This window comes from Kitasatospora sp. NPDC094019, from assembly GCF_044764505.1.
In the GTDB taxonomy this organism is placed as follows: domain Bacteria; phylum Actinomycetota; class Actinomycetes; order Streptomycetales; family Streptomycetaceae; genus Kitasatospora.
In genome coordinates this window covers 57672-114097 of the sequence record NZ_JBIWIF010000008.1, presented here as the reverse complement: position 1 = coordinate 114097, position 56426 = coordinate 57672, and the positions used below count along the sequence as shown (strand labels likewise).

The 56426-nt window shown below is 75.2% G+C and carries 45 protein-coding genes (2 of these 45 cut by a window edge); 25 read left to right on the top strand and 20 right to left on the bottom strand.

Going from position 1 to position 56426, the window contains the following annotated elements; all coding sequences use genetic code 11:
- Positions 1-1071: the final stretch of an HAD-IC family P-type ATPase gene (locus ACIQ9P_RS19695; protein WP_402357251.1), read on the top strand. It extends 1572 nt beyond the left edge of the window; only the last 1071 of its 2643 coding nucleotides appear in the window; its start codon lies beyond the left edge, outside the window; it ends in the stop codon at positions 1069-1071.
- Positions 1072-1110: 39 nt separating this feature from the next.
- On the top strand, positions 1111-1347 hold the full coding sequence (locus ACIQ9P_RS19690; protein WP_402357248.1) for a hypothetical protein: 237 nt from the start codon (positions 1111-1113) through the stop codon (positions 1345-1347).
- A 139-nt stretch (positions 1348-1486) separates the two neighbouring features.
- Here ACIQ9P_RS19690 and ACIQ9P_RS19685 read toward each other — a convergent pair whose 3' ends face one another.
- Together ACIQ9P_RS19685 and ACIQ9P_RS19680 are read right to left on the bottom strand one after the other, a co-directional pair.
- Positions 1487-4831 carry a sacsin N-terminal ATP-binding-like domain-containing protein gene (locus tag ACIQ9P_RS19685; protein WP_402357245.1) on the bottom strand — a complete coding sequence of 1115 codons (3345 nt, stop codon included), beginning with the start codon at positions 4829-4831 and terminating at the stop codon, positions 1487-1489.
- Positions 4832-5003: 172 nt separating this feature from the next.
- Positions 5004-5888, bottom strand: a complete 885-nt coding sequence (locus ACIQ9P_RS19680) for a DUF3027 domain-containing protein (RefSeq protein ID WP_402357997.1) — start codon at positions 5886-5888, stop codon at positions 5004-5006.
- Between the two features lie 614 nt (positions 5889-6502).
- Here ACIQ9P_RS19680 and ACIQ9P_RS19675 point away from each other — a divergent pair.
- From ACIQ9P_RS19675 to ACIQ9P_RS19660, 4 genes are all read left to right on the top strand, one after another.
- Entirely contained in the window at positions 6503-7897 is a 1395-nt protein-coding gene (locus tag ACIQ9P_RS19675) for an MFS transporter (RefSeq protein ID WP_402357995.1), read from the top strand.
- Between the two features lie 118 nt (positions 7898-8015).
- A complete protein-coding gene (locus tag ACIQ9P_RS19670) occupies positions 8016-8546 on the top strand; it encodes a hypothetical protein (protein ID WP_402357242.1) in 531 nt (176 codons plus the stop codon).
- A 10-nt stretch (positions 8547-8556) separates the two neighbouring features.
- Positions 8557-9420: a futalosine hydrolase gene (locus ACIQ9P_RS19665; protein WP_402357239.1), complete on the top strand. Its 864-nt coding sequence runs from the start codon at positions 8557-8559 to the stop codon at positions 9418-9420.
- A complete protein-coding gene (locus ACIQ9P_RS19660) occupies positions 9413-10258 on the top strand; it encodes a 1,4-dihydroxy-6-naphthoate synthase (protein WP_199925875.1) in 846 nt (281 codons plus the stop codon). The genes ACIQ9P_RS19665 and ACIQ9P_RS19660 overlap by 8 nt, the downstream gene beginning before the upstream one ends.
- A gap of 39 nt (positions 10259-10297) precedes the next feature.
- Here ACIQ9P_RS19660 and ACIQ9P_RS19655 read toward each other — a convergent pair whose 3' ends face one another.
- Positions 10298-10681, bottom strand: a complete 384-nt coding sequence (locus ACIQ9P_RS19655; protein WP_030393600.1) for a cold-shock protein — start codon at positions 10679-10681, stop codon at positions 10298-10300.
- A gap of 501 nt (positions 10682-11182) precedes the next feature.
- Here ACIQ9P_RS19655 and ACIQ9P_RS19650 point away from each other — a divergent pair.
- Positions 11183-11455, top strand: coding sequence for a hypothetical protein (locus ACIQ9P_RS19650; RefSeq protein ID WP_402357235.1), 273 nt, complete (start codon positions 11183-11185; stop codon positions 11453-11455).
- A gap of 52 nt (positions 11456-11507) precedes the next feature.
- Here ACIQ9P_RS19650 and ACIQ9P_RS19645 read toward each other — a convergent pair whose 3' ends face one another.
- Positions 11508-12137: an HAD family hydrolase gene (locus ACIQ9P_RS19645; protein ID WP_402357233.1), complete on the bottom strand. Its 630-nt coding sequence runs from the start codon at positions 12135-12137 to the stop codon at positions 11508-11510.
- A 168-nt stretch (positions 12138-12305) separates the two neighbouring features.
- Here ACIQ9P_RS19645 and ACIQ9P_RS19640 point away from each other — a divergent pair, with 168 nt between their 5' ends.
- The 4 genes from ACIQ9P_RS19640 to ACIQ9P_RS19625 all read left to right on the top strand — a co-directional run bounded on the left by ACIQ9P_RS19640 (position 12306) and on the right by ACIQ9P_RS19625 (position 16311).
- Positions 12306-13334 carry a FecCD family ABC transporter permease gene (locus tag ACIQ9P_RS19640; RefSeq protein WP_402357230.1) on the top strand — a complete coding sequence of 343 codons (1029 nt, stop codon included), beginning with the start codon at positions 12306-12308 and terminating at the stop codon, positions 13332-13334.
- Complete coding sequence (locus ACIQ9P_RS19635) at positions 13331-14377, top strand: FecCD family ABC transporter permease (RefSeq protein WP_402357227.1); 1047 nt, start codon at positions 13331-13333, stop codon at positions 14375-14377. Before ACIQ9P_RS19640 ends, ACIQ9P_RS19635 begins: the two co-directional genes overlap by 4 nt.
- 15 nt (positions 14378-14392) lie before the next feature.
- Positions 14393-15235: an ABC transporter ATP-binding protein gene (locus ACIQ9P_RS19630; protein WP_402357224.1), complete on the top strand. Its 843-nt coding sequence runs from the start codon at positions 14393-14395 to the stop codon at positions 15233-15235.
- 86 nt (positions 15236-15321) lie between these two features.
- Positions 15322-16311, top strand: a complete 990-nt coding sequence (locus ACIQ9P_RS19625) for an ABC transporter substrate-binding protein (RefSeq protein ID WP_402357221.1) — start codon at positions 15322-15324, stop codon at positions 16309-16311.
- 86 nt (positions 16312-16397) lie between these two features.
- On the opposite strand, the gene ACIQ9P_RS19620 is transcribed toward ACIQ9P_RS19625, so the two are convergent.
- From ACIQ9P_RS19620 to ACIQ9P_RS19610, 3 genes are all read right to left on the bottom strand, one after another.
- Positions 16398-17927 carry a protein kinase gene (locus ACIQ9P_RS19620; RefSeq protein ID WP_402357218.1) on the bottom strand — a complete coding sequence of 510 codons (1530 nt, stop codon included), beginning with the start codon at positions 17925-17927 and terminating at the stop codon, positions 16398-16400.
- 479 nt (positions 17928-18406) lie between these two features.
- A complete protein-coding gene (locus ACIQ9P_RS19615; protein ID WP_402357215.1) occupies positions 18407-19678 on the bottom strand; it encodes a hypothetical protein in 1272 nt (423 codons plus the stop codon).
- Positions 19675-20526 carry an RNA polymerase sigma factor gene (locus tag ACIQ9P_RS19610; RefSeq protein WP_402357993.1) on the bottom strand — a complete coding sequence of 284 codons (852 nt, stop codon included), beginning with the start codon at positions 20524-20526 and terminating at the stop codon, positions 19675-19677. Before ACIQ9P_RS19610 ends, ACIQ9P_RS19615 begins: the two co-directional genes overlap by 4 nt.
- Positions 20527-20822: 296 nt before the next feature.
- Here ACIQ9P_RS19610 and ACIQ9P_RS19605 point away from each other — a divergent pair, with 296 nt between their 5' ends.
- The 4 genes from ACIQ9P_RS19605 (at position 20823) to ACIQ9P_RS19590 (ending at position 24204) form a co-directional block, all read left to right on the top strand.
- Complete coding sequence (locus ACIQ9P_RS19605; protein ID WP_402357212.1) at positions 20823-21515, top strand: hypothetical protein; 693 nt, start codon at positions 20823-20825, stop codon at positions 21513-21515.
- A 217-nt stretch (positions 21516-21732) separates the two neighbouring features.
- A complete protein-coding gene (locus tag ACIQ9P_RS19600) occupies positions 21733-22437 on the top strand; it encodes a VC0807 family protein (protein ID WP_402357209.1) in 705 nt (234 codons plus the stop codon).
- A 162-nt stretch (positions 22438-22599) separates the two neighbouring features.
- On the top strand, positions 22600-23340 hold the full coding sequence (locus tag ACIQ9P_RS19595) for a tyrosine-protein phosphatase (RefSeq protein WP_402357206.1): 741 nt from the start codon (positions 22600-22602) through the stop codon (positions 23338-23340).
- Between the two features lie 102 nt (positions 23341-23442).
- Positions 23443-24204, top strand: a complete 762-nt coding sequence (locus ACIQ9P_RS19590; RefSeq protein ID WP_402357203.1) for a Clp protease N-terminal domain-containing protein — start codon at positions 23443-23445, stop codon at positions 24202-24204.
- 80 nt (positions 24205-24284) lie between these two features.
- Here ACIQ9P_RS19590 and ACIQ9P_RS19585 read toward each other — a convergent pair whose 3' ends face one another.
- Both ACIQ9P_RS19585 and ACIQ9P_RS19580 read right to left on the bottom strand, forming a co-directional pair.
- Complete coding sequence (locus ACIQ9P_RS19585) at positions 24285-24776, bottom strand: NUDIX domain-containing protein (protein WP_402357200.1); 492 nt, start codon at positions 24774-24776, stop codon at positions 24285-24287.
- Positions 24777-24840: 64 nt separating this feature from the next.
- Positions 24841-25278 (bottom strand): SRPBCC domain-containing protein, encoded by a 438-nt coding sequence (locus ACIQ9P_RS19580; protein ID WP_402357197.1) that lies wholly within the window; start codon positions 25276-25278, stop codon positions 24841-24843.
- Positions 25279-25416: 138 nt separating this feature from the next.
- Here ACIQ9P_RS19580 and ACIQ9P_RS19575 point away from each other — a divergent pair, with 138 nt between their 5' ends.
- The gene (locus ACIQ9P_RS19575; protein WP_402357194.1) at positions 25417-25821 is read left to right on the top strand and encodes an STAS domain-containing protein; all 405 of its coding nucleotides are present in this window, start codon (positions 25417-25419) and stop codon (positions 25819-25821) included.
- Here the strand turns inward: ACIQ9P_RS19575 and ACIQ9P_RS19570 are convergent.
- The 3 genes from ACIQ9P_RS19570 to ACIQ9P_RS19560 form a co-directional block, all read right to left on the bottom strand.
- The gene (locus ACIQ9P_RS19570) at positions 25723-26706 is read right to left on the bottom strand and encodes a sigma-70 family RNA polymerase sigma factor (protein WP_402357192.1); all 984 of its coding nucleotides are present in this window, start codon (positions 26704-26706) and stop codon (positions 25723-25725) included. The two genes, ACIQ9P_RS19575 and ACIQ9P_RS19570, sit on opposite strands and share 99 nt — an antisense overlap.
- Before the next feature lie 163 nt (positions 26707-26869).
- Positions 26870-27133, bottom strand: coding sequence for a hypothetical protein (locus tag ACIQ9P_RS19565; RefSeq protein ID WP_402357189.1), 264 nt, complete (start codon positions 27131-27133; stop codon positions 26870-26872).
- A gap of 146 nt (positions 27134-27279) precedes the next feature.
- On the bottom strand, positions 27280-27546 hold the full coding sequence (locus tag ACIQ9P_RS19560; protein ID WP_030393619.1) for a UBP-type zinc finger domain-containing protein: 267 nt from the start codon (positions 27544-27546) through the stop codon (positions 27280-27282).
- Between the two features lie 77 nt (positions 27547-27623).
- On the opposite strand from ACIQ9P_RS19560, the gene ACIQ9P_RS19555 reads away from it, so the two are divergent.
- Entirely contained in the window at positions 27624-30215 is a 2592-nt protein-coding gene (locus tag ACIQ9P_RS19555) for a lysylphosphatidylglycerol synthase domain-containing protein (RefSeq protein ID WP_402357186.1), read from the top strand.
- Positions 30216-30245: 30 nt separating this feature from the next.
- Here the strand turns inward: ACIQ9P_RS19555 and ACIQ9P_RS19550 are convergent, their stop codons facing one another.
- Positions 30246-30437: a hypothetical protein gene (locus ACIQ9P_RS19550; RefSeq protein WP_402357183.1), complete on the bottom strand. Its 192-nt coding sequence runs from the start codon at positions 30435-30437 to the stop codon at positions 30246-30248.
- A 232-nt stretch (positions 30438-30669) separates the two neighbouring features.
- On the opposite strand from ACIQ9P_RS19550, the gene ACIQ9P_RS19545 reads away from it, so the two are divergent.
- The 3 genes from ACIQ9P_RS19545 to ACIQ9P_RS19535 all read left to right on the top strand — a co-directional run bounded on the left by ACIQ9P_RS19545 (position 30670) and on the right by ACIQ9P_RS19535 (position 32495).
- A complete protein-coding gene (locus tag ACIQ9P_RS19545; RefSeq protein ID WP_402357180.1) occupies positions 30670-31137 on the top strand; it encodes a carboxymuconolactone decarboxylase family protein in 468 nt (155 codons plus the stop codon).
- 129 nt (positions 31138-31266) lie between these two features.
- Positions 31267-31911, top strand: a complete 645-nt coding sequence (locus tag ACIQ9P_RS19540; RefSeq protein WP_402357177.1) for a class I SAM-dependent methyltransferase — start codon at positions 31267-31269, stop codon at positions 31909-31911.
- Positions 31908-32495 carry a TrmH family RNA methyltransferase gene (locus ACIQ9P_RS19535; RefSeq protein ID WP_402357174.1) on the top strand — a complete coding sequence of 196 codons (588 nt, stop codon included), beginning with the start codon at positions 31908-31910 and terminating at the stop codon, positions 32493-32495. The genes ACIQ9P_RS19540 and ACIQ9P_RS19535 overlap by 4 nt, the downstream gene beginning before the upstream one ends.
- 96 nt (positions 32496-32591) lie before the next feature.
- Here the strand turns inward: ACIQ9P_RS19535 and ACIQ9P_RS19530 are convergent, their stop codons facing one another.
- The 6 genes from ACIQ9P_RS19530 to ACIQ9P_RS19505 all read right to left on the bottom strand — a co-directional run bounded on the left by ACIQ9P_RS19530 (position 32592) and on the right by ACIQ9P_RS19505 (position 48721).
- On the bottom strand, positions 32592-33650 hold the full coding sequence (locus tag ACIQ9P_RS19530; protein ID WP_402357171.1) for an MDR family NADP-dependent oxidoreductase: 1059 nt from the start codon (positions 33648-33650) through the stop codon (positions 32592-32594).
- Complete coding sequence (locus ACIQ9P_RS19525) at positions 33647-35470, bottom strand: phytoene desaturase family protein (protein WP_402357168.1); 1824 nt, start codon at positions 35468-35470, stop codon at positions 33647-33649. Before ACIQ9P_RS19525 ends, ACIQ9P_RS19530 begins: the two co-directional genes overlap by 4 nt.
- A gap of 65 nt (positions 35471-35535) precedes the next feature.
- Positions 35536-36726 carry a cytochrome P450 gene (locus tag ACIQ9P_RS19520; protein ID WP_402357165.1) on the bottom strand — a complete coding sequence of 397 codons (1191 nt, stop codon included), beginning with the start codon at positions 36724-36726 and terminating at the stop codon, positions 35536-35538.
- Positions 36727-36868: 142 nt separating this feature from the next.
- A complete protein-coding gene (locus ACIQ9P_RS19515) occupies positions 36869-46411 on the bottom strand; it encodes an amino acid adenylation domain-containing protein (protein WP_402357162.1) in 9543 nt (3180 codons plus the stop codon).
- Between the two features lie 219 nt (positions 46412-46630).
- Entirely contained in the window at positions 46631-47509 is an 879-nt protein-coding gene (locus tag ACIQ9P_RS19510; protein ID WP_402357159.1) for a sterol desaturase family protein, read from the bottom strand.
- 180 nt (positions 47510-47689) lie between these two features.
- On the bottom strand, positions 47690-48721 hold the full coding sequence (locus tag ACIQ9P_RS19505; protein ID WP_402357156.1) for an Lrp/AsnC family transcriptional regulator: 1032 nt from the start codon (positions 48719-48721) through the stop codon (positions 47690-47692).
- Between the two features lie 166 nt (positions 48722-48887).
- Here ACIQ9P_RS19505 and ACIQ9P_RS19500 point away from each other — a divergent pair, with 166 nt between their 5' ends.
- Complete coding sequence (locus tag ACIQ9P_RS19500; protein WP_402357153.1) at positions 48888-50417, top strand: MFS transporter; 1530 nt, start codon at positions 48888-48890, stop codon at positions 50415-50417.
- On the opposite strand, the gene ACIQ9P_RS19495 is transcribed toward ACIQ9P_RS19500, so the two are convergent.
- Positions 50346-51725, bottom strand: a complete 1380-nt coding sequence (locus tag ACIQ9P_RS19495; protein ID WP_402357150.1) for a hypothetical protein — start codon at positions 51723-51725, stop codon at positions 50346-50348. The two genes, ACIQ9P_RS19500 and ACIQ9P_RS19495, sit on opposite strands and share 72 nt — an antisense overlap.
- Before the next feature lie 182 nt (positions 51726-51907).
- Between ACIQ9P_RS19495 and ACIQ9P_RS19490 the strand changes: the two genes are divergently transcribed.
- From ACIQ9P_RS19490 to ACIQ9P_RS19475, 4 genes are all read left to right on the top strand, one after another.
- A complete protein-coding gene (locus tag ACIQ9P_RS19490) occupies positions 51908-52699 on the top strand; it encodes a thioesterase II family protein (protein WP_402357147.1) in 792 nt (263 codons plus the stop codon).
- Between the two features lie 66 nt (positions 52700-52765).
- Complete coding sequence (locus ACIQ9P_RS19485; protein ID WP_402357144.1) at positions 52766-54529, top strand: fatty acyl-AMP ligase; 1764 nt, start codon at positions 52766-52768, stop codon at positions 54527-54529.
- A complete protein-coding gene (locus ACIQ9P_RS19480) occupies positions 54526-56322 on the top strand; it encodes an acyl-CoA dehydrogenase family protein (RefSeq protein WP_402357141.1) in 1797 nt (598 codons plus the stop codon). Before ACIQ9P_RS19485 ends, ACIQ9P_RS19480 begins: the two co-directional genes overlap by 4 nt.
- Positions 56319-56426, top strand: the start of a protein-coding gene (locus ACIQ9P_RS19475; protein WP_402357138.1) for an acyl-CoA dehydrogenase. Its footprint extends 1656 nt past the window's final position; only the first 108 of its 1764 coding nucleotides appear in the window; it begins with the start codon at positions 56319-56321; its stop codon lies beyond the right edge, outside the window. Before ACIQ9P_RS19480 ends, ACIQ9P_RS19475 begins: the two co-directional genes overlap by 4 nt.

Sequence of the window (56426 nt, the reverse complement as noted above, 5' to 3'; positions counted from 1 at the left end):
GCCCCGGACCCGGCCGCCGGACTGCGTCCGCTCGCCCTGGTGGTGCTCCAGCAGCGGCTGCGCGAGGACGCCGCCGACACCCTGCGCTACTTCGAGAGCCAGCAGGTCGCGGCGAAGGTGATCTCCGGCGACGCGGCCGTCTCGGTCGGCGCGGTCGCCGCCCACCTCGGGCTGCCCGGCGCCGACCACCCGGTGGACGCCCGCACCCTGCCCTCCGACCCGGGGGAGCTGGCCGACCTCGCCGAGCGCACCGCCGTCTTCGGCCGGGTCACCCCGCAGCAGAAGCGCGAACTGGTCGGTGCGCTGCAGTCGCGCGGGCACACCGTGGCGATGACCGGCGACGGCGTCAACGACGTGCTGGCGCTCAAGGACGCGGACATCGGCGTGGCGATGGGCAGCGGCAGCGACGCGACCAAGGCGGTCGCCCAGATCGTGCTGCTGAACAACTCCTTCGCGGTGATGCCCTCGGTGGTCGCCGAGGGCCGCCGGGTGATCGGCAACATCGAGCGGGTGGCCGGGCTGTTCCTGGTCAAGACGGTCTACTCGGTGCTGCTGGCCCTGCTGGTGATCTTCACCCACTCGCCGTACCCGTTCCTGCCCCGGCACTCCACCGTGCTGTCGACCCTGACGATCGGGGTGCCGGCCTTCTTCCTGGCGCTCGCCCCGAACAACGAGCGCGCCCGCACCGGCTTCGTGCGCCGGGTGCTGCGGCTGGCGATCCCGGGCGGCGTCATCGCCGGCACGGCGACCTTCACCGCGTACGCGCTGGCCCGGGCCAACCACGCCACCGACCTCAAGTCGGACACCAGCGTGGCCACCCTGACGCTGTTCCTGGTCGCCATCTGGGTGCTGGCGATCGTGGCCCGCCCGTACAACTGGTGGCGGGTGCTGCTGATCGCCACCATGTGCGGCGGCTTCGCGCTGGTGATGACCGTGCCGTGGCTCTCCGACTTCTTCCAGCTCTCGCTGTCCGGCACCCGGGACCCGTGGCTCGGGGTGGGCATCGCGGTGACCGCCGGTCTGGTGCTGGAAGTGGTCTGGCGGATCATGCGCCACCGGATCGATGATTGAGCCACGAACCGCCGGGGTTCGGTCGACGGGGGTGCCACGATGGGGCGCAGGGGCGGGGAACTGGAGGCTTTCGCGGCCTTCCTGGGCGGACTGCTGGTCACCGGGCTGCTGGCCGGGGCGATGGCGGGGGCCGGGGCGCTCGCTGACATCGAACCGGGCCCGCTGCTGACCAAGGCGGTGGCGGCGGTGCTCACCGCCACCTGGGTGCTGAGCACACTCGCGCTCTACCTGCGGCTGATCGCGCGCGGCCGGACCCGCTCCGGCACCCGGTCCTGACCCGCCGGAACCGGACGCCCCGACACCTGACGGCCCGGAGCCCGACGACCCGGAACGCGACCCGCACGGGAACCGGACACCCCGGAGCCCGACACGCCCCGGGGCCGGACGCGGGCGCGTCCGGCCCCGGCGCCGTCCGTCAGCCCTCGAAGTCCCGGGCCGCCGACAGCTCGTAGGCCCGGTCCGGCTCGCTCAGCGCGGCCAGCACCTCGAACCGGCGGTGCCACTGCCCGACCGACCAGGCCAGGCCCGCCGCCAGCCCCTCCGGGGTGGCCGCGTGCAGCAGCCCGGGCGCCGGCGGCAGCTCGAACTCGTCGTCCTCGTCGGCCTCCTCGGCCGACTCCGGGTCGTACGGCGCCTCCGGGGTGTCCGCCGCGCCGTCCCAGCGCCAGCCGACGGCGGCCTCCTCCCCGTCCGGGCCGACCACCAGCAGCTCCTCGTGCTCCTCGTACGCCACCGGGCAACCGGGCAGCAGCTCCCGCACCACGGCCGGCACCCGGTGCAGCGTGCCCTCGGAGAGCACCCGCCCGCCGGCCACCTCGCTGGCCAGCGACACGTGCAGCCGCTCGGCGAGGTCGGCCGCCAGCGCCGGGGCGACCGGCAGCAGCGGGTGGTCGTGCAGCAGCTCGACCAGGTCGGGGGCGTCCGCGACGACCGCCTCGGTGGCGTCCACCACCACGGTCCGGTCCGGCCTCCGCCCGGTGGCGCGGTCCAGCGGCGGGACCGCCCGGACCACGTCCAGCGCCTCCAGCCGGTCCGTCCCCACCCGGGCCAGCGCGCTGTGGATGCCGTGCAGCTGGCGGTGCCCGATCTCGGCGTCCGGGTCGGTCAGCCGGTCCAGCACCTCGTCCGGCCCGTGCGGCTCGGCGAGCAGCGCGGCCAGCGTGGTGCGCACGCCCAGCGCGTGCAGGAACTGCTCGTCCAGGGTGGTGCGGGCCTCGTCGTAGAGGCCGCGCAGCAGCGGGTCCGCGCCGGCGGCGCGCAGCCCGGCGGGCTCGCGGCCGTCCAGCACCGGGTGGTCCCGCAGCCACCAGGCGGTGTACGGCGGCAGGTCGGTGTACGAGCCGTCCGGTAGCAGGGTGCGGACGGGGGTGACCACGGCGTCCCGGTACGGCGGGCGGGCCAGCGTGGCCAGCGCCCGCGGCCACGCGTCGTCGTCCACCAGGTCCAGGTCACGGACGGCGAGCAGTTCGGCGGCGACCGGCGGGACTCCCACCGCGTCCCCTTCGTCGGCGTGCAGCGCCTCCAGCGCGTCCTCGGCCCAGTCGGCCAGGCCGTCCGGGGCCTCGTCGATCAGCCCGGTGGGGTGGCCGCCGGCCGCCCGGTCGGCGGGCGCGGTGGGGTCGAGCCGCTCCAGGTCGTCCGGGTCGAGCACCACGTCCTCGGCCCGGACCAGCACGAAGTCCGCGAGCACGCCGACCGCGGCGAGCACTTCGGGGCCCCAGCGCTCCAACAGCTCGTCGTCCACCCAGGCGGCGTCGTCCTCGCGCGCCAGGTCGGCGAACGGACTGTCGGGGAGCAGGAGTTCACCGGCCCGGGCGGGCTCACCCTCGTCGTCGAGCAGGGCCAGCCGGGCCAGCCACGGGTGCTCGCCGGGAGCCGGGGCGGCCGCCCGGACGAGCGCCAGCACCGCCTCGGCGAGGTCGGCGGCGGCGTCCGGGTCGTCCTCGGCCAGCTCGTAGGAGCGCAGGACGGCGGCCCGCACCTCGGCCGTGTCCAGCACCCCGGCGGGGGTGGCCGCGCCCGCGCCCAGCTTGGCCAGCAGCGGGTGGGATGCCTCCGGGTGGGCGAGCCGCAGGTCGAGCACCGCCAGCGCGTCGGCCAGCGCCTCCGGGTAGCCGGGGAAGGCCGCCCAGTCGGCGGCGTCCGAGGGCAGCAGGACCCGGCGCGGCCCGGTGACCGTCCGCCCGTCGGCGAGCGGCACCGGCAGCGCGCCGAGCGCCTCCGGGTCGGCGCCGCCGAGCGCCGCGTACAGGTTGCGCCACCAGGCCGGCTCCCGGTCCAGACCGCCCAGCTGGTCGACCACCTCGGCGAGCGGGACCCGGCGGACGTTCAGCACCCGCAGCTCGGTGCGGCGTTCCAGACCGGCCGGCAGCAGGCCGGGGAAGATCGGCGCCAGCGCCTCGACCACCGAGCCGTCCGCGCCCTCCAGCAGGGTGGCGTCCCGCGGCCGCAGCGCCGGGGTGCCCTCCTCGACCGGGGCCGGGTGCGGCAGGAACGGCGTCCCGGGCAGCCGGGACAGCACGGCGGCGCGCAGCGCGTTGTCCAGCGCGCCCCGGCCGAGCGGGCCGGGCACCAGGCCGAGCGAGCCGAGGTCGCCGCCGCGGGCGCGCAGCAGCTCGGCGTAGGCGTCGGCGGCCCGCTCGGTGAGGAAGTCGGCGAGGGGCCCGGGGGCGACGTGCCGGCGGGTGGAGTCCAGCGGGTAGGAGGCGATCAGCAGCGCGGGCAGGTCCAGCGGTTCGTCGCTCGGGGTGGGCGCGTGCAGCACCGGGGCGACGGCCGGCCGCTGGGGGGCGCCCCCGTCGGAGACCGGGACCGCCCAGGTCACGGTCCAGTACGGGCGGGCGCGCTCCTCGGTGGGACGGTCGGTGAGCAGCTCGACGTCGAGCGGGCCGGCCGCCCCGACGGTCTGCCAGACGGTGCGCCGCGGCTGCCCGTCGGCGTCGTCGGTGATGGTGACCTCGCCGACGTCCGCCGCGGTGACCCCGCCGGTCGGCGCCGGGAGGGCCGTGTCCGGTCCCGGCCCGGCGGCCGAGCGGGTCAGGGTGCGGGTGCCGTCCGAGGTCTCCACCACGACCTCGGCCAGGCCGGGCAGGGTGAGCAGCAGCGCGTCGTCGATGCCGGCCAGCAGCCGGCGGGTGAGGTCCTCCGCGGCCGCGTCGCGCAGCGGCAGCACCACCACCGTGTCGTACCCGTCGGGCGCGGGCCCCTCGGCGGCGAACGGCAGCCGCAGCAGCGGCACGTGGCCGTCCCGGCGGCGCAGTTCCTCGTCCAGGGCGGGCTGAGCCTCGGCCAGCGACCTGGCCTCGCCGAGCGACCAGCGCACTCCGCCGGCCGAGCCGAGCACGGCGGGCTCGTCGGTGACCGCGAGGACGGCGGCGAAGCCGACCCCGAACCGGCCGACGGTGCTGTCCCGGTCGCCGCGCTTGGAGGAGGCCCGCAGGGTGGAGAGCGATTCGACGGCCGCCGCGTCCAGTGGCGCGCCGGTGTTCGCGGCGGCCAGCACGCCGTCCGCCAGGGTGAGCCGCAGCCGCCCCGGGCCGTGCCCGGCCCGGACGGCCGCGTCGGCGGCGTTCTGCGCCAGTTCGACGACCAGCCGGTCGCGGTAGCCGCCGAGGGCCAGTTCCTCCTCGGCGTTGGCGTCCTCCCGGAACCGGGCCGGGGAGGCGGCCCAGGCGTCCAGCACCCGGCGGCGCAGTTCGGCACTGCCGAAGGGGTCCGCGAGGCGCTCGTCCGTGCCGCTGCCGATGATCCGAGGTTCCACTGGACCTGCCACCTTCCGCCGCCCTGTCGTGCTCTAGGAGGGGCATTCTTCCCTGCCGCGGGGTCGCCCCCGGACACGCCCCCTGGCCCGGCGGCGCGCCCGGGCGCGGGCGGGGACGACGGCGGCCCGCCCCACAGCGTGTGGGGCGGGCCGCCGAACGGTGCTCAGGGGCTCAGGAGTGGCCGAGCTCCTCGGTCGGGGCGTCCGGCTCGACCGAGCCGGAGAGCCGGTCCGGGTGCAGCACCAGTGGCTCGACCACCAACTCGTCCAGGATCAGCGCGGCCGGAGCCGGCGGGGCCGGGATGACGGCCGCCTCGGAGTGCCCGCCGCAGCCGTAGGCGAACGAGACGATCTGACCGTCGGCCGGCCCGAACTCGTTGCCGCAGACCCCGAACGCCTGGCCCAGCGAGCCGCCGATCGGGATCAGGAAGCCGCAGCTGTTGCAGGAGGCCGGGGCGGACTGCGCCATCGGCGTCTGCGACCCGTGGGCCTTCTCCCAGCGGTCGGCGGCCAGGTGCAGGCCCAGTCGGGAGAGCACCCGGCTGCGGCCCATGCCCAGCTCGTCGGCCAGGGCCTTGATCTGGGCCCGGACCGGGGCCGGCTGGACCCCCGGGTCGTCACTGACCAGCACGTCCTCCTGCGCGGCCTGGGCCAGCGCGGAATTCGGTGCGGGCTCGTCCTCGCCGGTCCAGCCCGGTTCCAGTCGCAGATCGTCGGCGTCGGTGGGGAGCAGGTCGCCCGGCCCCATGTCGCCCGGGCGCAGCCGCTCGCTCCACGGCACCCACTGCGGGGCCAGGACGGCGTCGGCGCCCGGCAGCAGGACCACTTCGTCCAGTGTCACGTTCTTGGCCCTCGGGGCTCGCGCCACGGTGACCGCCCAGTGCCAGCCGCGGTAGGCCGCGTCCAGGCACTCGAAGGTGTGGGTCACGACACGGTCGGCCTCGGCCTGGACACCCAGGTGTGCTCCGACGGTCTCGGCGCCGACCGCGTCCTCGGCGGCCTGACGGGCGAGTTCGACGGCCTCGGCACAGAGCCGATCAGGGGTACGGCTTCGCATCGCAGCACTCACGGCGTCGATTCTCTCCCATTTCTTCTGTCGCCCACGGCGAGTTGCCTGTTCCGTCGCGGCTCGGATTCCCTCGTCCATTCTGCGCGACTGCGGCCTGCCGCGGATACCGGCCGCGCCGCTGGTCGATCCGCCGGCACCGGTCGGGCGCTCGGGCGGACCCTGGGCAGGCTACCCGCCGGTCGGCCACCCGGCACAGTCCGGGGCGCTCCGGAGTGGATCCGGGGCGTCCGGGACGGGAACGACGGCCCCCGCTCGCGCGGCGCGGAGCGGAATCCCGCGTCGTCGTCCCGATTCTGGGGCAGGATGGGCATGTGGCGGACGAGAAACCGTCGCAGCACGCACTGCGCGCCTCGCAGGCCGGCAGCCCCGACGAAGCGAACGCCGTGCCGCGACAACAACCTCCGGTCCATGCTGCGGGCGAACCGCAGCCGGTGGACCCCTCGTCACTGCCCGCCTCGGCCTCGGACGGCGGCCCCGCGGACCCCCCGCACGGCCGGGGCGCGCCGGACGACGGCGGCGGCAAGGGCAACGACGACGACGGTGGCGACGGCAGGAACAGCGACGACAGCGAGGGCGACGGCGAGGAGCCGCGCCGGAACTTCCTGGTCCGCACCGCCTCCGCCGCCGGCTCCCGGACCGGCAAGGTGGTGCACGGCACCGGCCGCCGGATCCGCCGGGCCACCGCCGCCGAGGGCGCCGGCGAGTCGGGGCTGGCCAAGCTGATCGAGCTGCACGCCCTGAACGCCTTCGGGGACATGCTCATCACCGTGGCGCTGGCCTCCACGATCTTCTTCTCGGTCCCGACCGGTGAGGCCCGCGGCCGGGTGGCGCTCTACCTCCTCGTCACCATGGCGCCGTTCGCCCTGCTCGCCCCGGTGATCGGCCCGCTGCTGGACCGGCTGCCGCACGGCCGCCGGGCCGCCATGGCGATGTCGATGCTGGCCCGCGCGGTGCTCGCCTGGACCATGGCCGGCGTGGTGACCGGCGGCGGTCTGGCGCTCTACCCGGAGGCGCTCGGCGTCCTGGTCGCCTCCAAGGCGTACGGGGTGGTGCGCAGCGTCGTGGTGCCCCGGCTGCTGCCGAGCCGGCTCTCGCTGGTGAAGGCGAACTCCCGGGTCACCCTGGCCGGGCTGCTGGCCACCATGGTCGCGGCCGGGGTGGGCGGGCTGCTGCACCTGATCGGTCCCGGCTGGCCGCTGCGCGGCGCCTTCCTGGTCTTCGTCGCGGGCACCCTGATGGCCTTCCACCTGCCGCACACGGTGGACTCGGCCAAGGGCGAGCAGCGGGCCGTGCTGCACGCCGAGGAGCACCCGCCGGGCCACCACGGCGTCCTGCACGGCCGGAACGCCCCCGCGGCGGCGCCCGCCGAAGGGGCCGCGGCGGCGCAGCGGCCCAGAGCCTCGCTGCGCACCGTCGGCCCCTCGGTGATCCTGGCGCTGCGGGCGATGGCGGCGATGCGCTGGCTGGTGGGCTTCCTGGTGATGTTCCTGGCGTTCCTGCTCCGGGAGGAGCCGATCGGCGGCCTCCAGCCGACCCTGGCGCTCGGCCTGGTCGCGCTGGCCGCGGGGACGGGCAACGCGATCGGTTCGGCGCTCGGTTCCTGGCTGCGCCCCCGCGGCCCGGAGATGACGGTCACCGCGATGCTGCTGCTGGCCGGCTGCGCCACCGCCGCGGCCGCGCTCTGGTACGGCACCGTCACCGTGGTGACGGTGGCCGCGACGGCCGGGACGGCGGCCTCGCTGGGCAAGCTGTCGCTGGACGCGCTGATCCAGCGGGACGTGCCCGAGTCGGTGCGGACCTCGGCCTTCGCCCGGTCGGAGACGCTGCTCCAGATGTCCTGGGTGGCGGGCGGCGCGGTCGGCATCCTGCTGCCGCTGAACGGCGCGCTGGGCCTCTCGGTGGCCGCCGCCGTGCTCGGCGCGGTGCTGCTGTGGACGCTGCGCTCGCTGCTGCGGGTGGGGGTGCGGCACCGGCGCGCCGCGCCCCGGGTGGCGTGAGGGCCGCCGCCCGCCCGGACGGCCTCCCGCTCGGACCCGCCCGGCCCGTGCCCGGGCACAACACGCGGTTGCCGACCCCCGCGTAGCGTGATCGCCAAAGCCCGGTAGCCTCTGACGCATGAGCCTCAGCACCCGCGTCATCGCCGGCCTCGGCGCCGTCGTCGTCATCGCCGCCGGCACGGTCGGCGGGTCCATCGCCTTCGCGTCCAGCCAGCACGAGATCAGCGACCACCGCGTCACGCTGGTGGTCGGCAACTCCTCCACGGTCAAGGACCCCTTCTGCTTCAACGAGGGCAAGCCGCTGACCGAGCAGCAGCAGGAGGAGTGCCAGGACAAGGCCGGCAAGGCTCTGGACGAGGGCACCCTCCCCAAGTCCGACGTCACCATGAGCGACCGCATCGGCGTCGGTGTCAGCCCCGACGTGGCCGACCGCGGCTGGTGGGCCAACACCAACGGCGGCGGGCAGGCGCAGGGCGGCCGGTTCATCCTGGCCACCGCGGCCAAGGACGCCACCTACTCGGGCTCGGTGTCGGCCAGCAAGGCGCTCAACGCCTCCGGCAAGACCCTGGTCACGGTCGTCGAGAGCGACCCGAAGCAGCCGGACGCGATCTACGGCGTGTGGTACTTCGAGCTGAACACCCAGGACTGACGGTCGACCGGTGACGGTACGACTTCCCGACGAGCGGTCGGGCCCCGCGCGGGCCCGGCTGCTCGTCGTCGTCGCGGTGCCGGCCGAGGCCGAGGCCGTGCTGCGCGGCCTCGGCGGCCCGGCCCGCCGGGTGCCGCTGCCCGGCGGCGCGCTGGACCGGGTCGCGCACCCCTCCGGTGCGACGGTCGACGTGCTGGCCGGCGGGGTCGGCCCGGGCGCCGCCGCGGCCGCCGCCGCGACCGCGCTCACCGCGTCCGCCGCCGACCGCTACGACCTGGTGGTCTCCGCCGGGATCGCGGGCGGGTTCGCCCCGCGGGCGCCGATCGGCAGCACCGTGGTCGCCGACGCGATCGTCGCCGCCGACCTGGGCGCCGAGACCCCGACGGGCTTCGCCGATGTGACCGAGCTGGGCTTCGGGACCGTCCGGCACACCCCGGAACCGGCCGTCGTGGCGCTGGTCGCCGAGGCCCTGCGCGCGGCCGGGACGGACACCCCGGCCACCGGCGCCGTGCTGACCGTCTCCACCGTGACCGGCAGCGCCGAACGCGCCGCCGCCCTGACCGCCCGCCACCCGGACGCGGTGGCCGAGGCGATGGAGGGCTTCGGGGTCGCCGAGGCCGCCGCCCGGCACGGGGTGCCGGCGTTCGAGCTGCGCACCGTCTCCAACGCGGTGGGCCCGCGCGACCGGTCCGGCTGGCGGATCGGCGAGGCCCTCGGCGCGCTGGAGCGGGCCTTCGCCGCCCTGCCCTACCCGGCCCTGCCCCGCCAGAACCCGCCGGACCAGAGCTCGTCGGGCCAGAACCCGCCGGACCACAAGTCGCCGGACCGGACCTCGCCGGCCCCGCCCCGCCCGAAGGAGGCCGGCCGTGGCTGAACGGCTGAGCATCGCGTACTCGCCCTGTCCCAACGACACCTTCGTCTTCCACGCCTGGTCGCACGGCCTGGTCCCGGGCGCGGACGCCCCCGAGGTCACCTTCGCCGACATCGACGTCACCAACGGCCTGGCCGAGCGCGGCGAGCTGGACGTCCTCAAGGTCAGCTACGCCGCCCTGCCCTGGGTGCTGGACGAGTACACGCTGCTGCCCTGCGGCGGGGCGCTCGGGCGCGGCTGCGGCCCGCTGGTGCTCACCCGCCCGGACAGCGGGGACGACCTGAGCGGCAAGACCGTCGCCGTCCCCTCCGAGCGGTCCACCGCCTACCTGCTGTTCCGGCTGTGGGCGGCGAAGGCGGTACCGGGCGGACTGGGCCGGATCGTGGTGCTGCCGTTCCACGAGATCATGCCCGCCGTGCGGGACGGCCGGGTGGACGCCGGTCTGGTCATCCACGAGGCCCGGTTCACCTACCGGAACTACGGTCTGCGCAGCCTGGCCGACATGGGCGAGGCGTGGGAGCGGGAGACCGGTCTGCCGATCCCGCTCGGCGCCATCATCGCCCGGCGCTCGCTCGGCGCGGAGCGGCTGCGGGCGCTCACCGAGGCGATCCGCGCCTCCGTCCGACAGGCGTGGGACGACCCGGAGGCCAGCCGCCGGTACGTGCTGGAGCACGCCCAGGAGATGGACCCGGACGTCGCCGACCAGCACATCGCGCTCTACGTCAACGAGTTCACCGCGGAGCTCGGCGAGGAGGGGCACGCGGCCGTCCGCGCGCTGCTCACCCGGGCCGCCGCGGAGGGCCTGGTCCCTCCGCTCGGCCCGGGCGCGCTGGACTTCTGAGCGCCCGCCCGTCCGGCCGTCGACGGCCGGACGGCGGACTCACACGTCGAACTGCTCGGCGACCGCGCGCAGCAGGACGGCGAGCTTCTGCCCGGCCGGCTTGGCCGGGTAGCGGCCGTGCTGGAGCCCGGGCAGCACCGCGTCCATCATCGTGATGAGGTCCTGCACGAGCGCCGCCATGTCGTCCGGGCTCTTGCGCTGGGCGGCGGCCACCGACGGCAGCGCCTCCAGCAGCTGGACCTGCATCGCCTGGTCGCCGCGGTGTCCGGCGACCACGCCGAACTCGACCCGCTGCCCCGGCTTGAGCGACGTGATTCCGGCGGGCAGCGCCTTGGTGTGGACGAAGACATCGCCGCCGTCGTCGCGCGACAGGAAGCCGAAGCCCTTCGTCTCGTTGAACCACTTGACCTGGCCGGTGGGCATCTCGAACAGTCCTCGATGTGGGTATGAGGGATCCCGGCCCTGGCCGGGGATCGCTGGGTGGTGGGAGAGCGTGCCGACCCTGGGGGACGCGCCCTGCGGGGCGCGCACGATCAGCACACTGTAAGGAGCAGACTAACGGTCTGTCACTGTCTCATCCGCGTTCCGCGAAAGTTCCGTACGGAGCTCCGACGGCCGCGCGCGACCCGGAATCGGCATGACCCGGACGCGACTCGACGCTGTCCACTGGCTCACACCTCCGGTCGGAGAGAACGGGGCGCACTGATCGCACCCCTCGGCACAGCCTGCATACCCCCGCCCAGCAGGGATCAAAACTCCCAGCGCCCGGAAAACTGCGCAACGTGACGGGACCGCTCGCCCGCGAAGGGTTCCGGTACCGCCCGGTCGGCACCTCGGCCGCCCGCGCCCCGGCCGGCTCTGCGAGACTGGGACGGCCGCCGGAACAGCCGCCGCGGCGAACCCCGCCGCAGAGGAGAGAACCCCGTGAGCAGCGCGAGCAGCGTCAGCGGCCGGAGCGCCGACCGGGGCGACGGCCGGAGCGACGCCTACGTCAAGGCCGGCACGATCGTCTTCGGGCTCGGCGCGCTCGCCACGCTCGTGACCTTCGTGCCGCTGTTCCTGCACCTGACGCCGCTGCCGACGGCCGCCTACTGGCTGAGCATGCTGATGCCGCTCGGCTTCCTGCTGGCGCTGACCGGTCTGCTGCTGTCCGCGCGCGCCCAGCGGCGCCGGGTCCGCGCCGCCGCCGGCGCCTGACGCCCCCCGCCCGGCGCACCCGCCGGGCGGCCGGCGGCCGCCGACGCGCGCCTCAGCGGGTGGCCAGATGCCCGTCGAGCCAGGCCGGGAAGGCCGTGAGGTCGGGCAGCACCACGTCCGCGCCGGCCGCCAGCAGCTCCTCGGCGCCGTACGGACCGGTCGCCACCCCCACCGCCACCGCGTCCGCGTGCCTGGCGCCCCGGATGTCGCCGAGGTGGTCGCCGACGTAGACGGTGGCGCCGTGCTCGCGCAGGGCCACGCCCTTGGTCTCCGCCCACAGGTCGCCGACCAGCGCGTCCGCGCGCAGACCGGCGTGCTCCAGGTGGAGCCGGGCGTTCGGCTCGTACTTGCCGGTGATGACCGCGACCCGGCCGCCGTGCGCGCGGACCGCGTCCAGCGCGGCGTGGGCGCCCGGCAGGGCGACCGTCGGCGCGAAGGCGTGGTCCCGGTAGAGGGTGCGGTAGCGGTGGGCGACCGCGTCCAGCTCCTCGGCCGGGAACCAGTTGCGCAGCTCGTCGAGCAGCGGCGGCCCGAGCCGGGTGACCACCAGGTCGGCGTCGATGACGGTGCCGGTCTCGGCGGACAGTGCCAGATAGGTGGCCCGGATCCCGGGGCGGGTGTCGAGCAGCGTCATGTCGAGGTCGAAACCCACGGTCAGCGGGACGTCCGAGGTCACAGGCATGCCGTCAGGCTACCCAACCGGTCCGGCCGGGCATCCGCCCGGCCCGGCCGGTGCCGGGCGGATCCGGGGCCGGTGCCGGGCGGATCCGGGGCCGGTGCCGGGCGGGGGGATTTGCCCCGGCTTCGACGCGGAACTTAGGTTTGCCTGAGCTATCTGCGAGAGAGAGCCATGACCGACACCACCGCACCCGGAAGAGCCCGGCTGCTGCGCCGCCGAATACTGTGGCTCGCCGCCGCGCTGGCCCTGCTGGCCGGTGCGGTGCTGCTGAGCCTGGCGGTCGGCAGCCGCACCGTCCCGTTCGGCGACACCGTCGACGCCCTGCTGCACGGCGGGGACAGCGCCAACGCCGTGGTGATCCGCGAACTGCGGCTGCCGCGCACGATCGTCGGCCTCGCGGTCGGCGCGGCGCTCGGCCTGGCCGGCACCGTCATGCAGGGCATCACCCGCAATCCGATCGCCGACCCCGGCATCCTCGGCGTCAGCCAGGGCGCGGCGGCCGGCGTGGTGGTGGCGATCTCCGTGTTCGGGGTCTCCACGCTCACCGGCTACGTCTGGTTCGGCTTCGCCGGCGCGGTGCTCGCCACCGTCCTGGTGTACGGCCTGGCCGGGCGCGGCCGGGGCGGGACGGCGCCGGTCAAGCTGGCGCTGGCCGGCGCGGCGATCTCCGCGTTCATCGCCTCCCTCAACACCCTGGTGCTCACCACCGACGCGGCCGCCATGGACCAGTTCCGGTTCTGGCACGTCGGCTCGCTCTCCGGGCGGGACGCGGACGTCGCCCGGCAGCTGCTGCCGTTCCTGGCCGTCGGCACGGTGCTGGTGCTCTCGGTGGCGCGCGGGCTGGACGCGCTGGCGCTCGGCGACGACACCGCCAAGGGCCTCGGCGCCCGGACCGGACCGGTCCGGGCGGTCGGCGCGCTCGGGGCCACCGTGCTGACCGGGTCGGCGGTCGCCGCGGCCGGGCCGGTCGCCTTCGTCGGACTGGCCGTGCCGCACGCGGCGCGCGCGGTGGCCGGTGCCGACCACCGCTGGGTACTGGCCCTCTCCGCCGTGCTCGGCCCCGCGCTGCTGCTGCTCGCCGACACGCTCGGCCGGGTGCTGTTCCCGCCCTCCGAGGTGCCGGCCGGAGTGATGACCGCCCTGGTCGGCGTCCCGGTACTGGTCGCGCTGGTCCGGCGGCGGAAGGTGGTGGCGGCATGAGCACCGTCGTCCTGCGCGGCTACACCGTGCTGCGGGCCGGCCCGGCCTCCTTCCTGCTGCACCGGCGCTCGGTGTTCGCCGCGCTCGGCCTGCTGGTCGCGCTGGCCGCCACCGTCGTCGCCTCGCTCTGCCTGGGCGAGTCCACCGTCGCGCCCGGCGAGGTGCTGAAGGTGGTGCTCGGGCAGCCGAGCCCGCACGAGTTGGTGGTCGGCGAGTTCCGGCTGCCCCGGGTGGTGGTCGGACTGCTGGCCGGCACCGCGCTCGGGCTGGCCGGGGCGCTGATCCAGACCGTCGCCCGCAATCCGCTGGCCAGCCCGGACGTGGTCGGCGTCTCCTGGGGCGCCACCGCCACCGTGGTCGGCCTGCTGGCGTACGGGGTGGTCGGTTCCACCGGCCAGGTGCCGTACGCGGCCGTCGCGGGCGGGCTGGCGGCCGGGCTGCTGGTGTACCTGCTGGCCTGGCGGCGCGGGCTGCACGCCCAGCGCTTCGTGCTGATCGGCATCGGCGTCTCGGTCGCGCTCTCCTCGCTGACCTCGGTGTTCCTGACCAAGGGCGACGGCTTCCAGGCGCAGGCCGCCAAGGTGTGGATGACCGGCAGCCTGAACGGCTCCGGGTACGACCAGGCCGGCTGGCTCTCCTGGGTGCTGCTGGCCGCCGTGCCGGTGGCGCTGTGGGCGGCGCGGGCCCGGCGCTCGATCTCCTTCGACGACGCCACCGCCGTCGGCCTGGGGCTGCGACTGGACCGGATCCGGCTCGGCATGGCCCTGCTCGGCGTGGTGCTCGCCTCCTGCGCGGCGGGCGCCGCCGGGCCGGTGGACTTCGTGGCGCTGATGGCCCCGCAGATCGCCGTGCGACTGGCCCGGTCGGCGCAGGTCCCGCTGTTCTGCTCGGCGCTCACCGGCGCGCTGGTCGTGGTGCTCGCCGACCTGCTGGCCCGCCGACTGCTGGCGCCCGTCGAGCTGCCGGTCGGCGTGGTGACCGGACTGGTCGGCGCGCCGTACCTGATGTGGCTGCTGATCCGCTCCCGTCGAGGAGGTTCCTGAGTCGTGGAGGTCCCGATGCTGCCCGACACCGAGTCCGCCGGTCCCGTGAAGCGGGTGTCCCACCGCCTGGAGGCGCGGGACCTGACCCTCGCCTACGAGGCCCGCACCGTCGCCGAGGGGCTCGATCTGCGGATCCCGGACGGCCGGGTGACGGTGATCGTCGGCCCGAACGCCTGCGGCAAGTCCACCCTGCTGCGCGCGCTGGGGCGGCTGCTGAAGCCGGCCCGGGGCGCGGTGCTGCTGGACGGCGAGGAGCTGGCCCGCGTCCCCACCAAGCGGATCGCCCGGCGGATCGGGCTGCTGCCGCAGTCGCCCTCCGCCCCCGAGGGCATCGCGGTCGCCGACCTGGTGTCCCGCGGCCGCCAGCCGCACCAGAGCTGGTGGCAGCAGTGGTCGGCGGAGGACGAGGCCGCGGTCGCCGAGGCGCTGGAGCGCACCTCGACCGCCGAGCTGGCCGAACGCGGCGTGGACGAGCTGTCCGGCGGGCAGCGGCAGCGGGTCTGGATCGCCATGGCGCTCGCCCAGGGCACGGACATCCTGCTGCTCGACGAGCCGACCACCTTCCTGGACATCGCGCACCAGGTGGAGGTGCTGGACCTGGTCCGGCGGCTGAACGTGGAACGCGGACGGACGGTCGTCGCGGTGCTGCACGACCTCAACCAGGCGGCCCGGTACGCCGACCACCTGGTGGCGATGAAGGACGGGCGGATCGTCGCCCAGGGTCCGCCGGCCGAGGTGGTCACGGCGGAGCTGGTGCGCGAGGTGTTCGGGCTGGAGTCGGTGGTGGTGCCGGACCCCGTGACCGGCACGCCGCTGGTGGTCCCGGGCGCGCCATGGGCGGCCACCGTGGACGCATAGCCACGTTTTACGCACCAATTCGGACATAATCGACGCGCTGCCGTGCCTTCCACCCGTCCGCGCCGTCCGAGCCGCCCGAGGTGCCGATGTCCCCGCTCACCCGCCGCACCCTGCTGACCGCGCTGCTCGGCGGGCTCGGGGGCGCCGCCCTCACCGGCTGCACCGACCGGCCCGCCGCACCCCCGCCGATGGACCTCGCGGCGGCCGCCGAGGCGCCCTCCCCCACCTCGCAGCCGAGCGTCACCGTGGTCACCGCCACCGGCCCGGTCACCGTGCCCGGGGCACCCGCGCGGGTCGTCGTCCTGGACACCGCCGAGCTGGACTCCGCGCTCACCCTCGGCATCACGCCGGTCGGCGCGGCCCGGGCGGCGGCGGACCGGACCCTGCCCGACTACTGGCCCGCCTCCCGGCTCGCCCCGATCGCGGTCGTCGGGCCGATCGGCGACCCGGACCTCGCCGCCGTCCGCGCGCTGCGGCCCGACCTCATCCTGTCCAACCAGTCCCGGGACGGCGGCCGCTACGACGAACTGCGGGCGATCGCCCCGACCGTCCTCACCGCCACCACCGGCGCGCCCTGGAAGGCCAATCTGCAGACCCACGCCGAGGCGCTCGGCCGACAGGACGCCGCGGCCGCGTTCATGGCCTCGTACCAGCGGCACGTCAACCAGGTGACGGCCGCCCTCGGGAACGCCAGGGCGGGCGGACGGAAGGTCAGCCTGGTCCGCTTCGTCGAGGGCGGCGGGATCCGGCTCTACGCACGGCAGAGCTTCCCCGGCTCGGTCCTCACCGATGTCGGCCTCCCCCGGCCGGACTCCCAGAACGTCGACCGGCCCGACCTGGAGCTCCCGCCGGACCAGCTCGCCAGGGCCGACGGCGACCTGCTCCTCTACGCCGGCTACGGCGACCCGGAGCGCAACGGCCTCACCGCCACCCTCGCGAGCCCCGGCTGGCAGGCCCTGGAGGCCGTCAAGGCCCACCGCGCCTTCCCCGTCGACGACCAGCTGTGGTTCCAGGGCATCGGCTGCACCGGCGCCAACTACCTGCTCGACGAGCTCCAGCGCTTCCTCGGCGCCTGATCCGCCCTACCCGACCTGCCGCCCTACCCGACCCGACCTGACCCGACCGGCCCGTTCGCCCGGGCCGCGCCTCCCGTGGGCGGAGGTCAGTCGTCCTGGTCGGCGGTGGCGTTGAGCGAGGTGATGAGGGACGACAGGCGGGAGTTCCAGCTCTGGTAGGTCGGGCCCTCGATCGCGTGGCGCCTGGCGAGGTCGCGGACGGCGCGCTGGGCGCTCTTCAGCTTGTTCGCGGCGTCGTCGGGGCGGCCCTCGTTGAGACGGGCGGTGGCCTCGTCGAGGGTGCGGAGCAGCTCGATCTGGCGGGCCCGGTCCTTCTCCATCTGAGTCTGCGCGATGCTCTGGCGCAGGGCGTTGATCTGCACCAGCGGGGCCTGGTTGTGCGGCGGCTGGGTGGTCGGGGCGGCCGAGGGGGTGGTGGCCGTCGGCGTCGGGGTCGGCGTCGGGGTCGGGGTGGGCGTCGGGGTGGGCGTCGGGGTGACCGGCGCGGTCGTGGTGGGCCTGGTGGACGGCGTGGCGGCGGGAGTGGACGGGTCGTCGAAGGCGGTGAGGGCGAGCATCGCCGCACCGGCCACGCCGGCCAGGCCCAGGGCCCCGAGCACGATCGGCCGGCGGCGGCTCTCCCGCACCGGCCCGGCCTCCGGGAACGGACCGGCGGCCGGGATCGGCGCCATCACCGACGTGGCCGCCGGCGGTACCGGCTGCGACGGCAGCAGGGTGGTGTGCCGCTGGTCGGCCGGCGGCGGCGCGGTCCGGGGGAAGGCCCCGGCGAGCAACTCGGTGGTCGGGTCGACGGGCACCAGCCCCGGGACGCAGGCCAGCAGTTCGGCCCGCGCGGCGGCGGCGTCGGCGGGGCGCTCGGCCGGGTGCTTGGCGAGCAGCCGCAGCACCGCCGCGTCCAGGGCGGGCGGCAGGCCCGGCCGCCGGACCGAGGGCGGCAGCGGCAGCTCACCGACGTGCTTGTAGGCGATCGCCACCGGGGTCTCGGCCGTGAACGGCGGTGCGCCGGTGAGCATCTCGGTGAGCACGCAGCCGACCGCGTACAGGTCGGTGCGGCCGTCCAGCGGGCTCGCGGTGGCCTGCTCCGGCGACAGGTAGGCGGCGGTGCCGAGCACCGAGGCGGTCTGGGTGAGGTTGTGCGAGGAGCCCGCGCGGGCGATACCGAAGTCCACCACCTTCACCCCGCCGTCGTGGGTGATCATGATGTTGCCGGGCTTGATGTCCCGGTGCACCAGGCCCGCCGCGTGCGCGTGCGCCAGCCCCTCGCAGACCGCCGCCGCGATCCCGACCGCCTGCTCGACCGGCAACCCCGGGTGCTGGGCCAGCAGCACGGCCAGCGACCGGCCCTGTACCAGCTCCATCACGATGTACGGCGAACCCTGGTCCAGGCCGGAGTCGAAGACCATGGCGATCCTCGGGTGGACCAGCATCGCGGCGTGCTGCGCCTCCCGGCCGAAGCGCTCGGCGAACCTCGGGTCGTCGGCGAGGCCCCCGTTGAGGACCTTGACGGCCACCTGACGGCCCAGCACGTGGTCGACCCCGCGCCAGACGGTGGCCATGCCGCCGACGCCGAGTATCTCGACGAGCTCGTACCGCCCGTTCAGCGCGCGTCCGATCACCTGGCACCGCTCCCCTCGGAGGCCCTGCCCGGGGTCCCGGACCGCCTCGTGCACGTGTGCACGATAGCCCCCGGGGGTGACCGGCCCGTCCGCCGACGGCCCACCGCGGGAAAGGGTGGCGGCCGGGGAACCGGGCAGCGGATCCCCGACCGCCGGCTCGTGGTCGTACCCGGTGGAGGGGCACGGTCGGTGCGGTTCGGCGGGTCGAGCGGGTGCCGGCCCGCCCTGACTGCGGGCGGGCGGGCCGGCGGGTCCGGCCCGTCCGGACCGGCGGCGCGTTCCGGGGTGCGCCGGCCGGTCCGTTCGGGCCGGCCGGGCGGACGGTGGGCACGGGGGGGCCGACCGGCCACCCGGGGTCCGGGTGGAGCGGGTACTGCGGTCACTGCGGTGGTGCGGGTCCTGCGGTGGTGCGGGGTGGAGCGGTCCGGATGAGCGACGGGCCCGGGGGGATTCGCCCGCCGCTCATCCGGAGTTCTGGGTCACCGCCGGTCGCCCGGGGTGCGGTCGGGTCGTGCCGTGCGGTTCGGCCCCGGCCCTCCGGGCGGGTCCGCGGCGGGCGGGGCGGTGGCGGTCCTCGGCGTACGGCCGGGGCCGTCACCGGCGTTGCCGCCGGTCCCCGGGGAGACGCCCGGACGGGAGCCCGGGCCGCTGCCACCGGCCGCGGTCCCGGCGTCACCGCCCTGGTTGTTCCCGCCCTGACTGCTACCGCCCTGGCTGTCCCCGCCGCCAGGACCGGAGCCACCGCCGGACCGCCCGGAGCCGGAGCCGGAGCCGCTGCCCGGCCGGGAGGCCCCGGTGCCGGAGCCCTGACCGGAGCCGCCCGGACCGGAGGAACCCTGCCCGGAACCGCCCTGCTGGTCGTCGTCGCCCGCGCCGCGCAGGGCCCGCGCGCAGTAGTCCGCCACCTTGTCCGACCCGCCGGCCGCCGCGACCAGCGCGCCGAACTGCGGATCGGCGACCAGCAGCCTCGGGCGCTCGCCCTTGCCCGCCCGGTCGGCGAACACCTTGCACAGGGCGGCGTGGACAGCGGGGTTCGCCGGAGCCCGGCCCTCCCCCGCGGTGCGCCCGGGCGTCTCCCTGGGCCGGTTCTCCGGTCCGGACGGATCGGCGGCGGTCGGCTGCGCCCCGGCCGGGGAGCCGGGGGCGGTGCCGGGACGGGACGCCGCGCCGCCGCTCGCGCCACCGGTCGGACCCGGGGTGCCGGACAGCGGGGCCGCCGGCCGGGCGGTGGGTGGGTCGGACGGCTTCGCCGCGGTGCCCGACGGAACGGAGGTGACCGGGGCGACCACGCCCCGGTGCGGCTGGTCCGAGCCACCGCCCAGCGGCACCGGAAGATTGCCCGTGCCGGCCGCGACCGCGACCCCGCCGAGCGCCGTGGCACCGAGCACGACGACAGCGGCCTTCGTACTGAAGGCCCTGGTCAGCGTGGCGGTGGCCATCGAACGTCTCCGGACGGGTGCGGGTGCGGCGGGTACTGCTGCGGCGGACGCGGGACGAGCCTCCCGGAACGCGGCCAGGGCCGCCTCCTCCCCGGCCAGTTCGCCCCCCGTCGCCGGCGCCGCGGCGGCGGCGAGCACACGGGCGACCCGGTCTCCCGGCCCGGCGTCGGTCCGGGCGGACCCCGTGCGCCCGGTGCTGCCGTCCGGGCCGGTGAGCGAGGCGTCCGGTCCGGCCGACGGGCCGCCCGCGGCACCCGCGAGCAGCTGCTCGGCGGTACCTCGGTCGATCCGACGGGGTCGGTTGGTGCTCATCTCATGTCCTTCAGCGTCGCGGCCCGGCGTTCTGTCACACCCTGGGGAGAACTTTTTCTCGCGGATCTTCCACGGCCCTGCCGCACGGTCCCGCTGCCCGCCGGACCGTCGTCGGGGACCGGCCGCGAGGCCGGGAGGCCGGCGCCGGCCGCACCGCCGCCCCGGCCGGTCGGGAAGGACTGCTCCAGCAGTTCGGCGAGCCGCTTCAACCCCCGGTGCGCGGCCATCCGGACGCTGCCGGAGCGCTTGCCGAGGACCTGGGCCGCGCTGTTCGCGTCCAGCTCCATCACCACCCGGAGCAGCACCGCCTCGGCCTGGTCGCGGGGCAGCCGGGAGATCAGCGCCAGCGCGTCCGAGGTGCCGACCGAGGCCAGGGCCGCACCGGCCGTGTCGTCCCCGCCGGCCAGCTCGGCTAGGTACTCGAACGGCAGGTCGGCGACCGGTCGGCGGCGGCGGGCCCGCAGGTGGTCCAGGGCCCGGTTGCGGGCGACGGTCGCCGCCCAGCCGCGGAAGCCGTCCCCGTCCCCGGTGAAGGAGCCCAGGTCGCGGGCGATCTGGAGCCAGGTCTCGGAGGCGATGTCCTCGGCGTCCTGGGCGTCCTCGGGCCGGCCGCCGACCAGGACCCGCAGGTAGCGGAGCAGACCCGGCTGCACACTGCGGAAGAGGAGTCGGAAGGCGTCCTCGTCCCCGCCCTGCGCGGCCCGGACGGCCTCGGTCAGATCGACGGGGGCGGGGGCCTCGCGCGCGGGCGGGCCGGGGGGCGGGCCTGACGTCGTGACCGGTCCGGACCGGCCGACGGGGCTGTCGGTGCCCGCTCCGGGGCGTTCTGCACTCTGCACGCGCCACATCATGCGCCATCCGGGCGAACGCCCCGGCCCGGTGGGCCCGACCGTTACCCGGCCCGGCGGGCGGGCGCCACCGGGGCGGAGACGGGGCCCGGCGGGCGGGCGCCACCGGGCCCTTGGGCAATCCGGGCGCGGGGCGAAGGTCCCGCGGCCTGCTGGCCTTCGCCCACGGCCGCGCGGCCGCCGTCCCGCCTACGTTGGAGCGGAACGATCCGTTCCGGCCGCTGCCGCCCGCGCCCCGCCCCTCCCGCGCCCCGGGTACCGCCGAACGCTGTCTGCACCGACCCCCGGGAACCCCCATGACCACCGCCCGCGAGTTCCACGAGCGCGGCCTGCGCGACCACCTCGCGCCCGCGCTCCGGCTCCTGGGCCTCACCGGCGGGCGGAACACCTTCGCCCTCCCCGACCCGACCCACTGGGCCATGGTCGGCGTGGTCGAGCGGCACTCCGACGCACGGATCCGCTACACCTTCGAGCTGAGCCTGGTCAGCCGCGCCGACTGGTCCGCCGCCGCCTTCCACGGCCCGCGCCCCGACCCGCGCGCCGTCTACGGCATCGAGTCCTGGCGGTCCCGGATCGGCGCGCTGCTGCCGGTCGGCGAGGACGTCTGGTGGGAGGTGCTGCCCGGCCCGCGCTGGCAGGTCGCGCTGGACGACTCGGTGGCCGCCGTCCGCCACTACGGGCTGCCCGAGCTGCGCCGCCGGCTCGAACGGGAGCGCGGCGGCGCCGGCGGCGAGACCTATCTCTCCGCCGACGAGCTGGAGCAGGTCAACACCGGGCTGCTGGCCGTCCCGGTGGCCCGGATCCAGCGCGCGGAGCTGGTCGGCCCGGTACTGGTGCTGACCGGTGCCTGGACCCGGTCGGACGCGGCCGCGCTCACGGTGCTGCGCGGCGTCGCCCAGGGGTTCCTCTCCGCCGGGGACGAGCGCTTCGCCGCCGTCCACTGCGCGGACACGCTGGGCCGCCCGCTCTGGGACTTCGAGCGCCCCTGACGGCCGGTCGTCCCGGATCCGACACCCGGTCAACTCGTCCGGCCGTCCTGCGCCTTCGCAGGTCGGAGGCACCGTCATGGTGCGCACCGTGACAGCTGTCACGCGGATCCCGCAACGGACGGCACTGCTGGCGAAGGGGTCCTGCTCGGAAGACTGGAGGCACGACGGAACGGGCAACGGCCCGCCGACCGAGCAGCCAGTCCGGGAAGGATCCACCATGAGCCAGATCACCGCCGCAGGCACCACCACCGCAGGCACCACCAGCGGGGCCGTCACCGCCAAGGCCCCGCACCCGCTCGCCAAGTCGCTCCGCCCGCTCGCCGTCGACATCGCCGGCCCGCTCGCCGCCTACTACCTCCTCCACTCCGGCCTCGGCGCGAGCGAGTTCGCCGCTCTCGCCTGGAGCAGCGTGTTCCCGGTCGCCCGGACCGTGCTCGGCCTGGCCAAGGACCGGACGCTGAACCGCTTCGCCGCCCTGATGCTCGGGGTGAACCTGGTCGGCCTGGTGCTCACCGCCGTCAGCGGCGACGCCCGGCTGATGCTCGCCAAGGAGTCCGTGCTCAGCGGCTTCATGGCGCTGGCGATCCTCGGCTCCGCGCTGACCGCGCAACCGCTGATGTCCGCCGCGCTGCGGCCCTTCCTCACCAAGGGCGAGGCGGCCCGGGAGGCCGCCTGGGACCGGCTCACCGCCGGCTCGCGGCCGTTCCGCCGCTACGAGCGGCTGTTCTCCGCGGTCTGGGGCTCGGCCCTGCTCGCCGAGTGCGTGGCCCGGGTCGTCGGCGCCTTCACCCTGCCGGTGGCGACCATGGCGTGGCTGTCCACCGTGCTGCTGATCGCCGGGATCGCCGCCGGTTCGGTGCTCGGCCAGGCCGCCGCGCAGCCGATGGAGAAGCTGGTCCGCGCCGAGGCCGCCGCCGTCTGAGCGGGCCCCGGCGCCGACAGACCACGGCCGGAGCGACTTCGGACCGCTGCCGGACCGTCACACCCTGATCATCGGACGATCCGAGGAACCATCCCGCTCCACCGGTAGTCCACATCACGAGGGGGTAACGGGACCCCGTCGTCGAGGAGAACGGGGAACCTGATGAACCGGGCAGACGCGAGCACCACCGCCACCGAGGACCGCACGCTCGTCTGGGACGGCTGCCTCAACGTCCGCGACCTGGGCGGACTCCCGACCGCCACCGGCGCCCGCACCACCCGCCGGGCGATCACCCGGGCCGACAACCTCGACCGCCTCACCGCCGAGGGCTGGGACGCCCTGCTCGACCACGGCGTGCGCACCGTGGTCGACCTGCGCAACATCGAGGAGTACAAGCCGCTCCTCCCGCTCCCCCCGGGCGTCGAACTGATCCGCGTCCCGCTGGACGAGCTCGCGGGCCCCGTCTGGTGGCGGACGTACGGCCACCTCGACGGCACCCCGCTCGCCCTGCGCCCCTACCTGGACCACTGCCCGCACGCCGCCGCCGAGCTGATCGCGACGATCGCCGGCGCCCGCCCCGGCGGACTGGTCGTGCACTGCGGCGCCGGCCGCGACCGGACCGGCCTCGCCGCCCTGCTGCTGCTCGCCCTCGCCGAGGTCGAGCCCGCCGAGATCGTCGCCGACTACCTGCTCAGCGCCGCCAACGTCCGCCCCCTGTACGGCATGCTCGGCCTCCCGGACCAGTACCGGCGGATCGACGCCGTGCTCGCCGAGGCCGGCACCACCGCCGAGGCCGCCGTGCACGCCACCCTCGCCGACCTCGACCCGGCCGCCCGGCTGTCCGCCGCCGGCGTCTCCGCCGCCGATCTCGCGGCCGTCCGCGGCCGGCTGCTGACGCCCTGAGGGCACCCCCGACAGTCGGCGCCACGACCCTCGGATCCACCAACTCCGCCCATCGTCAACCGACGGTTGACACTCGGGAATCGACAACCTACGGTTGACGATATGGAGAATCCGATCGTCCCCAAGACCACTCCGCTGCGCCTCGACGACCTGATCGACGCGATCAAGAAGCTCCACCCGGGCGCGCTCGAACAGCTCTCGGACGCCGTCATCGCGGCCGACCATCTCGGTGAGCTCGCGGACCACCTGATCGGCCACTTCGTCGACCAGGCCCGCCGCTCCGGCGCCTCCTGGACCGACATCGGCCGCAGCATGGGCGTCAGCAAGCAGGCCGCCCAGAAGCGCTTCGTTCCCAAGGACCCGGCCACCCCCAACGACCTCGACCCCAGCCAGGGCTTCGGCCGGTTCACCGACCGGGCCCGGCACGTGGTGATGGCCTCGCAGGAGGAGGCCCGCCGGGCCGGCAACGCCGAGATCGGGGCCGAGCACCTGCTGCTCGGCCTGCTGGTCGAGCCCGACGGCCTGGCCGCGCGGGCGCTCGTCGCCCAGGGCGTCGGCGCGGAGGCGCTGCGGGCCGCCGCGACGGCGGCGCTGCCCGCGCCGGCCGCCGAGGTGCCGGCGCTGATCCCGTACGACGCCCAGGGGAAGAAGGCGCTGGAACTGACCTTCCGGGAGGCGCTGAAGCTCGGCCACAACTACGTCGGCACCGAGCACATCCTGCTCGCCCTGCTGGAGCTGGAGAACGGCGCCGGGGTGCTGGACGACCTCGGGGTGCGGAAGGAGGGGATCGAGGAGTTCGTCGTCGAGGTCCTCGCCGCGTTCCTCGCACCGGGCACCGACGGCGCCGACGCCGGGCAGGGCTGACCGGACCGCCCCGGGGGCCGCGGGACGGGCGCGCCCCCGGGGCACGGTCGGGGCCGCAGGCGCGGGTTCGAAGACCCGCCCTAGAAGCCCGACACGTGCGTGGTCACGATCCGCGCCCGGCCGTCGGCCTTCGCCTCCAGTGCCGCGCGCAGCCGCAACGACCGTGCCGGACCCAGGAGTTCGAACGCCTCCTGGTCCTCGACCCAGCGGTGTTCGTCGAGTTCGCCGGCCGGAACGGTCACGGGGGTGCCGTCCGGGACGCTGCCGAAGTCGAAGAGGAAGTGCTCGGCCGGGTGGTCGAGTTCGTCCGACGGGTGGGTCCAGGAGATGGCCAGCAGATCGCCGGCCTCGCGGACGATGCCGGTCTCCTCCAGCAGCTCCCGGGCGGCGCACTCGGCCGGGCCCTCCCCGAGGTCGATCGTCCCGCCCGGGAACTGCCAGTGCTCCCGGTAGCCGGCCTTCACCAGCAGGAGACGCCCGGACGCGTCCCGCAGGACGCACCCCGCCGCCGCGTAGATCCGCGGCAACGAGGCCAACCACTCTTCACGGGACTTCAACGGCTCGACCGGCACGGCGGGCCCTCCTCGGGCTCGGGGACGATGTCCGCCCCACTCTGCCAGCCGGGCCCGGCCGGCCTCAGCGACGGGCCGCGAGGTGCTCGACCAGGCGGTCGAAGCTGGAGTTGTGGCCGGCCTCGGCCTCCGGGCCCAGGTACATCGCCGGAACGTTCTCCTGCTCCATCCGCACCTCGGTCCGACCGTCGCCGAGATCGGTCAGGATGATCCGGCCGGTCAGGCCGACACCCTCCTCGACGAACTCCAGCAGCTCGCCCTCGCGGACCGCCGTGAACCGGCCGCGCACCGGGTAGCGGTCGCCGGTGGCCTCCAGCACCATCGTGCTGTCGAAGCGCCCGCCCACCTCCGGCTCGATGGTCACGGTGTCCAGCGGGACGCTGGTGCCGACCGGGCCCCAGAAACGGACGAACTGCTCGGGCTCGACGTACGCCCGGAACACCTCGGCCGGAGCGGCCGGCAGCTCGCGGACGACGGTCAGGGTGCCGAGGTTCTCGGTCATGGTGGTGGTTCCCTCTGTTCGGTGCGACGCGGCCCGGTGCCGCGCTTCTCACAGAGTTGGACCGGGAGTCCGGGCGAAACTCATCGCTCCCCGGCGAAATTTTCCGGAGAACTTTCCGGAGAAGTTTCCGGCGGGCCGATGAGCCTCGCCCGCCGGACCGGTCTCCCCTGGGTGAAGACCGAGACCCGCGCCTCCGCCACCCGTCCGCTGATCTGTGACCTGGGCGCGCTGACCGCCCCCGACCTGGCCGTGGTCGACGCCCTGGCCCGGCTGCGGCGCGCCGCGGCCCGGCACGGCGTGCGCCTCGTCCTGCGCAACGCCGACGGCCCGCTGCGCGAACTGCTCGCGTTCAGCGGGCTGGCCGCCGTCCTGCTCGTCGAACCGGACGACGAGAAGGACGAGGACGACGAGCAGGACGACGAGCAGGACCGCCGGGAGGGGCCGCTACCGCTCCCCCGCCTCCAGCCGGGGCGGCAGGCCGAACAGCGGGAAGAGCACCTCGGTGTCGAGGAAGTTGGTGACCCCGGTGATCCGGCCCGCTGACACCTCCAGCACGATCAGCGCCCACGGCTCGTGCCCGCCCTCCGGACTCGGCCGGTACTGCCCGAAGGCCGGACTGCCGTTGGCCACCAGCGGCACCAGCCGGGAGCCCCGGCAGCCGCACCCGGGGCCGAGCATCCACTCCCGGATGTCCGCGTGCCCGGTCAGCCAGAGCGCGAACGGCGGCATGTTGAGCGTGACGTCCTCGTGCAGCAGCTCGGCCAGGCCGTCCATGTCGTACGCCTCGAAGGCGGCGACGTACCGGGCCAGCAGGGCCCGGTGGTCCTCGTCCAGGGTCGGGGCCGGGCGGCTCGCGGCGGGGTCGGCGGCGAGCGCGGCCCGGGCCCGCTGGAGCGCGCTGTTCACCGAGGCGACGGTGACGCCCAGCAGTTCGGCGACCTCGTTGGCCCGCCAGCCGAGCACCTCGCGCAGGATCAGCACCGCCCGCTGCCGGGGCGCCAGCCGCTGGAGCGCGGCGACGAAGGCCAGCCGCACCGATTCGCGCTGCGCGGCCACCTCGGCCGGGTCGGCCGTCTCGGGCAGCACCCGGCCGTCCGGGGCCGGCCCGAGCCAGGCGATCTCGGGCAGTCGGGCGTCGGTCGCGGTGGCCACGGTGGACGGACCCGCCAGGTCCATCGGCCGGGCCCGGGCGTTGCGGCCGTTCAGCGCGTCCAGACAGACGTTGGTGGCGATCCGGTAGAGCCAGGAGCGCAGCGCGGCGCGGCCCTCGAAGCCGCGGTGCCCGCGCCAGGCCCGGACCATGGTGTCCTGCACCGCGTCCTCGGCCTCGAACACCGAGCCGAGCATGCGGTAGCAGTACCCGGTCAACTCCGTCCGGTAGCGCTCCAGCTGGAGCTCGACCGGCTCCTCCGTCATCAGCTCGGCCATCGCCCGTGCCCCGTTCGCCCGCGGTCGTCGATCGCCCCGAACGTACCGCAGGCCACCGACAGCACCGCCGCGCGCCCCGGCCCGGGCCTGATCGTGCGTCATGAGGACGGCCGGGGCGCACGGCGCCCCGGGGCACGGGTCCGGTCCGGGGCGCGGGTCCGGTTCAGTGCGCGCTGTGCTTCTCGGCCCCGCGGTGGCGGTGACCCTTGAGTTCGGCGTGGTGCGCGGGCGCGGAGTGCGGCACGGCGGTCGCGGAGTCCCGCCCGCCGTGCCGGAAGGCCGCGCTCGCCGCCCCGGCGGTGGCCCGCGTGGCAGCGGCCGGGCGCGGCGGGAGCGTGATCGGCATCGTGGCCATCCCCCTGCGCGCCAGCAGCTCCTGGGTGCCGCGGCGGAGCTTGTGGGGGCTTCCCGCTGTCGGCTTGGTCATCGTCGGCCTCCCTTCGGCGGCCGCCGGCCGGACAGGCGCCGACCGAGGGCCGTACGGGCGTTATGTCCAGATCTGTCGGGAGTTACACCTCAACCCACGGGCACCGGAACGTCAACCCGGACGGGACCGCCGAACCGGCCGGCACGTCACCCCATGAGCTCGTGGACGTAGCACCAGCGCCAGTCCTCCCCCTGCTCGTAGGAGCGGATCACCGGATGGGAACTGTTGTGGAAGTGCGCGGTGGCATGCCGCTGCGGCGAGAAGTCGCAGCAGCCGATCCGGCCGCAGTCCAGGCAGAGCCGCAGATGCACCCAGTCCCGGCGCCCCTGCGCCAGGCAGTCGGCGCAGCCGTCCAGGGGCGGCAGTGGCGCGAGGTCCCGGGGTGCGGCGGCGAGGTCTTCGCAGGCGCTCATGGGACGCAGGGTAGTGACGACGGGGCCTCTCCGCTCCCCGGGACACGCGGCCGGGGGCTCGTGGGAGCATGCCATCCGTGGGGGATGCGACGGCGAGGGCGACAGACGGCAGGACCGGCGGCAGGAGCGGCGACACGGTCGAGGACGCGGAGGAGAGCGCCGCGGGCGGCCCGTCCGGAGCCGCCCCGCCCCCGCCCGGCCCCCCGGGCATCGCCGCCACCGGCCGGGTCCGGCAGCCGGCCGCGCTGATCCGGCTGCTCGCGGGGCTCGCCGTGATCGCCCTGACCCTGCTGTCGGCCGACTACGCCCGCGCCACCACCAACGGCCTCGCCGAGGACGTCGGCGGCGCCGCCGCCCTGCTCCCGCACCCCCTGGGCGGCGTCGCCACCGGCCTCACCACCGCCGCCCTGCTGCTGCTGCTGCCCGGCTGCTCGGCCGCCCGCCGACTCCTCGCCCCCGGGACCGACCGGCGGCACGTCCTCCAGCAGCTCGCCGACGGCGTGCTGGCCGCCGTCCTGGCGTACGGCGTCACCCTCCTGGCCGCCCTGTGGATCGACGGTCCCGCGCCGTTCTCCCTGGTCTCCGCCCTGACCCGGCCACTGCCCGGCGTCCCGCTCGCCCACACCGAGCCCGTCTACGGCTACCTGGCGCCCGTCCTGGCCTTCCTCACCGCCTCCGCGACCCGCGAACGCCGGGTGCCGTGGGCCGTCCTCACCCTGTCCGCGCTGGCCGGGATCGCCACCGGGGCGGCCACCCCCACCGCGCTGCTGCTCGGCGTGCTGATCGGCTGGACGGCCGCCCACGGCACCCGCTGGGCCGTCGGCACCCCGGACCCCCGCCCCCGGCCCGGACAGCTCCTGCACAGCCTGCGCGAGGCCGGCCTGCACCCGGTCTCCGTCACCCCGGACGGCCCGGACCGCTACCTGGTCCGCCAGCGCGGCGACCGTCCCGACCTGGACGTCCAACTGCTCGACCGGCAGGCGGTCACCGCCGCCCTGGTGCAGCGGGCCTGGCGCCGGCTGCGGCTGCGCACCGCCCCGCACCCGCGCGCGCTGCGCTCGCTGCGCACCGGCCTGGAGCACGAGGCCCTGGTCTCCTACGCGGCCGTCGCCGCCGGCGTCCGCACCCGCCCGGTCGCCGCCACCGCCGAACTCGGCCGGGACGCCGCCCTGGTCGCCTACCGGCGGCTGCCCGGCCGCACCCTGGACGAGCTCGCCGACGAGGAGGTCACCGACGCGCTGCTCGCCGACGCCTGGGGCCAGCTGGCGCTGCTCCAGCGGCGCGCCATCGCGCACCGCGCGCTGGTGCCGTCGGCGCTGCTGGTCGACCCGGCGGGGGCGGTGCACCTGGTGGGGCTCGCGGACGGGGACATCGCGGCCGGGGAACTGGTGCTGCTCAGCGACATCGCCCAACTGCTCACCACGCTCGCCCTGCGCACCGGGGCCGAGCGCTCGGTGCGCGCGGCCGTGTCGGTGCTCGGCCCGGACGCGGTCGCCGCCGCCCTGCCGCTGCTCCAGCCCATCGCGCTGGCCCGCGGCACCCGGGAGGCGCTCAAGCGGGCCGCCCGGCGCGACGGGGCCGCGGCCGCGCCCCGGGTGCCCGCGCAGCGCACCGGCCCGGCGGCACCCGCCACCGCGCCCGCCGCCGCGGGCCCCGCCGCGGGCCCCGACCTGCTGGACCGGATCCGCGCCGAGGTGCTCTGCAGCCACCCGCAGGCGCCGGTCCGGCCGGTCCGGCTGGAGCGGCTGCGCCCCCGCACCCTGCTCGCCGTCGTCGGCGGCGTGGTGGCCGGGTGGCTGCTGCTGCCGCAGCTGTTCGCCACCGAGCAGAACCCGATCGCGACCCTCGGCGACGCCGACCCGTTCTGGCTCGGCCTGGCCGTACTGGCCGCGGCCGCCGGCCATGTCGCGGGGGCGATGGGCTTCGTCGGCTTCGTCCCGGAGCGGCTGGACTTCCGCAACGCCGTGCTCGCCCAGCTGGCCGGGTCCTTCGTCAAGCTGGTCTCCCCCGGCGGCGTCGGCGGCGTGGCGCTGAACACCCGCTTCCTCCAGCGGGCCGGCATCCCCACCGCGCAGGCCCTGTCCAGTGTCGGCGCGGGCCAGCTGCTCGGCCTGGTCCTGCACCTGCTCCAGCTCGGCGCGTTCGTCTACCTGACCGGGGTCGAACCGGGGAACTCCGAGCTGGACGCCCTGCCGGCCGTGGTCGGCGGCCTCATGGCGGCCGGCGTCCTGCTGGCCGCGGTGTCCGCGGTACCGCCGGCCCGGCGCTGGCTGGCCGCCCGGCTGCGCCCGCTGACCGCCGAGGTCCTGCCCCGGCTGGTGGAGCTGCTGCGCAATCCGGGGCGGCTGGCGGTCGGCTTCACCGGGCAGTTGCTGGTGTCGCTGACGCTGATCGCCTGCCTGTACTGCTGCGCCCGGGCGGTCGGGCGGGAACCGGCCTTCGCCTCGGTCGGGGTGGTGTTCCTGGTCGGCAACGCGGCCGGGAACGCGGCTCCGACCCCCGGCGGGGCGGGCTTCGTGGACACCGCGCTGGTGGGCCTGCTGAAGCTGTTCACGGACGACGGCGGGGCGCTGGCCGCCGTCGCGCTGTTCCGGCTGCTCACTTTCGTCCTGCCGGTGCTTCCCGGCTGGGCGGCGTTCACCTGGCTCCAGCGCCGCGGGGCGCTGTAGGCGTCCTCGTTCCCCGGGAGCGGTCCGCGACTACTCGCGGTACTCGTCCTCGTCCAGCGGCACGGTCCGGCTCTGCTCGGCGACGTCCGCGACCTCGGTGGCCGGGTCAGCGCCCAGGGCGCGGCGTTCGGCCAGCTCGTCGTACTCGTCCTCCGCCACGCCGTTCTCCGGCTCCACGGCCTCGGCGACCTCGTCCAGGTAGTCCTCGTGGTTCTGCGGCATGGTGTCCGTCCTCGTTCCTCGAAGGTTCCTCGGAGGCTTCCCCGACCGATGGGTCCTACCCGCACGGGTACTGGCAGTATCCGTCCGCCACCGGTCCGGCGCGACGCGCCGCCGGCCCCCGGCGTGTTGCCCCCCGCGCGCTCCTCCCGCCGCCCTCACATGGAATTGACCCGGGAAAGCGGGCCATGAATGCACCAGTCCCGGGGTGCATCCCGTTCCTAGGCTCGTACCCATGACGAACACCGCCACCCCCCGGTCCACCGCCCGCCTCGACTTCGCCCGCACCGCCCCCAAGGTGTTCCGGGCCATGATCGCCCTGGACGCCGCCGCCCGTGAAAGCCTCGACCCGGCACTCGTCGAGCTGGTGCAGGTCCGTTCCTCCCAGCTCAACGGCTGCGCCTACTGCCTGGACATGCACGTCAAGGACGCCCGCAAGGCCGGCGAGAGCGACGAGCGGATCTATCTGCTCCCGGTCTGGCGCGAGGCGCCCGAGGGCGTCTACAGCCCGCGCGAACGGGCCGCCCTCGCGCTCGCCGAGCAGATCACCCGGATCGGCGACGGCGTCGACGACGCGGTGTACGAGCGGGCCGCCGAACTGTTCCCCGAGCCGGAGCTGGCCCGGCTGATCTCGCTCTGCTTCACCATCAACGCCTGGAACCGGATCAACGTCGCCACCCGCAAGACCCCCGGAACGGCCTGACCCGCCGCCCCGCCCGCACCGCGCGGGACACGGGCCCCGCCGGGCACCGAGTACGATCGGAGCCGTACCAGCAGGGCTTACCCACACCTCCCGGTGGCCCCGAGGCCCTTACGAACGACGGGGAAACGCATGTCCGGCTCGCACTACTTCTCCGGTGCACCCGAGGTCGCCAGCGAGCGCCGCCCGATCACGGTCACCCTGCCGGACCTCACCCTGGAGCTCAGCACCGACGCGGGCGTCTTCTCCCGCAGCCGGCTGGACCCGGGCACCCGGATCCTGTTGGAGCAGGCGCCCCCGCCCCGGGTGCGCGGCCCGATCCTGGACATCGGCTGCGGCTACGGCCCGATCGCGCTGACCTGGGCGAGCCGCCGCAAGCGGCTCCCGGTCTGGGCGGTGGACGTCAACGGCCGCGCCCTGGACCTGGTCCGGGACAACGCCGGGTCGCTCGGCCTCGGCAACGTGCACGCCGCGCTGCCGGAGGAGGTCCCCGCCGACCTGCGGTTCGCGGCGATCTACTCCAACCCGCCGATCCGGATCGGCAAGGCGGCGCTGCGCCGGCTGCTGGAACAGTGGCTGGACCGGCTCACCCCGGACGGCTCGGCGTTCCTGGTGGTGCAGAAGCACCTCGGCTCGGACTCGCTGCAGAAGTGGCTGGACGAGCACGGCTGGCCGACCACCCGGCTGACCTCGGTCAACGGGTTCCGGATTCTGGAAGCGCGGCCCCGCCCGACGGCGGGCGAGGGCCCCGAGAGTGGACGAGGGACGACGTCGTGAAGCAGCTCCGCGGGACCGAACTGAAGCGGCTGCACCGCTCCTGGCGGCGTGGCAACGAGTTCCGGCTCGCGATGATCCTGGAGAACCTCCAGTCGCCGTTCAACGTCGGCTCGGTGGTCCGGACCGGCGCCGCGATGGGCGCCGAGAAGCTCTACCTGGTCGGCGACACCCCGTCGGTGCGCTCGTCCGGCGCGCAGAAGGCCGCGATGGGCACCGACAAGTACCTGAAGGTGGAACACTTCCCCACCGTCGCCGAGGCGGTGGCCGCGGCGAAGGCCGACGGCTTCAAGGTGGTCGGCCTCGAACTGGCCGACGAGGCGGTGCCGATGTTCGCCGCCGAGCTGACCCCGGCCGTCGCCTTCGTGCTGGGCCACGAGGACCGGGGGATCACGGCAGACGCGCTCGCCCTCTGCGACCAGGTGGTGTTCGTGCCCCAGCTGGGCCGGGTCGGCTCGCTGAACGTCTCCGCCGCCGCCACGGTGGCCTGTTACGAGGCGCGCCGCCAGGGGTACGCCATCGGCGGCACCCCGGACGGCTCCGACGCCGGCGCCTTCGACCTCGACCTCGACCTCGACGACGAGTGATCCGCCGCCGGCGGGAGGGGCTTCCCTCCCGCCGGCGGACCGGACCCGGCAGGACCCGGCCGGACCCGGCAGGCCCGGCCCCGGACCCGGTCGGGATCAGACCTCGACCAGGACCTTGCCCCGGTTGTGCTCGCGGTCCAGGTAGAGGCTCCGGTAGGCCGCCGGGATCCCGTCGAACCCCTTGTGCACCGTCTGGTGGTAGCGGATCGCCCCCTCCCGGACCAGCCCGCCCAGCTCCTGGTGCATCCGCGCCAACAGCGGCTCGGTGAACCACTCCTGGGCGAAGATGCCGCGGATCGTGGTGCGCGGGAACATGATGTACGGCAGCAGCCTCGGCCCGGTCAGCTCACCGTTCACCGTGGTCGCCCACTGCCAGCAGACCGCCACCCGGCTGTCCACGTTCAGCATCGTGAACACCGCGTCGGTGACCGTCCCGCCCAGGTTGTCGAAGTACCGGTCGACGCCGTCCGGGGCGGCGAGCAGCAGCGACTCCCGGACCTTCTCCGCGTCGTCGCCCTGGGCGTAGAGCACCACCTCGTCGAAGCCCAGCTCGCGCAGGTACTCGGCCTTGCCCGGCGAGCCGGTGGTGCCGACCACCCGGCCGGCGCCGGCCCGCTTCGCCAACTGGCCGACCAGGGTGCCGATCGAGCCGGAGGCGCCGCTGACCACCACGGTGTCGCCGGGCCGGACCTCCAGGAAGCGGGTGAGCGTGCCCCAGGCCGTCATCCCCGGCGCGCCCATGATGCCGAGCGCGCTGGACACCGGCAGCCGCTCGTCGTACCAGGACGGGTCGAGGCGGCGGTAGGCCGGGAACACCATCGGGAAGGTGCCGGTCGTCCACAGCTCCTCGGCCCCGTTGTGGACGACGTGGGTGCGCCAGCCGCCGAAGCCCTGCACCAGGTCGCCGACCGCGAACGCCGCCGCCGGGCCGGCCTCGACCACCTCCATGATCGAGTCGGCGCCCATGTGGTGGCCGACCGGCGTCTCCAGCGCCAGGCCGTTCTGGTACGGGTCCACCGACACGTACCTGGTCCGGAAGAGCATCTCGTCCGGCCGCAGGTCGATCCGGACGTCCTCCACCACCTTCTCGTAGACGCGGTTGACGTCGGGCACACCGTCCAGGTGCTCCCGGACCACCCACTTCTCGATCCTCATGCCAGGGCTCCCGTCTGCACGTTCTCGCTGTCCTCGCTGTCCTTGCCGCCCGCACGGCCCGTGCCGCCGGTACCGCCCTTGCCGGCCGCGGTGCCGGCGGCCCCGTCCCCGGCCCGCGGCACCGTCCGCCGGTCCGCCTCCGCGGACCGGCCCACCGGGATCACCAGGTGGGTCGGCATCGGGGCGCTCGGGTCGATCCCGGCGGTGAACTCCACCCCGTCGTCCCGGCAGACGAACTGCATGACGTGCCGTCCGGCGGCGGCCGCCCGGATCAGCCCGCCGATGGTCGCCCAGACCCCGGAGAGATAGAAGTTCGACAGCCCGGGCAGCACCGGACCGCTCTTCTTGATCTCCTCCTCCACCGTCTCGGCCCCCTCCACGAAGGGGTTCCAGCCGGGGAAGGTGCCGTCGTAGACGCCCGTGTAGCGGACCTGGGTCAGCGGCGTCGACACGTCCGCGACGGCCACCGCGTCCTTGAAGCCCGGGTACCGCTCGTCCAGGAAGCCGACGATGCCGTTGCGGACCCGCCGCTTGGCCGCCATGTACTCCCGGCCGTGCTTGACCGGCAGGGTGTGCAGCTCCTCACCGCGCCGCACCCGGGAGGACTGCTCGGGGCCCTCGTGCAGCGCCCGCCAGGGGGCGATGTCGGAGAAGTACGTCGCGAACACCACGGTGGAGTTCTCCGGTGCCAGCTCCGGGTAGTGCCGGGTGCGGAACTGGACGTTCACCGAGGGGCAGCGGATCCCGGTCAGCTCGGCCGTCTCCCGCTCGCCCAGCAGGTGGGTGGTGCACGGGTCGCCCTCGGGGAAGGGCTTGCGCAGCCCCAGGAAGAGCGACACGTACCCCGGCGAGAGCTGGCCCGGCTCGTCGATCAGCGAGGTGTAGAGCCGCCGGTAGGTGTCGTTGAGGTACTGGCCCTTGAGCAGCTTCATCACGGTGGTGTGGCCGTCGGCGGCGGACACCACGATGTCGGCGCGGAACTCCCGGCCGTCGCTGAGCCGCACGCCCACCGCCCGGTCCCGCTCGACCAGGATCTCCTCGACCTTGGCGTTGTAGGTGATCTCGCCGCCGAGACCGAGGTAGCGCTCCTCGATCGACCGCGCCAGCGCGAGCGAACCCCCCTCCGGCACCCCGGCGGCGTGGTTGGCGTGCGAGGCGAGCTGGAAGTAGAACGGCAGCACCGGGAAGGCCGGGTGCTTCTCGTAGAGGATGAAGTTGAACGCCTCGCGCAGCAGCGGGTCGCGGAAGCGCTGCGAGAAGTCCGTCATCAGCAGCGTGATCGACTTGCGGATGGTGTTGAAGTGGGGGACGAAGGAGGCCAGCATCCGCCACCGCTCCAGCCGGCCCATCAGCCCGACCGGCTTGAGGAACGGATAGACCGCGAGCGCCCTGCGGAAGGTCCGGATCCCGGCGCAGAACTCCCGGATCGGGGCGGCGTCGGCCGGCGAGAGGCCGAGCAGGTGCGCCTCCAGCCGGTCCGGGTCGGAGTAGAAGCGGACCTCCCGGCCGTCCCGGCCCCGGACGATGTTGAAGACGTCGAAGTGCCGCATCTCCTTGCCCTGGAGCGCGCCCAGTTCGAGCCAGATCTGGTACATCTCGTTGCCCGGCCCGTTGCCGAGCAGCCAGCTGATGCACCAGTCGAAGGTGAAGTCGCTGCGGTCCCAGCCGGTGCAGGAGCCGCCGGGGATCTCGTGCATCTCGAAGATCCTGGTGCGGTAGCCGTTCATCCGGGCGTAGCACCCGGTGGACAGGCCGCCGAGACCGCCGCCGATGACGATCATCGACTCCCGCCGGGGTGCGGTGTCTGTCTGCCGTGCCATCTCTGGCCTTCCTCGTGGTCCTTGCCTTGCCTGGAGGTGCCTGGTCGCGCCGCCCTCGGCGGCGGTCACCAGGTGATCGGGAGCGCCAGCAGACCGTTCACCATCGCGTCCTCCTTCCAGCGCAGTTCGCGCTCGGGGACGGCCAGCCGCAGGCCGGGCAGGCGGGCCAGCACCCGCTCGATCGCCACCTGGAGCTCCAGCCGGGCGAGGTGCGCGCCGATGCAGTAGTGCACGCCGTGGCCGAACCCGAGGTGCGGGTTGACCGGCCGGTCCAGGTCCAGCCGCTCCGGTTCCCCGAACACCTCCGGGTCCCGGTTGGCGGCGGCGGTCGCGATCATCACCGCCTCACCGGCGCGGATCACCACCCCGCCCAGCTCGACGTCCGCGGTCGCGTACCGGGGCAGGCTGAAGCCAGTGAGCAGCGGCACGTACCGCATCAACTCCTCGACGGCCCTGGGGATCAGCTCGGGCCGCTCCCGCAGCCGCGCCAGGCCCTCGGGGTCGACCAGCAGTTGGTGGAAGAAGTTGCCGATCTGGTTGGTGGTGGAGACGAAACCGGCGATCAGCAGGTCACAGGCGATGGAGAGGAGTTCCTCCTCGCCGATCAGCCGCTGCTCGCGGCAGGCCCGGACCAGCGTGGTGAGGAGGTCCTCGCCGGGCTCGCGGCCGCGCAGCTCCAGCACCCCGGCCATGTAGTCGATGAACGCCCGCCCCTCGACCGCGAGCACCTCGCCCGGGGTGACCGCGGAGAGCACCGTCTCCGCCCACTGCCAGAGCATCCGGTGGTCCTCGGCGGGGATGCCCAGCACCTCGCAGATGATGGTGGTCGGCATCGGGATGGCGAAGTCCTCGACCAGATCGGCCGGGCCGCCCGCGGCGACGATGCGGTCGAGCAACTCGTCGGCCAGCTCCCCGGCCCGGATCCGCAGCCGCTCCACCCGGCGGGCGCTGAACTCCTTGGCCACCAGCGAGCGCAGCCGGGTGTGCTCGGGCGGCTCGGTGGAGAACAGCCCGGCGCCGGTCCGGGACACCGGGCGCATCCGGGGCTGGTCCTCGCCCATCGCGGCGGCCAGGCTGAACCTCGGATCGGCGAGCACCGCCCGGACGTCCTCGTAGCGGGTGGCCAGCCAGGCCCCGTCGCCGTACGGCATCCGGATCCGGGCCAGCGGCTGCTCGCGCAACTCGGCGTAGCGGGGATCGAGTTCGAGGCCGTTGGGCTCGAACGGGTAGGTCAGCGGCGGGTGCTGCCGGAGCATGGCCGGATCCGTCTCTCGTGCGGGGGCGGGCAGGCCCGGGGCCCGCCCGGAGGGCGTCGCGGGGGGTGTCCCCGGGGGAATCCCGGGGCGGGTCGTCCCGGGGTGGGTCATCTCGGGACGGGTCATCTCGGGACGGGTCGTCTCAGGACGCATGGGTGGCGGCTCCGGTGAGGATCGACCGGGCGAGCCCGGCGTTGTGGGCGATGAACTCGCGGTCGAGCATCTCGGCGTGGGTACCGAAGCCCTTGAAGACCGCCGTCCGGGTGGCCGAGCTGCCGTGCCAGGCGCCGTCCCGGCCGGCCTCGTACAGCGCCACCTTCTCGTCGTCGGAGATCACGCTGAGGGCGGCGTCGACCACCCCGTGGTTGGGGGTGCGGCTGCAGAACAACAGGTAGTCCCGGGCCTGTTCACGGGTCTCCTGGGCGACGGCGGCGGAGCCGGTGTGCCGGTGGAGGTGCTCGGCGAGCTCGGTCTCGAAGGCCGTCAGGTGCTCGTCGGCGAGGTCGAAGGACTCCGGGATCCGGTGCGAGTCCATGATCACCACGTTGGGCACCGCGCGGCCGCGCCGCTCCAGCTCCTTGGCGACCTCGAAGGCGAGGTTGCCGCCGAGCGAGTAGCCGAGCAGCGCGCACGGGCCCTCCGGCTGGAGCGCCTCGACCAGATCCGCGTACTGGTCGACCTTGTCGTCCCCGGACACGTAGTTGAAGGCGATCGTGCGGTACTCCGGCAGGTGCGCCGCGAACTGCCGGTACACCAGCCCGTGGCCGCCGGCCGGCGGGAAGCAGAACAGCGTCTGCCGCTGCTCCTGGTTAAAGCCCAGGTAGGGCCGGGAGCCCTCGATCCGGCCGGTGATGATGTGCTCCACGGTCTTCGCCATCCCGTGCAGGGTGGTGACCTTGAACAACTGGCCGACCGGGATGCTGATGTTGAACTCGGCCTGGAGCCCGTGGATCAGCTCGATCAGTCTGATCGACGAGCCGCCCGACTCGAAGAAGTCGTGCTGGAGCCCCGGCTCCTCGATGCCGAGGAGGGCGCGCCAGTGCTCGGCCATCCGGACCTCGTAGAGGGTGACCGGTGGCTCGGCGGCCTCGGCGGCGTCCGCGCGGGGTTCGGGCAGCGCCGCCACGTCCACCTTGCCGTTGGCGGTGAGCGGCAGCGCGGGCAGCTCGGTGAAGTGGGTCGGGATCATGAAGGTCGGCAGCTGCCCGGCCAGGTGGCGGCGCAGCGCCCGGTGGTCGAAGGTCCGGCCGGGCGCCGGCACGCAGTAGGCGCAGAGCACCTGCTCGCCGCGCCGGTCCGCCCGGACGGTGACCACCGCCCGGGCCAGCTCGGGCCATTCGGCCAGCCTGGTCTCGATCTCGCCCAGCTCGATCCGGTGGCCGCGCACCTTGATCTGGGAATCGGCCCGGCCGAGCAGGTGCACCCCGCCCTCGGCGTCCCAGCGGGCGAGGTCCCCGGTGCGGTAGAGCCGGACCGGGGCGGTGCCGTCGGCGCCGCCGAGCGGCAGGGTGGCGAAGCGGCCGGCGGTCTGCTCCTCGTCGCCGAGGTAGCCGAGCGCCACACCGGACCCGCCGATCCACAGTTCCCCGGTCACCCCCGGCGGGACCGGCCGGCCCTGGGTGTCGAGCAGATGGAAGGCGCTGTTCGGGAACGGCCGCCCGATCGGGACCATCCGGCTGGGCTCCAGCCCGTCCGTCGGGCCCTCGAAGTAGGCGCTGTCGATGGTGGTCTCGGTGAGCCCGTAGGAGTTGACCAGCCTGGTCCGCGGGCCGCACAGGGCGCCCAGCCGCCGGTACTCCTCGACCTTCCAGACGTCCGAGCCGACCACCAGCAACCGCATGAACGCCAAGTCCCGCCCGGTGCGTTCGCAGTGGTCCAGCACCGTGCGGACCACCGCCGGGACGAACTCCGCGGCGTCCACCCGCTCGGTGCGCATCACCTCGTACAGCCGGGCGGTGTTGAACAGCAGCTCCCGGCCGACCAGCACCAGGGTGCCGCCCGAGCACAGCGCCCGGACCACGTCGCCGGTGAAGACGTCGAAGGCGGGGCCGGCCATCTGGAGGTGGGTCCGGGCGTCGGTGTCCAGGCGGTACTCGGTCTGCCAGGCCCGATAGGCCGAGGCGAGGTTGCCGTGGGAGACCCGGACCGCCTTCGGCCGCCCGGTGGAGCCGGAGGTGTGGATGACGTAGGCCGGGTCGTCGAGGCCCACCGGCACCTCGATGAAGCCGTCGTCCCCGGCGGGGTCCCCGTCGGCGGAGTCCCCGTCGGTGCGGCCGGTGCCGCTGTCGGCGCCGAGTTCGGCGGGGGTGACCAGCCGGGCCGGCAGCCCGCCGAGCCGCTCGCGGTCGTCGCCGACCAGCAGCCCGGCACCGGTGTGGCCGACCAGGTACGCCAGCCGCTCCACCGGGTGACCCGGGTCCAGTGGCAGGTAGGCCGCGCCGGTGCGGAGCACCGCGAGCAGCGCCACGATCAGCTCCGGCGACTTCTCCAGGCAGAGCGCGACCACCGTGCCCGGACCGGCGCCCAGTGCCCGCAGCCGGGCGGCGGCGCGCCGGGAGCGCCCGGCCAGCTCGCCGTACGTCAGCCGGGCCGTCGGGCCCGACTCGGTCGGCACCACCACCGCCGGCGCCGCCGGGTCGGCCGCCGCCGCGCGCAGCACCAGCTCGTGGACCGGATCGGCGAACGGCACCCGCCGGTCGGCCCCGCTCCACTCGCGGAGCACCAGGACCCGCTCCCGCTCGTCGAGCAGCTCCAGCCCGGTGGCCGCCCGCTCGGGCCCCACCGTGGTCAGCGCGGCGAGGAGATTGACGTAGTGGCGCGCCATCCGGGCCGTCGTCGCGGGCAGGAAGAGGTCGGTGTTGTACTTGAAGACGCAGTGGAAGCGGTGCTCGGCCTCGTCCTCGTAGGCGGACAGGGTGAGATCGAACTGCCCTTCCTCCTCGGGGAGTTCGATGTACTCCAGGTGGTATCCGTACTTCTCGGTGGCCACCTTGTGGTGCAGCAGGATGAACATCGCCTGGAAGACCGCCGAGCGGCTCGGGTCGTGCTGCAACCCGAGCTTCTCCACCAGCAGCACGAACGGGTACTCCTGGTGGTCCAGCCCGCCGAGCACGGTGGTGCGCACCCGCTCCAGCAGCTCGGCCACGGTCGGCCCGCCGGCCAGCGAGACGTGCAGCGGCAGCGGGTTGACGAAGTAGCCGTAGACGCCGGCGAACTCCTCGTCGGTGCGGCCCGTCACCGGGCTGCCGACGATGATGTCCTCCTGGCCCGCGTAGGCGTGCAGCAGCAGGTAGTAGGCGCTGAGCAGCACCATGAAGACGGTGACGTTGTGCTCCCGGGCCAGCGCGTGGACCCGGGCACTGAGCTCCTCGTCCAGGACGAAGAACTCGGAGGCGCCGTTGTGGGTCTGCACCGCCGGCCGGGGCTTGTCGGTCGGCAGGCTGAGCAGCGGCACCTCGGCCGGCAGGTGCGAGCGCCAGTACTCCAGCATCCTCGGCGCCTCGCGGCCGGCCAGGAAGGCGTTCTGCCGGTTGAGGAAGTCCAGGTAGCGGGCGGCGACCGGGGGCAGCTCGGGCGTCCGACCCCTGCGCAACCCCTCGTAGACCGCGAGCAGTTCCTCGATGAAGGTGAAGGTGGAGATCGCGTCCGAGATGATGTGGTGGACGGCCTTCATGATCACCCAGCGGGCCGGGCCGCGCCGGAACAGCCGGAACCTCACCAGCGGGTCCCGCTCCAGGTCGTACGGTCTGCGGTACTCGCGGACGATCATCGCGTGGATGTCGTCCCAGGCCAGGTGCTCCACGTCGAAGACGTCGAAGTCCGGTTCCACCGCGGCGGAGATCCGCTGCACCGCCCGGCCCTCGTCGAGCACGAAGTTCGCCCGCAGGCTGGGGTGGCGCTCGACCATCGCCCGGAAGGCCGCCGCCATCAGCTCGGGCTCCAGCTCCACCCGCACCTCGACCGCGCCGCCGATGTTGTAGGCGAAGCCGTCCGGGTTGAGCTGCTTGAGGAACCAGAGCGCCTTCTGGTTGTGGGTCAGCGGGTGGGCCGACTCGTCCTCGTGCCGCTCCACCCCGGTCGCGCCCGGACCGGCCGGCTCCTCGTCCAGCAGCTCGGTCAGCGACTCGTGCAGCCGGGCGACCAGCTCGGCCACCGGCGCGTTCCCGAGCAGCGCCACCACCGGGAGGGTGACCCCGAGCTCGCCGCCCAACCGGGCCCGCAGCTCCATCGCCAGCAGCGAGTCCAGGCCGAGGCCGCCGAGGCCGGCGGCCGGGTCGATCCGGTCGGCCGGCACCCGCAGCACGGTGGCGGCCAGCGCGGTGAACAGTTCGGTGAGCAGGGACCGCCGCTCCTCCTCTCCGGCCGTCCGCAGCGTGTCGAGCAGACCGTCCCGCTCGACGGCCGGGGCGGACTCCCGGGCGGCGGCGGCGAGTTCGCTCACCAGCGGCGGCGGGGCCGGGTACCAGGAGAGGAAGACCGGCCAGTCGACCACGGTGGCGACCAGCAGCTGGGCCCGGTCCTGGCCGAGCACCCGCTCCAGCACGGCCATCCCGGTCTCCGGGGCGAGCGAGCTCATGCCCCGGCTGTGCCGGTAGTGGTCGATCAGGCCGAGTTCCTCGATCATCCCGGTGGCCCAGGGGCCCCAGTCCAGGCTCAGCGCGGGCAGGCCGAGCGTGCGGCGGTGATGGGCGAGGGCGTCCAGGAAGGCGTTGCCGGCGGCGTAGTTGGTCTGGCCGGCGGTGGTCAGCAGGGAGGCGATCGAGGCGAACAGCACGAAGTGGTCGATCGGCTCCCCGGCCAGCTGCCGGTGCAGGGCGAGGGCGCCGAGCACCTTGGGGCCGTACACGGCGTCGAAGGCCGGCCGGTCCAGCTCGCCGACCAGGGTGTCCCTGACCTGTCCGGCGAGGTGGAAGACCCCCCGGACCGGCGGCCGGTCCAGTCGGCGGTACTCGGCCAGCCAGGCGGCCAGCGCGGGCTCGTCGGTGACGTCCAGCGCGGCCGGGACGGCCTCGGCCCCGAGCTCCTCCAGCTCGCGCAGGAAGGCCGCCCGCCGACCGTCGCGGCTCTCCGGGTCGAGGGTGCGCCACTGTTCGCGCGGCGGCGGCGTGCTGCGGCCGACCAGGATCAGCCGGCGGGCGCCGCGCTTCACCAGCGTCCGGCAGAGCAGCTGCCCGAGCGCGCCGAACGCCCCGGTCACCAGGTACGCGCCGTCCGCCCGCAACCTCGGCGCCAGCGGGCGGCTGAGGCCCTCGGCGATCCGCAGCCGGCTGGTGAGCCGCCGGCCGCCGCGCAGCGCGATCTCGTCCTCGTCGGCCAGCGCGAACTCACGCAGCAGCGCCTCGGCCTCCGCGTCCGCCGCCGTACCGGTGGTGGCGTCCGCGGTGGCGGCGCGGGCGGGGAGGTCGACGAGTTTGCCCTGATGGGTGGGGAGCTCCTGGTGCCGCAGGACCCGGGTGATGCCCCAGGCCGGGGCGGCGAGGGGTTCGACGAGGTCGCCGGGGGTGACGGCCTGGGCGGCCCGGGTGACCACATGGAGGCGGCAGTCGGGGAGTTCGGCCGCCAGCAGGGTGGCGAGCGTGACCAGGCTGTAGGCGCCGGGGGCGGTGTGACCGGCCACGGCGGCCGAGTCGGCGGCGGCGAGTGTGGGGCGGTCGAGGTTCCACAGGTGGACCACGGCGGCCGGGTCGGGGAGGCCCCCGGCCCTCCGCCCGGCGAGCAGCCGGGAGAGGTCCTCGGCCGAGCCCGGGCCGACGGTGGCCGAACGGCCGTCGCCGGCGGCCTCGTGGCCGGTGCCGGGACGGACCAGCAGGCAGCTGCCGCCGCGCGCGGCGATCCGCTCGGCCAGGGCCTCCGCGACCCCGCCGGCGTCGGCGAACAGCAGCCAGTGGTCGGGGTGTTCGGCCAGCAGGTCCGGGGCGTCACCGGCGGCCGGGAGCTCCGTCCAGGCCGGTTCGGCGAGCCAGCCGTCGATGGTGCCGAGGCCGACCGCGGTGGCGGCCCGCTCGACGTCGGCGGCCCGGAAGCCGGTGACCGCGCCGAGCGGGGCACCCTGCTCCTCGTACACCGCGAGGTCGCCGAGGAGTTCGGCGCCGGCGTCCCGGGTGACGGTGGCGTGCACCCAGAGCGGGCGGTCGCCGACCGCGTCCAGCCGGACCTCCGCGATCGCCACCGGCAGCCGGATCCCCCGGCCGTCCGCCGGCCGTCCGGTCAGCAGCTGGGGTGTCAGCAGGGTCTGGAAGAAGGCGTCCATCACCACCGGGTGCACCTGGTGCCGCTCGCCCTGCCCGGCGACCCGGGCGGGCGGGCGGATCCGGGCGAGCGCCTCGCCGGGACCGATCCAGACCTCCTCGATGCCCTGGAAGGCGGGACCGTAGTGGTAACCGAGCGCGGCGAGCGCGGCGTAGCAGTCCGGCCCGGCGAGCCGGCGCACCGCCCGCCCGCGGACCGCCTCCGCGTCCAGCGGCCGGCCCGGCCGGCGGCGCTGGCCGGGGCGGACGGTGCCGACGGCGTGCACGGCGCGCTCGCGGCCCTCGCCGGTGGCGACGGTGAAGGTCCCCTCCTCGGCACAGAGGGTGAGCCGGACGGCGCGGCTCTCGTCGTCCGGCAGCAGCAGCGCCTTGCGCAACTCGATGTCGGCCAGGGCGGCGTCCGCCCCGCCGGTGAGCGCGCGGACCGCCTGGACGGCCATCTCCAGATAACCGGCGGCCGGGAACACCACGTCGCCCTGGATCCGGTGGTCCTCCAGGTACGGCAGGGCCTCGGCGTCGAGCCGGGCCTCCCAGGCGGGTTCGGCGCCGGGCAGCCGGCGGCCGAGCAACGGATGGTCGACCCGGCCCTGCCTGACCTCGGCGACCGCCCTCGGCTCGACCCAGTGCCGGTCGCGCCGGAACGGGTAGCGGGGCAGCGGGACGATCCGCCCGGCGGGCTGGAGCACCGACCAGTCGACCTCGACGCCGAGGTTGTGGAGCGCGGCCAGCGAGGCGGTGAAGGTGGCCTGTTCGTCCTCCTGGCGGCGGATCGAGGGCAGGGTCCGCGGCTCCGGCCGGTCGGCCGTGCCCGGGTGGGCCTCCAGGGTCTCCTGGATCGACCGGCCGAGCACCGGGTGCGGGCCGATCTCCAGGAACAGGCCGTAGCCGTCGTCGCCGAGCCGCTCCACGGCCTGCCGGAAGCGGACGCTGTCGCGGACGTTGTGCCACCAGTACCCGGCGTCCAACTCGGTGCCGCGCGCGGTGCCCTCGCGGCCGGTGAGGTAGAGCGGGGTCTGCGCCGGGCGGGCCTTGAGGTCGGCGAGCGACTCCGCCAGCTCGTCCTTGATCAGCTCCATCCGGGCGCTGTGGTAAGGGACTTCGACGTTCAGCGGCCGGGCGAAGACCTGCTCGGCGGTGAGCGCGGCGGCCAGCTCGGCGAGGGCCGGCGCGTCCCCGGCGAGGGTGAGCGCGGTGGGGCTGTTCACCGCGGCGACCGAGACCGCGCCCCCGTACGGGCGGATCCGGCGCAGCGCCTCGGCCTCGGTGAGCGAGACGGCGAGCATGCCGCCGGTGCCGGCCAGCCGTTGCTGGAGCCGGCTGCGGTGGAACACCACCTTGACCGCGTCGGCGAGGTCGTAGACCCCGGCCTCGTAGAAGGCGGCGACCTCGCCGGTGGAGTGGCCGACGATCGCGTCGGGCCGCACGCCCCGGCTGCGCCAGAGTGCGGCCAGGCCGGTCTGGACGGCGAAGTTGGCGGGCTGGGCGAGCCAGGTCCCGGCCATCCGGGAGTCCGCCTCGTCGGCTCCGAGTTCGTCGATCAGCGACCAGCCGGCCAGCTCGGCGAGGTGCTCGGCGCACGCCTCGACGGCCTCCCGGTAGACCGGTTCGGTGGCGAGCAGGCGGCGTCCCATCGCCCACCACTGCGGGCCCATCCCGGTGAAGACCCAGGCCAGTCGGCGGTGCCGGGCCTCGCGGCGGTGGCCGGTGAGGACCCGGGGGTGCGGTTCGCCGCGCAGATGGGCGGTGAGCGCCTCGTCGAGCGAGGCGCGGGCGGCGTGCTCGCGGGCGTCGTAGACGACCGAGAGCCGGGCGTCGTGGTGCTGGCGGCGGTGGGCGAGGGTGTGGCCCAGGTCGGCCGGGCGGGCCGGACTGCCGCCGCGGACGCCGGCCAGCTCGGCCTGGACGCCGGCGGCCAGTTCGGGCAGGGCGGCGGCCTCCCCGGCGGTCAGCGGCAGCACCGTCCAGACCGGGCGGGCGGCGGCCGGTTCGTGGGCGGTGGCCCCGGCGGCGGTGGGCCCGGCGGCCGGAGCGGGCACGGGCGCCGGTGACGGCTCCGGCGCCGCCTCCAGCAGGACGTGGGCGTTGGTCCCGCCGAAGCCGAAGGAGTTGACCCCGGCCCGGGCCGGGCCCTCGTGGGCCGGCCAGGGGGTGGCCTCGGTGGGGATCTCGTAGGGCAGGGAGGCCGGGTCGATCGCCGGGTTGAGCCGTTCCAGATTGATGTGCGGCGGCACGATCCGGTGCTTGAGGGCGAGCGCGGACTTGATCAGCCCGGCCAGGCCGGAGGCCGACTCGGTGTGCCCGATGTTGGTCTTGACCGATCCGACGTAGCACTTGTCGCCCGGACGGCGCCCGACGGCGAGGGCCCGGGCCAGGGCGCCCGCCTCGATCGGGTCGCCGACCGGGGTGGAGGTGCCGTGCGCCTCGACGTACTGGAGGCTGCCGGGGACGATCCCGGCCTCGGCGCAGACCCGCTCGATCAGGGCCACCTGGGCGTCCGGGTTGGGCACGGTGATGCCGTTGGTGCGGCCGTCCTGGTTGACGCCGCTGCCGATGACGACGGCGTGGACCGGGTCCCCGTCGCGCAGCGCGTCGGAGAGCCGTTTGAGCGCGACCACCGCGACGCCCTCGGCCCGGACGTAGCCGTCGGCCGCCGCGTCGAAGGTGCGGGAGCGGCCCTGCGGGGAGAGGAAACCGCCCTTCGTCTCCGCGATCGTGTACTGCGGGGCGATGTGCAGCAGGGTGCCGCCGGCGAGGGCGAGGTCGGTCTCGCCGCGCTGAAGGCTCTGCACCGCGAGGTGGACGGCGACCAGGGAGGAGGAGCAGGCGGTGTCGAGGGAGACGCTGGGGCCGCGGAAGTCGAAGCAGTGCGAGATGCGGTTCGACACCATCGTCATCATGGTGCCGGTGGCGGTGTGCGGGGCGAGGGTGTCGAAGGAGAGGTCCGAGAACTGGAGGATCTTGTAGTCCAGGGTGAACGCGCCGACGTAGACGCCCACCTCACGGCCCGCGAGTTCGGCCGGCTTCTGCCCGCCGTCCTCCAGCGCCTCCCAGGCCACTTCCAGCAGTTTCCGCTGCTGCGGGTCCATGTGGTCGGCCTCGCGGCCGCTGATGCCGAAGAACGCCGGGTCGAACTCGTCGAAGCCGTCGATGTAGCCGCCGCGGCCGCCGACCAGCCGACCGGGCTTGGCCTTGTCCCGGCTGCCCAGGGTGGCGACGTCGTAGCGGCTGCGCGGAGTCGCGGTGATGCAGTCCTTGCCGTCGACGAGGTTCTGCCAGTAGGAGCGGTGGTCGCTCGCCCCACCGGGCAGGCGGCAGCCGATCCCGATGATCGCGATCTTCTCCCGTCCGGCGCCCGGCGCGGCGGACGGGCCGCCGGGAGCGGGGCGTTCGGAGGGATCGGGGAGGTCCGGGGAGGTGACGAAGCGGGAATCCGTCATAGGAGTCGAGTCCTTGGGTCGCTGCGTTCGCGCGCGCGGCGGGCTGCGGGAGCGCCGCGCGCGCCGGGGGACAGCGGCCGCGCGCCGGATTCCGGGCAGGCCGGAAGCCGGGTCGGCCGAAGGGGCGAGCCGGTGGGGAAAGGGGGGTGCGGGGCCGGTGGGCAGGGCGGGCACGGGTCGTCGGGGACGGGACGAGAACGGGCGGGGTCGGGGGGCGGCTCAGGTCGTACCGGTCGGGGACCGCTCGGCCCGGGCGGTACGGCGCCAGACCTGGAGGTGGCTGGCGAGGATCCGGCCGGTGGCGGGGAAGTCGGCCGGGTTCGCCAGCCCGACCGCGAGCGGCCGGCGGCCGGGCCGCCAGGTGAAGCTGCCGAAGACGTGGTCCCAGACCGACAGGTCGGAGCCGTAGTGCCCGGCCTCCGCCAGATCGGTGCTGTGGTGCAGCCGGTGCTGCTCCGGACCGGCGAGCACATGGTTGAGCGGGCCGATCCGCACGTCGATGTTGGCGTGCACGAAGTAGCCCTGGGCGACGACGAACAGGCCGACCACGAACACCGTCGGCTCCGAGAACCCGGCCAGGGCCAGCGCGAGCTGGACAGCGCCCTGGGTGAGCAGTACGTCCAGCAGGTGGTTGACCCCGTTGTTGCCGACGTTCACCTTGTCGGGCACATGGTGGACGCCGTGCAGCCGCCAGAGCCGCGGGCTGGTGTGGCACCAGCGGTGGACCAGGTAGTTGGCCAGCGACCCCAGCAGCAGGGCGGCCGGGATCTCCACCCAGGGCGGCAGGGCCGACCGGGGTGGGGCGAACCAGCCGACGAGGGTCGCCACGGGCACCTGGGACAGTGCCCCGCCGATCATCGTCAGCACGAAGTAGACGCCGTACCAGCCCCACTCGCGCACGCTCGGAGACCATTCCGGTTCGTACGGAATCAAACGTTCGAGCAGAGCCATGAATGCGATCACACCGAGCAGGAACAGCTGGCTCACCCGACCGTGGTCCCACCGCAGACGCGGGGTCGCGACGGCTATCCCCAGCAGTGTGACCAGCAGGAACGGGTAGGCGACATGACGCAGCACGGTTCGAAGCTGCTCGCCCATGACGACCCCCTTCGCCGTCCGCGGTCGAACGGTCACCAAAAGTGTTCGTTCAGATACTAAGGGCGCCCGTAAGGCGGGTCGAGTCATTTTCGAGGGGAATCATAGAAATCTCTATTTGTCCGATGATCTGTAGACAAATAATTTGCCAGAGATCTTGGCTTTTCGGTCATGAACTGACTTTTACCTACTGTTCGATGACGGGATCATCATCCCGGCTCGTTTGACGCTCCGGAGCAGCGGCGCCGTCTCCACCGCGACCACACCCTCCAGTCCTCCCAGCCCCTCCGTCAGGTAGTCGTAGAACGCCCCGGTGTCCCGGCAGACCAGCCCCGCCACCAGATTGCTCGGCCCGGTGGTCGCCGCCACGAAGCCCACCTCCGGGTGGTCGGCCATCGCCCGGCCGACGGCCGCCAGCCGCCCCGGCGCCACGGTCAGCCAGCAGAACGCCTCGACCTCGAAGCCGAGCGGCCGGGGGTCGACGTCCACGTCGAAGAAGAGCAGCCCGGCGCCGGTCAGCGCGGCCAGCCGCCGGCGCACCGTCGTCTCCGGGCTCCCCGTCCCGGCTGCCAGCGCGGCCAGCGAGGCCCGCCCGTCCACCGCGAGCGCCGCCAGCAGCGCCCGGTCCAGCGGATCCGGCACCTCCGGCCCGCCACCCGGCGCCGCGGACCCCGACGGCGCCCCCGACGGCGCCCCCGACGGCGCGCCGGACACCGCCGCGCCCCGGAGCCGGGCGGTCTGCCCGGCGCTCAGCGCCGAGGTACGCCCGCTCCACGCCACCTGCCCGCCGACATGGGTGCGCAGCAGGTAGTGCGCGGAGACCGCCAGGACCCGCGGGCTCCGGGGCAGCGTGCCGAGCAGCAGTTCCTCGCGCTCCGGCCGCAGCCGCGCCCGGGCGTTGCAGACGATCTCGCCACCGGACAGCAGGCTCACCCAGGAGGTGTCCGGCCGCCGGGCCAGGGCCTCGGCCAGCGGCGCGGCGGCGTCGGGCACGCACCGGATCCGGGTCAGCCAGTCGACCTGGCCGAGCAGCCGGGCGTCGGTCCGCCCCACCACCCGCACCACCCCGGCGGCGCGCAGCCGCTGGTAGCGGCGGGCCACCGTCTGGTCGGACACCCCGAGCACCTCGGCGATCCGCCGGAACGGCGCCCGGCCGTCCACCTGCAGGGCGTGCAGCAGTGCCCGGTCCAGCCCGTCCAGCGCCACGTTTTCCACCGTCCGGATGGTAGGTGATGTCGAGATCCGCCGGAACCACCCCTCCGGGCGGCGCACCCGTGGGTACCGGGCCGAGAGTGACGGACTGTCCGACCGGAGCGGCCGGAACGGCCCGACGCGGACGAACACGGCCGCGCGCGGCCGGGAAACGAGCGGGGGAACGGGAATGCGCAAGTGGGGACCGCTGGTCGCGGTCTGTCTCGGAGTGTTCATGCTGCTGACCGACGTCAGCATCGTGATCGTGGCTCTGCCGGACATCGGCGCCGGGCTGGACCTGGGCTTCGACGGCCTGCAGTGGGTGCTCGACGGCTACGCGCTGGCGCTGGCCGCGCTGCTGCTCGGCCTCGGCGCGCTGGCCGACCGGGTGGGCCGGCGGCGGGTGTACACGGTGGGCCTGGTGGTGTTCGCGCTCGCCTCGCTGGTCTGCGGGCTCGCCCCGGACGGCGCCACCCTGGTGGGGGCGCGGATCGTCCAGGCGGGCGGCGGCGCGGCGATGTTCGCGACCGCGATGGCACTGCTCAACCTGGCCTACCGGGGCCGCGACCGGGCGGTGGCCTTCGGTGTCTGGGGCTCCGTCAGCGGCGCGGCGGCGGCCGTCGGTCCGGTGGCCGGCGGACTGCTCACCGAGTACCTGGGCTGGCGGTCGGTCTTCCTGGTGAACCTGCCGCTCGCGGTCGCCGCCGTCGTCCTGGCCCGGCGGACGCTGCCGGAGTCCCGTGACCCCGCCGCCCGCCGGCTCGACCTGCCCGGCGCGGCCGCCTTCACGGTCGCCGCCGGGGCCGCCGTCCTGGGACTGATCCGCGGTGGCACGGACGGCTGGACCTCGGCCTCCGTCCTGGGCGCGGGCGCCGCGGCGGTGGTGGCGCTCGCCGTGTTCGTCCTGGTCGAACGGCGCAGCCCGCACCCGTTGCTGGAGCCGGCGCTGCTGCGCCGCCCGGCCTTCGCCGGGGTGCTGCTGTGCGGCGCGGTCTACTCGGCCGCCGCCTTCTCCGGCCTGCCGTACACCTCGCTCTGGCTGCAGTCGGTGCTCGGCCTCGGCCCGATGGCGACCGGGCTCGCCCTGCTGCCGATGAGCGTCGTCGCCTTCGCCGTCCCGGCGCTGGCGGGCCGTCGGCTGGCCGCGCTGCCGGTCGCGGTGCCGCTGGCCGGCGGCCTGACCGTGATCGGCCTGGGCACACTGCTGCAGGGCCTCCTGGACGGCTCCTCCGGCTGGGCCGCGCTGCTGCCCGGCCTCGCCCTGACCGGTCTCGGGATCGGCGCGGTCAGCCCGGTGCTGGCGTCCGCCGCGATGGCGGCCGTCCCGCCGGAGCGCGGCGGCATGGCCGGCGGCGCCCTCAACACCTTCCGGCAGCTCGGCCAGGCACTCGGCATCGCCGTCCTCGGTCTCGTCCTGCACCGGGGCCTGGGCGAGGCCCTGGCCGGTGGGCCCGCGGCGGGCCCGGACCCGGACGCGGCCGCCCGCGCGCTGGCGGCCGGACGGCCTCCGGCCGGGCTGCCCGGGGAGGTCCTCCGTCCGGCCTTCGCCACCGCGCTGGACCACACCCTGTTCACCGCCGGTCTCGCCGCGCTGGCGGGGGCCGTCCTGGTCGCGGTGCTGCTGCGGCGCCGGCCGGAGCGGGCGGGTTCACCGCACGACCAGCCGCCAGCGGACGTCGTGGCCCCAGGTCCGGACCGCCACCGGACGGCCGTGCGGTAGCTCCACCGGCTCGTGCCGCCGCCGACCGTACGTGCTGGTGACACCGAGCGGGTTCAGCCGCTCGTCCAGCACGGTCGCCTCCACGAGCCCTCCGCGCCGCCGCGTGGTCCGCACGGTCAGCCGCCCCGGCGGACCGGCCCAGCGGACCACGTCGGCGCCCCGGCCGACGAGTCGACGGTCGAAGGTGGGCAGCGCCGCGAGCGGGACCACCTCCAGCCGCCACCGGCCGCCGCTCTCCACCCGGACCTGCTCCGGTTCGTCCGGCTCCGACGGGCCGCCGACCGGCATGGCGCCGCCCCACTCCTGTGGGCCGCCGTACCCGGTCGCGATCCGCCAGGCCCCGGCCTCGACCTTGACGGACGACGCCGCGTCCGTGAGCGACCAGGCCCGCAGCACCGCCGGGGGCCCGGTGTAGGCCAGGACGTCGTGTCCGGTGCCGTCCACCCGGCCGACCAGCTCGCGGGCGTCCTCGACCGGCAGCAGTTCCAGCCGCCACCCACGCCGGGAACGGAGCACCTCGCCCCGGAACGGACCGAGCGCGCGCCGGGCCGGGTCGGCCCACACCAGCAGTCGCTGGACACCGTTCTCCGCCCTGGCGTGAACGAACTGCAGCGTCCGACCGGCGTGGTCCTCCAGCCCCAGCAGGACTCCGTCCACGGCCTCGACCTCCAGCAGGACCGAACCCTTCCCGTCGGGCCAGGCGAAGACCTCGCGGCGGTCCCCGACGCCGTACCGCACCGTCTCCGTCGACGGCGGCAGGTCCGCCGGGCGGCCGGTGAGGGACCAGCTCTCCCCCTGCTCGACCACCAGCACCTGCGGGCCCTCCAGCACCAGGGTCCAGTTCCGCGACCGGTCGTCGCGCCCGAAGTGCTCGTTGGTCGCCAGCACCTCCCGGTCGCCGTCCGCCGTGGGCCGGACGAGCCGGAACAGCTGGACGTCGCGCGCCGAGGAACGGTGCGTGACGTCCACGGCCGCGGTGCCGCCCGGGTGGACCAGCACCCGGGGACCCGTACCGGTGACCTCGCCGGTCAACTCGGCCGCCGCCGCCGGGTCGTGCAGCCGCAGCTGCCACCGCTTCACGCCGGCCGCGGTGATCCGGCGCAGCTCCCGCTGCCGCTCCGGGGGGACCAGCACGCTCCAGCCGCCCTTCCCCCGGTACAGCTCGGTGCCGTCCGCCCCGCCCGCGCGCACGGTGATCTCGGCCGGCCCGTCCGCCGTCACGGTCAGCACCACCGTCCGGGCCGGGCCCGGGTAGTCGACCTCCACCGTCTGCCCGCCCCGGGCGGTCCACTCCGTCCGTTCCCCCATCGCGACCTCCCTCGTCGACGGCAGTCTCGCCACCGGGGGGCGACGGGCACCACCCCGCGGACGTCACAACCCCGCGACACGACCCCGCGACACCGCCCCGGGGCCGGGCCGATATGGCGGGGATATAGGCGCGGACGGAACCGTGGTCAGGACGCCCGCTCCCTCGGTCCCGAAGGACGCCCATGACCGACTCCCCCGCCCGGTGGTTCCGCTCCTACCGGGCGACCGCCGCACCGAGCTGCCGCCTGGTGTGCTTCCCGCACGCCGGTGGCGCCCCGACCGCGTACCGGGACTGGGCCCGTTCGCTGCCCGCCGACATCGAGGTGCTGGCGGCCTGCTACCCGGGCCGCCAGGACCGGATCGGCGAGCCCTTCGCCGCCTCCGTGCACGCCATGGCCGACGGGATCGCCGGCGCCCTGCGGCAGCTGGCGGACGTGCCGCTGGCGCTGTTCGGGCACAGCATGGGATCGGTCGTCGCGCACGAGGTGGCGCTGCGGCTGGACGCCGAGTACGGGATCCAGCCGCTGCGGATCTTCGTCTCCGGCTCGGAGCCGCCGCACCTGCGGGTGCGGGAGACCCAGGCCGAGAGCGACGCCGACTTCCTCGACGAGCTGCGACGGCTCGGCCACTCCTCGCTCACCGCGATCGAGGACCCGATGCTGCTGGAGCTGGTGCTGCCCAGCATCCGGGCCGACTACCGGCTCTCCGCCGACTACCGGGCGGTGCCCGACGCGCCCCGGCACCGCGCGCCGGTGGTGGCGTACGCGGGTGCCGAGGACGAGGGCTGCCCCTCCGAGGTGCTGGCCGCCTGGGCGGAGTACACCGGTGGCGCCTTCGAGATGCGGATCCTGCCCGGCGACCACTTCTACCTCCAGGACCAGGAACGGCAGTTGCTCGCCCATGTGAACGGCCACCTCCAGTCGGACCTGCGGCTCCACCGCGTCCTGGGCGCGGCCCGCCGCCGCACCGCCTGACCCGCCGCACCGCCTGCCCCCTCCCCCCTGCCAGCTCCGCACCCGTACGAGAGGACGCCCACCCCGATGCCCGATGACCTGGTGAGCCGGCTGGTCCGGCACGGCCGCGAGATCCCCGACCGGGAGGCGGTCGTGTTCGTCCGGACCGCCGTCGGCGGGCTCGTCGAGGAGCCGCTGACCTACGGCGAACTGGACCGCCGGGCCCGGGCCGTGGCCCGCTGGCTGCGCGAACGCTGCGCCGTCGGGGACCGGGTGCTGCTGCTGTACGGCACCGGCCCGGAGTTCGTCACCGTGCTGGCCGGCTGCCTGTACGCCGGCGTGGTCGCCGTCCCCGCTCCGCAGCCGAGCACCCAGCGCGGCCACAGCTCGCGGTCGGACGGCATCGTGCGGGACGCGGACGTCCGGCTGGTGCTGACCGACGAGGCCAACCGGGAGACCGCCACCGGGTTCCTGACCCGCGCGGGCGCCGAGGACGTCCCCTGCGTCGCGACCGACCGGCTCGACCTGCCGGACGCCCCGCACTGGCGGGCCGAGCAGGTCCCCGCCGACGCCCTGGTGATCATCCAGTACACCTCCGGCTCGACCAGCGCGCCCAAGGGCGTGATGGTGACCCGCGGCGCGCTCGACCACAACCTCGGGCTGATGACCCGGGCCTTCGGCGTCGACCCGGACAGCCGCTCCTGCACCTGGCTGCCCCAGCACCACGACATGGGGCTGATCGGCATGCTGCTCACCCCGCTCTTCCACGGCGCGGTCTCGTACCAGCTCGCCCCGATGGACTTCCTGCGCCGCCCGCACCTGTGGCTGGAGCTGATCGGCGCCAAGCGGATCCGCACCGTGGTCGCCCCCAACTTCGCCTACGACCTCTGCGTCCGCCGGGTCACCGACGCCCAGCTGGCCGGGCTCGACTTCACCACCCTGGTGAGCGCGGGCAGCGGCGCCGAACCCGTGCACGCCGACACCCTGCGCCGCTTCGCCGAGCGCTTCGCCCCGGCCGGCTTCCGCCCGGACCACTTCAGCCCCTGCTACGGCATGGCCGAGACCACCCTGATCGTCTCCGGCACCCTGCCCGGCGAACCGCCGGTGCTGACCGCCGTCGACGCCGACGCCCTCGCCGCAGGGGAGCTGCGCCCCGGCGCGGGCCCGGCGCTGGTGAGCAGCGGCCGGGTGCACGACCTGGACGTGCGGATCGTCGACCCGCGGACCCGGGCCACCCTGCCCGAGGGCGGCGTCGGCGAGATCTGGGTGCGCGGCGGCAGCGTCGCGGCCGGCTACTGGCGCAACGAGGAGGCCACCGAGGAGACCTTCCGCGCCGTCACCGCCGAGGGCGAGCGCGGCTTCCTGCGCACCGGCGACACCGGCGCCCTGCACGACGGGCACCTCTACGTCACCGGGCGGATCAAGGAGGTGCTGATCGTCAACGGCCGCAACCTCTACCCGCACGACATCGAGCGCGAGGTGCTCGGTCTGCACCAGGGCTTCCAGGGGCTGAGCGGCAGCGTCTGCTCGGTGCCCGCGCCGCGCGAGGAGATCGTCGTGCTGCAGGAGGTCCGGCGGCCCGGTGCGGGCCAGGAGGAGTTGGCCGAACTGGCCCGGCAGGTGCGCGGCGAGCTGTCGGCGCGGCTCGGGGTGCGGGTGCCCAATCTGGTGCTGCTGCGGCCCGGCCAGGTCCGCAAGACGACCAGCGGGAAGGTGCAGCGCACGCTGATGCGCGAGCTGTTCGTCGCCGGGGAGCTGGAGCCGCTGTTCGAGGACCTCGACCCGGCCACCGTCGCCCGCTACCGCGCCGCCGCCCCCGCGGCCGCCACGACCGGGGCGGGAGCGGAATGACCCACGCCGACCCGGACCGCGCCGCGCGCGGCCGCAACGACCGACCGGCCCACCCCGCCTACCTGACCGCCGCCGACCTGGACCGCCGCCTGGGCGACCCGGAGGACGACGGCCGGCTGTTCTCCCACGCCCGCTGCGCGGCGCTGGACGAGCGCGAGGAGTTCCCGCTCGACATCTGCCGCGAGCTGGACGTGCTCGGTCTGCCCGCGCACTACGTGCCCACCGCGCACGGCGGCACCCTGGACAGCTACGAGCAGGTGCTGCAGCTGATGCGCGCGGTCGCCCGCCGCGACCTGACGGTGGCGATCGCGCACGGCAAGACCTTCCTCGGCGCGGTCTCGGTCTGGGTCGGCGGCAGCGCCGAGCAGGCCGGGGAGCTGGCCGCGGCGGTGCTGGGCGGCGCGGTCGTCTCCTGGGGGCTGACCGAGCGCGACCACGGCAGCGACCTGCTCGCGGGCGAGGTCCGGGCCGGGCGCACCACCGACGGCTACCTGGTCAACGGCGAGAAGTGGCTGATCAACAACGCCAACCGGGGCCATCTGATCTGTCTGCTGGCCCGCACCGCCGACGAGGGCGGGGCGCGCGACTTCAGCCTGCTGATGATCGACAAGCAGCGGCTCGGCCGGCCCGGGTACCGGCCGCTGCCCGCCGTGCGGCTGCACGGCATCCGGGGCGCCGACATCAGCGGAGCCGCCTTCACCGACGCCGAGGTCCCGGCCACCGCCCTGGTCGGCGCGGAGGGCTCGGGAACCGAGACCGTCCTCAAGAGCCTGCAGCTGACCCGGATCCTGTGCGCCTCGCTGTCGCTGGGCGCCGCCGACAACGCGCTCGACCTGGCCGCCGGATTCGCCCTGGAACGCGAGTCCTACGGCCGCCGGCTGGCCGAACTCCCGCAGACCCGGCGGATGCTCGCCGAGTCCTACGCGGACGTGCTGCTCGCCGAGGCCGTCACCCTGGTCTCCACCCGCAGCATCCACGCCCTCACCGGCGAGCTCGCGGTGGTCTCCGCCGTCACCAAGTACTTCGTCCCCACTCTGGTGGACGAGGCGATCACCCGGCTCGGCACCGTGCTCGGCGCCCGCTCGCTGCTCGCCGACGGCACCCACCGGCACGGTCGTTTCCAGAAGGTCCAGCGCGACCACCGGATCGTCGGCATCTTCGACGGCAACACACTGGTCAACCTGCACGCCCTGATCAACCAGCTCCCCTTGCTGGCACGCCAGTTGAAGCGTCGCACCGTGGACGCGGCGGGCCTGGCCGGGGCCGCCGACCTCGCCGCCCCGCTGCCCGGCTTCGACCGGGACCGGCTGTCGCTGCTGCCCCGGACCGGCTCCAGCCTGCTCCAGGCGCTGGCCGGCGGCGTCGAGGAGCTCACCGCGCTCGCGGCCGACGGCGCCGTGCCCGACTCGCTGGCCCGCCGGGCGCAGGCCGTCCGGGCCGCGGTCGACGGTCTCGCCGTCGAACTCGCCGCCCACCGCCCGACCCCGGTCGAGGTGCCCGCCGCGGCCTTCGCCCTGGCCGAGCGGTACGCCGCCGGCTACGCCGCCTCGGCCGCGATCCACCTGTGGCTGCGCAACCGCGCCGCGCCGGGGCCGGGCCCGGGAGCCGGGCTGTGGGCCGAGGGGCTCTGGCTGGAGGCCGCGCTGGCCCGGGTCCTGGGCCGGCTCGCCCCCGGCCGCCCCGACCCGCAGGACGACGTCCTGGACCGCCTGGTGCCGGTCCTGACCGAGCAGCTGCGCGCCGGCACCCTCCCGTCCCTGCTCCACTACCCCCTGGTGAAGGGCGCCGCATGACCCCCGCCGCGACCACCCCCACGACGACCACGACGACCACGACAGCCACCACGTCCACCCCCGCGCTCTACGCCGACCTGGACACCCCGGCCCCGCTGGAGGCC

Excerpts from the sequence above, each read along its gene's own strand:
- ACIQ9P_RS19615 (WP_402357215.1), bottom strand. The coding sequence starts at position 19,678 with ATGAGCACCAACCGACCCCGTCGGATCGACCGAGGTACCGCCGAGCAG.
- ACIQ9P_RS19550 (WP_402357183.1), bottom strand. The coding sequence starts at position 30,437 with ATGCCGCAGAACCACGAGGACTACCTGGACGAGGTCGCCGAGGCCGTG.
- ACIQ9P_RS19570 (WP_402357192.1), bottom strand. The coding sequence starts at position 26,706 with ATGGCCGAGCTGATGACGGAGGAGCCGGTCGAGCTCCAGCTGGAGCGC.
- ACIQ9P_RS19600 (WP_402357209.1), top strand. The coding sequence starts at position 21,733 with ATGAGCCAGATCACCGCCGCAGGCACCACCACCGCAGGCACCACCAGC.
- ACIQ9P_RS19485 (WP_402357144.1), top strand. The coding sequence starts at position 52,766 with ATGCCCGATGACCTGGTGAGCCGGCTGGTCCGGCACGGCCGCGAGATC.
- ACIQ9P_RS19540 (WP_402357177.1), top strand. The coding sequence starts at position 31,267 with ATGTCCGGCTCGCACTACTTCTCCGGTGCACCCGAGGTCGCCAGCGAG.
- ACIQ9P_RS19560 (WP_030393619.1), bottom strand. The coding sequence starts at position 27,546 with ATGAGCGCCTGCGAAGACCTCGCCGCCGCACCCCGGGACCTCGCGCCA.
- ACIQ9P_RS19565 (WP_402357189.1), bottom strand. The coding sequence starts at position 27,133 with ATGACCAAGCCGACAGCGGGAAGCCCCCACAAGCTCCGCCGCGGCACC.
- ACIQ9P_RS19495 (WP_402357150.1), bottom strand. The coding sequence starts at position 51,725 with ATGGGGGAACGGACGGAGTGGACCGCCCGGGGCGGGCAGACGGTGGAG.
- ACIQ9P_RS19525 (WP_402357168.1), bottom strand. The coding sequence starts at position 35,470 with ATGGCACGGCAGACAGACACCGCACCCCGGCGGGAGTCGATGATCGTC.
- ACIQ9P_RS19655 (WP_030393600.1), bottom strand. The coding sequence starts at position 10,681 with ATGCCCACCGGCCAGGTCAAGTGGTTCAACGAGACGAAGGGCTTCGGC.
- ACIQ9P_RS19530 (WP_402357171.1), bottom strand. The coding sequence starts at position 33,650 with ATGAGGATCGAGAAGTGGGTGGTCCGGGAGCACCTGGACGGTGTGCCC.
- ACIQ9P_RS19680 (WP_402357997.1), bottom strand. The coding sequence starts at position 5,888 with ATGCGAAGCCGTACCCCTGATCGGCTCTGTGCCGAGGCCGTCGAACTC.
- ACIQ9P_RS19630 (WP_402357224.1), top strand. The coding sequence starts at position 14,393 with ATGCTGCCCGACACCGAGTCCGCCGGTCCCGTGAAGCGGGTGTCCCAC.
- ACIQ9P_RS19590 (WP_402357203.1), top strand. The coding sequence starts at position 23,443 with ATGGAGAATCCGATCGTCCCCAAGACCACTCCGCTGCGCCTCGACGAC.
- ACIQ9P_RS19580 (WP_402357197.1), bottom strand. The coding sequence starts at position 25,278 with ATGACCGAGAACCTCGGCACCCTGACCGTCGTCCGCGAGCTGCCGGCC.
- ACIQ9P_RS19625 (WP_402357221.1), top strand. The coding sequence starts at position 15,322 with ATGTCCCCGCTCACCCGCCGCACCCTGCTGACCGCGCTGCTCGGCGGG.
- ACIQ9P_RS19510 (WP_402357159.1), bottom strand. The coding sequence starts at position 47,509 with ATGGGCGAGCAGCTTCGAACCGTGCTGCGTCATGTCGCCTACCCGTTC.
- ACIQ9P_RS19670 (WP_402357242.1), top strand. The coding sequence starts at position 8,016 with ATGAGCCTCAGCACCCGCGTCATCGCCGGCCTCGGCGCCGTCGTCGTC.
- ACIQ9P_RS19500 (WP_402357153.1), top strand. The coding sequence starts at position 48,888 with ATGCGCAAGTGGGGACCGCTGGTCGCGGTCTGTCTCGGAGTGTTCATG.
- ACIQ9P_RS19520 (WP_402357165.1), bottom strand. The coding sequence starts at position 36,726 with ATGCTCCGGCAGCACCCGCCGCTGACCTACCCGTTCGAGCCCAACGGC.
- ACIQ9P_RS19490 (WP_402357147.1), top strand. The coding sequence starts at position 51,908 with ATGACCGACTCCCCCGCCCGGTGGTTCCGCTCCTACCGGGCGACCGCC.
- ACIQ9P_RS19515 (WP_402357162.1), bottom strand. The coding sequence starts at position 46,411 with ATGACGGATTCCCGCTTCGTCACCTCCCCGGACCTCCCCGATCCCTCC.
- ACIQ9P_RS19480 (WP_402357141.1), top strand. The coding sequence starts at position 54,526 with ATGACCCACGCCGACCCGGACCGCGCCGCGCGCGGCCGCAACGACCGA.
- ACIQ9P_RS19610 (WP_402357993.1), bottom strand. The coding sequence starts at position 20,526 with ATGTGGCGCGTGCAGAGTGCAGAACGCCCCGGAGCGGGCACCGACAGC.
- ACIQ9P_RS19595 (WP_402357206.1), top strand. The coding sequence starts at position 22,600 with ATGAACCGGGCAGACGCGAGCACCACCGCCACCGAGGACCGCACGCTC.
- ACIQ9P_RS19635 (WP_402357227.1), top strand. The coding sequence starts at position 13,331 with ATGAGCACCGTCGTCCTGCGCGGCTACACCGTGCTGCGGGCCGGCCCG.
- ACIQ9P_RS19605 (WP_402357212.1), top strand. The coding sequence starts at position 20,823 with ATGACCACCGCCCGCGAGTTCCACGAGCGCGGCCTGCGCGACCACCTC.
- ACIQ9P_RS19645 (WP_402357233.1), bottom strand. The coding sequence starts at position 12,137 with ATGCCTGTGACCTCGGACGTCCCGCTGACCGTGGGTTTCGACCTCGAC.
- ACIQ9P_RS19690 (WP_402357248.1), top strand. The coding sequence starts at position 1,111 with ATGGGGCGCAGGGGCGGGGAACTGGAGGCTTTCGCGGCCTTCCTGGGC.
- ACIQ9P_RS19575 (WP_402357194.1), top strand. The coding sequence starts at position 25,417 with ATGAGCCTCGCCCGCCGGACCGGTCTCCCCTGGGTGAAGACCGAGACC.
- ACIQ9P_RS19640 (WP_402357230.1), top strand. The coding sequence starts at position 12,306 with ATGACCGACACCACCGCACCCGGAAGAGCCCGGCTGCTGCGCCGCCGA.
- ACIQ9P_RS19545 (WP_402357180.1), top strand. The coding sequence starts at position 30,670 with ATGACGAACACCGCCACCCCCCGGTCCACCGCCCGCCTCGACTTCGCC.